30 protein-coding genes and 1 pseudogene are annotated in these 46,186 nt (G+C 73.3%); 14 read left to right on the top strand and 17 right to left on the bottom strand.

Going from position 1 to position 46,186, the window contains the following annotated elements:
* Positions 1–105 precede the first annotated feature (105 nt).
* On the top strand, positions 106–3,000 hold the full coding sequence (locus ACFWA9_RS17880; protein WP_380388140.1) for an FAD-binding and (Fe-S)-binding domain-containing protein: 2,895 nt from the start codon (positions 106–108) through the stop codon (positions 2,998–3,000).
* 26 nt (positions 3,001–3,026) lie between these two features.
* Here the strand turns inward: ACFWA9_RS17880 and ACFWA9_RS17875 are convergent, their stop codons facing one another.
* Entirely contained in the window at positions 3,027–3,491 is a 465-nt protein-coding gene (locus ACFWA9_RS17875; RefSeq protein WP_329486479.1) for a CBS domain-containing protein, read from the bottom strand.
* Positions 3,488–4,486 carry a slipin family protein gene (locus tag ACFWA9_RS17870; protein WP_380388138.1) on the bottom strand — a complete coding sequence of 333 codons (999 nt, stop codon included), beginning with the start codon at positions 4,484–4,486 and terminating at the stop codon, positions 3,488–3,490. Before ACFWA9_RS17870 ends, ACFWA9_RS17875 begins: the two co-directional genes overlap by 4 nt.
* 159 nt (positions 4,487–4,645) lie before the next feature.
* On the opposite strand from ACFWA9_RS17870, the gene ACFWA9_RS17865 reads away from it, so the two are divergent.
* Entirely contained in the window at positions 4,646–5,461 is an 816-nt protein-coding gene (locus ACFWA9_RS17865) for a uracil-DNA glycosylase (RefSeq protein ID WP_359833819.1), read from the top strand.
* A 15-nt stretch (positions 5,462–5,476) separates the two neighbouring features.
* Here ACFWA9_RS17865 and ACFWA9_RS17860 read toward each other — a convergent pair whose 3' ends face one another.
* The 3 genes from ACFWA9_RS17860 to ACFWA9_RS17850 all read right to left on the bottom strand — a co-directional run bounded on the left by ACFWA9_RS17860 (position 5,477) and on the right by ACFWA9_RS17850 (position 9,642).
* Entirely contained in the window at positions 5,477–7,540 is a 2,064-nt protein-coding gene (locus tag ACFWA9_RS17860; protein ID WP_380388136.1) for an anthranilate synthase family protein, read from the bottom strand.
* Entirely contained in the window at positions 7,537–8,211 is a 675-nt protein-coding gene (locus ACFWA9_RS17855; RefSeq protein ID WP_352288788.1) for an isochorismatase family protein, read from the bottom strand. Before ACFWA9_RS17855 ends, ACFWA9_RS17860 begins: the two co-directional genes overlap by 4 nt.
* Before the next feature lie 216 nt (positions 8,212–8,427).
* Complete coding sequence (locus tag ACFWA9_RS17850) at positions 8,428–9,642, bottom strand: 3-deoxy-7-phosphoheptulonate synthase (protein ID WP_352288785.1); 1,215 nt, start codon at positions 9,640–9,642, stop codon at positions 8,428–8,430.
* Between the two features lie 531 nt (positions 9,643–10,173).
* On the opposite strand from ACFWA9_RS17850, the gene ACFWA9_RS17845 reads away from it, so the two are divergent.
* Positions 10,174–10,941 (top strand): SDR family NAD(P)-dependent oxidoreductase, encoded by a 768-nt coding sequence (locus tag ACFWA9_RS17845; protein ID WP_380388134.1) that lies wholly within the window; start codon positions 10,174–10,176, stop codon positions 10,939–10,941.
* Between the two features lie 30 nt (positions 10,942–10,971).
* Here the strand turns inward: ACFWA9_RS17845 and ACFWA9_RS17840 are convergent, their stop codons facing one another.
* Positions 10,972–11,874, bottom strand: coding sequence for a ScbA/BarX family gamma-butyrolactone biosynthesis protein (locus ACFWA9_RS17840; protein WP_380388132.1), 903 nt, complete (start codon positions 11,872–11,874; stop codon positions 10,972–10,974).
* Positions 11,875–12,007: 133 nt separating this feature from the next.
* Between ACFWA9_RS17840 and ACFWA9_RS17835 the strand changes: the two genes are divergently transcribed.
* From ACFWA9_RS17835 to ACFWA9_RS17825, 3 genes are all read left to right on the top strand, one after another.
* Positions 12,008–12,661: a ScbR family autoregulator-binding transcription factor gene (locus ACFWA9_RS17835; RefSeq protein ID WP_380388131.1), complete on the top strand. Its 654-nt coding sequence runs from the start codon at positions 12,008–12,010 to the stop codon at positions 12,659–12,661.
* Positions 12,662–12,903: 242 nt separating this feature from the next.
* On the top strand, positions 12,904–14,061 hold the full coding sequence (locus tag ACFWA9_RS17830; RefSeq protein ID WP_380388129.1) for an IS701 family transposase: 1,158 nt from the start codon (positions 12,904–12,906) through the stop codon (positions 14,059–14,061).
* Between the two features lie 529 nt (positions 14,062–14,590).
* The gene (locus tag ACFWA9_RS17825) at positions 14,591–16,024 is read left to right on the top strand and encodes a transposase (RefSeq protein ID WP_380388127.1); all 1,434 of its coding nucleotides are present in this window, start codon (positions 14,591–14,593) and stop codon (positions 16,022–16,024) included.
* A 65-nt stretch (positions 16,025–16,089) separates the two neighbouring features.
* On the opposite strand, the gene ACFWA9_RS17820 is transcribed toward ACFWA9_RS17825, so the two are convergent.
* The 3 genes and pseudogenes from ACFWA9_RS17820 to car form a co-directional block, all read right to left on the bottom strand.
* Complete coding sequence (locus ACFWA9_RS17820; RefSeq protein ID WP_380388125.1) at positions 16,090–16,803, bottom strand: ScbR family autoregulator-binding transcription factor; 714 nt, start codon at positions 16,801–16,803, stop codon at positions 16,090–16,092.
* Positions 16,804–17,309: 506 nt separating this feature from the next.
* Entirely contained in the window at positions 17,310–18,020 is a 711-nt protein-coding gene (locus ACFWA9_RS17815; protein WP_380388123.1) for an SAM-dependent methyltransferase, read from the bottom strand.
* 98 nt (positions 18,021–18,118) lie between these two features.
* Positions 18,119–21,559: pseudogene (gene car, locus ACFWA9_RS17810) on the bottom strand (carboxylic acid reductase); the annotation flags it as partial.
* Positions 21,560–22,123: 564 nt separating this feature from the next.
* Here car and ACFWA9_RS17805 point away from each other — a divergent pair.
* Complete coding sequence (locus ACFWA9_RS17805; protein ID WP_329486496.1) at positions 22,124–23,527, top strand: MFS transporter; 1,404 nt, start codon at positions 22,124–22,126, stop codon at positions 23,525–23,527.
* 96 nt (positions 23,528–23,623) lie between these two features.
* Here ACFWA9_RS17805 and ACFWA9_RS17800 read toward each other — a convergent pair whose 3' ends face one another.
* The 3 genes from ACFWA9_RS17800 to ACFWA9_RS17790 form a co-directional block, all read right to left on the bottom strand.
* Positions 23,624–23,932: a hypothetical protein gene (locus ACFWA9_RS17800; protein WP_380388121.1), complete on the bottom strand. Its 309-nt coding sequence runs from the start codon at positions 23,930–23,932 to the stop codon at positions 23,624–23,626.
* Positions 23,933–24,079: 147 nt separating this feature from the next.
* Positions 24,080–24,466, bottom strand: a complete 387-nt coding sequence (locus tag ACFWA9_RS17795; protein ID WP_380388120.1) for a hypothetical protein — start codon at positions 24,464–24,466, stop codon at positions 24,080–24,082.
* Positions 24,463–24,858 carry a hypothetical protein gene (locus ACFWA9_RS17790; protein WP_380388118.1) on the bottom strand — a complete coding sequence of 132 codons (396 nt, stop codon included), beginning with the start codon at positions 24,856–24,858 and terminating at the stop codon, positions 24,463–24,465. The genes ACFWA9_RS17795 and ACFWA9_RS17790 overlap by 4 nt, the downstream gene beginning before the upstream one ends.
* Positions 24,859–25,396: 538 nt before the next feature.
* Between ACFWA9_RS17790 and ACFWA9_RS17785 the strand changes: the two genes are divergently transcribed.
* From ACFWA9_RS17785 to ACFWA9_RS17775, 3 genes are all read left to right on the top strand, one after another.
* A complete protein-coding gene (locus tag ACFWA9_RS17785) occupies positions 25,397–26,074 on the top strand; it encodes a hypothetical protein (protein ID WP_380388116.1) in 678 nt (225 codons plus the stop codon).
* 214 nt (positions 26,075–26,288) lie between these two features.
* Complete coding sequence (locus ACFWA9_RS17780; RefSeq protein WP_380388114.1) at positions 26,289–27,116, top strand: DsbA family protein; 828 nt, start codon at positions 26,289–26,291, stop codon at positions 27,114–27,116.
* Positions 27,117–27,180: 64 nt separating this feature from the next.
* Positions 27,181–27,843, top strand: a complete 663-nt coding sequence (locus ACFWA9_RS17775; RefSeq protein ID WP_380388112.1) for a vitamin K epoxide reductase family protein — start codon at positions 27,181–27,183, stop codon at positions 27,841–27,843.
* Positions 27,844–27,952: 109 nt separating this feature from the next.
* On the opposite strand, the gene ACFWA9_RS17770 is transcribed toward ACFWA9_RS17775, so the two are convergent.
* Both ACFWA9_RS17770 and ACFWA9_RS17765 read right to left on the bottom strand, forming a co-directional pair.
* Entirely contained in the window at positions 27,953–28,309 is a 357-nt protein-coding gene (locus tag ACFWA9_RS17770; protein WP_329486504.1) for a hypothetical protein, read from the bottom strand.
* Positions 28,310–28,330: 21 nt separating this feature from the next.
* Positions 28,331–35,560, bottom strand: a complete 7,230-nt coding sequence (locus ACFWA9_RS17765) for an RHS repeat-associated core domain-containing protein (RefSeq protein ID WP_380388110.1) — start codon at positions 35,558–35,560, stop codon at positions 28,331–28,333.
* 506 nt (positions 35,561–36,066) lie between these two features.
* On the opposite strand from ACFWA9_RS17765, the gene ACFWA9_RS17760 reads away from it, so the two are divergent.
* Positions 36,067–40,803, top strand: a complete 4,737-nt coding sequence (locus ACFWA9_RS17760) for a LamG-like jellyroll fold domain-containing protein (RefSeq protein WP_380388108.1) — start codon at positions 36,067–36,069, stop codon at positions 40,801–40,803.
* Positions 40,804–40,934: 131 nt separating this feature from the next.
* On the opposite strand, the gene ACFWA9_RS17755 is transcribed toward ACFWA9_RS17760, so the two are convergent.
* Genes ACFWA9_RS17755 through ACFWA9_RS17745 form a run of 3 tightly spaced genes read right to left on the bottom strand, consistent with a single transcriptional unit; the run spans position 40,935 to position 43,056 of the window.
* The gene (locus tag ACFWA9_RS17755; RefSeq protein ID WP_380388106.1) at positions 40,935–42,017 is read right to left on the bottom strand and encodes a serine hydrolase domain-containing protein; all 1,083 of its coding nucleotides are present in this window, start codon (positions 42,015–42,017) and stop codon (positions 40,935–40,937) included.
* A 58-nt stretch (positions 42,018–42,075) separates the two neighbouring features.
* The gene (locus ACFWA9_RS17750) at positions 42,076–42,615 is read right to left on the bottom strand and encodes a GNAT family N-acetyltransferase (protein WP_380388104.1); all 540 of its coding nucleotides are present in this window, start codon (positions 42,613–42,615) and stop codon (positions 42,076–42,078) included.
* 24 nt (positions 42,616–42,639) lie between these two features.
* Positions 42,640–43,056, bottom strand: coding sequence for an ankyrin repeat domain-containing protein (locus ACFWA9_RS17745; protein ID WP_329486509.1), 417 nt, complete (start codon positions 43,054–43,056; stop codon positions 42,640–42,642).
* Positions 43,057–43,485: 429 nt separating this feature from the next.
* Between ACFWA9_RS17745 and ACFWA9_RS17740 the strand changes: the two genes are divergently transcribed.
* The 3 genes from ACFWA9_RS17740 (at position 43,486) to ACFWA9_RS17730 (ending at position 46,073) form a co-directional block, all read left to right on the top strand.
* Positions 43,486–43,680 (top strand): hypothetical protein, encoded by a 195-nt coding sequence (locus ACFWA9_RS17740; protein WP_327674940.1) that lies wholly within the window; start codon positions 43,486–43,488, stop codon positions 43,678–43,680.
* Positions 43,681–43,795: 115 nt separating this feature from the next.
* Positions 43,796–45,418 (top strand): hypothetical protein, encoded by a 1,623-nt coding sequence (locus ACFWA9_RS17735; protein WP_380388102.1) that lies wholly within the window; start codon positions 43,796–43,798, stop codon positions 45,416–45,418.
* A 280-nt stretch (positions 45,419–45,698) separates the two neighbouring features.
* A complete protein-coding gene (locus ACFWA9_RS17730; RefSeq protein ID WP_030396357.1) occupies positions 45,699–46,073 on the top strand; it encodes an RNA polymerase-binding protein RbpA in 375 nt (124 codons plus the stop codon).
* Positions 46,074–46,186: the final 113 nt, after the last annotated feature.

Here is a 46,186-nt window from a genome sequence, read left to right as displayed (position 1 = left end):
GGCCGACACTCCGTCGGCCGCACGCCGGGGTGGCCCGTACCGGGCGCGCCGTCCGGCTGGGATGATCGGCGGCGGTACGCCGAGCCCACCCCCGGGAGGACCCCCGTGAGCCGACCGTCCGCCGCCCCCGGCGCCGACCTCGCCCGGGAGCTCGCCGCGACCCTGCGCGGCGACGTCCGCTTCGGCGCCGCCGAGCGCACCGTCTACAGCCACGACGCGTCCAACTACCGCCACCTGCCGCTCGGCGTGGTCAAGCCGACCGACCTGGACGACGTCCGGACGGCCGTCGCGCTCTGCCGGCAGTACGGCGTACCGGTGGTACCGCGCGGGGCCGGCACCAGCATCGGCGGGCAGGCGATCGGCCCGGGCGCGGTCGTCCTGGACTTCCGGCGCCACCTGGGCGCGGTGCACGGCGTGGACCCGGAGCGCCGCACCGCCCGGGTCGAGCCGGGCGCCGTGCTGGACCACCTCCAGCGGGCCGCCCGCCCGCACGGTCTGCGCTTCGGGCCGGACCCGTCCACGCACGGCCGGTGCACCCTCGGCGGCATGATCGGCAACGACTCCTGCGGCGCCCACTCCGTCGTCTGGGGGCGCACCTCCGACAACGTGGAGTCCCTCGACCTGCTGCTCGCCGACGGCACCGAACTCACCGTCGGCGGCCCGCTCGGGCCCGCCGAACGCACGGCGCTGCGCGCCCTGCCCGGGCGCGCGGGCCGGCTCCACCGCGACCTCCAGGACTTCACCGACCGCAACCTCGCCGTGATCCGCCAGGGCATGCCGGACCTGCCGCGCCGGACCTCCGGCTACCCGCTGGACGCCCTGCTCCCCGAACGCGGCCACCACCTCGCCCGGGCCCTCACCGGCACCGAGGGCACCTGCGCGCTGCTGCTCGGCGCCACCGTCCGACTGGTCGAGGACCCGCCCGCCCGCGCCTTGGTGGTGGCCGGCTACCCGGACGAGACGGCCGCCGCCGACGCCGTCCCCGCCCTGCTGCCGCTGCGCCCGCTGACCGTCGAGGGCATGGCCGCCGACCTGATCGCCGCGCTGCTCGCCGCCGGACCGCGCCCGCCCGCACTGGACCGGCTGCCCGAGGGCGCCTGCTGGCTCTTCCTGGAGACCGCCGGCGCGACCCCCGCCGAGGCCCTCGAGGCGGCCCGGCGGCTCGCCGACGCCGTCCGCCGGGAGCGCTCCGCCACCACCTCGCTCGTCACCGACCCCGGCGAGCAGCGCCAGCTCTGGGGCGTGCGCGAGGCCGGCGCGGGGATCGTCACCCGGCTGCCCGGCGGCGGCGAGGCCTGGCCCGGCTGGGAGGACTCCGCCGTCCCGCCGGAGCGGCTCGGCGACTACCTGCGCGACCTGCGGGCGCTGCTGCGCCGCCACCGCCTGCGCGGCGTCCCGTACGGGCACTTCGGCGAGGGCTGCGTCCACCTGCGGATCGACTTCCCGCTCACCGCGCCGCACGGGCCGGCGGTGTTCCGGGAGTTCCTGGAACAGGCCGCCGACCTCGCGGTCTCGTACGGCGGTTCGCTCTCCGGTGAGCACGGCGACGGGCAGGCCCGCGCCGAGTTGCTGCCCCGGATGTACCCGCCCGGGATCATCGCGCTCTTCGGCGAGTTCAAGCGGATCTGGGACCCCGACAACCTGCTCAACCCGGGCGCCCTGGTGGACCCGCGCCCGCTCGACGCCGACCTGCGGCTGGCCGGGCCGGTGCGCGCGCTCCCGCTCGCCCTCCCGTACGCGCAGGACGACGGCAGCCTCGCCAAGGCCGTGCACCGCTGCGTCGGGGTGGCCAAGTGCGTGGACCCCGACACCGGGGTGATGTGCCCGAGCTACATGGCCACCGGCGAGGAGCGCCACTCCACCCGGGGCCGCGCCAGGCTGCTCGCCGAGATGCTGCGCGGCGCGGAGGGCGCCATCCCGGACGGCTGGCGCTCACCGGAGGTCAGGGAGGCGCTGGACCTCTGCCTCGGCTGCAAGGGCTGCGCCGGCGACTGCCCGGTCCACGTCGACATGGCCACCTACCGGACCGAGTTCCTGTACCAGCACTACCGGCACCGCCCCAGGCCCCTGTCGCACTACTCGATGGGGTGGCTGCCGCTCTGGCTGCGGGCCGTCGCGCTCGCCCCCGGCGCGGCCAACCTGATCGCCCGGTCGGCCGCCGCCGGCCCGCTGAAGCGGCTCGGCGGGGTGGACCGGCGCCGGCCGGTCCCGGTGTTCCCGCCCGAGACCTTCACCCGCTGGTACCGCCGTCACCGCGCCGCGCACCCCGCCCCGGCCGGCGCCCGCCCCGTCCTGCTCTGGCCGGACACCTTCTCCGACCACCTCCAGCCGAACGTGCTGCGCGCCGCCGTCGAGGTGCTCTCCCACCTGGGCTTCGACGTCCGGCTGCCGGACGGCCCCGTCTGCTGCGGGCTCACCTGGTTTTCCAGCGGCCAGCTGGGCACTGCCCGGCGGGTGATGCGGCGCAGCCTGCGCGCGCTCGCCGCGACCGGGCTGCCCGCCGGCACCCCGGTGGTCGGCATGGACCCGAGCTGCACCGCCACCCTGCGCGAGGACCTGCCCCGGCTGCTCGGCGCCGACGGCCGCCCGCTCGCCGAACGGACGCGCACCTTCGCCGAGTTCATCGACCAGTACGCGCCGGACGCCCCGCTCCCCCGGCTCCCGCTGGACGCCGTCACCCAGACCCACTGCCACCAGCACGCCGTCCTCGGCACCGCCGCGGACCGCCGGGTGGAGGCCCGCACCGGTCTGCGCAACCGCGTCCTCGACTCCGGCTGCTGCGGGCTGGCCGGCAGCTTCGGCTTCGAGCGGGGCCACTTCGAGGTGTCCGTGACGATCGCCGAACGCGTGCTGCTGCCCGAGCTGCGCGCGGCGGACCCGGACACCGTCGTGCTGGCCGACGGCTTCAGCTGCCGCACCCAGATCGCCCACCTGGCCGAGGGCCGCCAGGCCCTCCACCTCGCCGAACTGCTGCAGCGGGGCCTCCGGGAGCAGCACTGACCGCCCGGTGGGAGCGGCGTGCGGCCCTAGACCGCCTGCGGCTCCTGCACCTCCGTCGACCGCGGCGGCTCCTCCGCGCAGACCGCCGAGACGAACTCCGCCAGCCGGGCCTGCGGCAGGCCGCGCGCGATGTCCGCCTCGCTGATCATCCCGACCACCTCGTGCTCCGGGTGGTTGATCACCGGGAGCCGGCGCACCCGGTACTGCTCCATCATCCGCAGCACCTGCTCGGCGTCCTCGTCCGCCTCCACCGTCATCGGCCGGCCCTGGGCGATCTCGCCCGCCGTCACCTGCTCGGGGTCGCGGCCCTCGGCGACGCACTTCAGCACGATGTCGCGGTCGGTCACGATGCCGAGCAGCTTCTGCCGCTCACCGCAGATGGGCAACGCCCCGACGTCGCGTTCCCGCATGATCCGGGCGGCGGAGGCGAGGGTCTCGTGCTCACCCACGCACGCCGCGCCCGGGTGCATGATGTCGCTGGCTCTGGTCATGATCGGCCTCCTGACGTGCCTGCCACTCCCGTCCCTCCATCGTGGTCCGGGCCAGGGGGCCCCGCCACCGGGCCCGGCGCGGGGTGGCCGGCGCCGTTCAGCCGGTCCACCGGCGACTGCTCCAGCACTTCCTCCAGCGGCGGGAGTTCGAGCTGTTCCACCTCCGGCAGCGGCGGCGGTTCGGCCGGTGGCGGCTGCGCGCCCGCCTGCTCGCCGCCGTCGCCCACCGTCTTGCGGTGCACCTCCGCCGCGCTGTCCAGGAACCGCAGCAGCTCGACCGGGAACGGCAGCACCAGCGTCGAGTTCTTCTCCGCCGCCACCTCCACCACGGTCTGCAGCAGCCGCAGTTGGAGCGCCGCAGGAGTCGCGCTCATCACCGCCGCGGCCTCCGACAGCCGCGCCGAGGCCTGGTACTCGCCGTCCGCCGTGATGATCCTCGCCCGGCGCTCCCGCTCGGCCTCCGCCTGCCGGGACATCGAGCGCTTCATCGACTCCGGCAGGGCGACGTCCTTGATCTCGACCCGGTCGATCTCGATGCCCCAGCCCAGCGCCGGGCTGTCGATCATCAGCTCCAGCCCCTGGTTGATCGGCTCCCGGTTGGCCAGCAGGTCGTCCAGCTCGCTCTTGCCGATGATCGAGCGCAGCGAGGTCTGGGCGACCTGCGAGATGGCGAAGTTGTAGTCCTGCACGTTGACGGTCGCCTTCACCGGGTCCTCCACCCGGAAGTAGACGACCGCGTCCACCCGGACGGTCACGTTGTCGCGGGTGATGCCCTCCTGGGCGGGGATCGGCATCGTCACGATCTGGACGTTCACCTTGCGCAGCCGGTCCGCCACCGGCATCAGCCGCACCAGCCCGGGGCCCTGGACCTGCTCGCGCACCCGGCCGAAGCGGAACACCACGCCCCGCTGGAACTGCTGCACGACCCGGACGCTCAGCCCGGCCCACACGGCCACCAGTACGACGGCCGCCAGCACCGCATCGAATATCAGCATCGCGGTCTCCTCGCGCGCACCGCCGCCCCGGCGGTCGCCGCCCCGGCCCGGCCGGGGGCCGCCGGAGCAGCCGGTTCCACGCTACGCCTGCGGAGGCGCCGCCGGAACGGGCCGCCCGTCGGCCGCCGGCCGCCGACAGCCGCGCCTAAGATCGTCCCCATGTCCCAGCCCGCAGCCGACGGCCCGGCCACCGACCCCGAGGACCCGGGCCACCCCGTCGCGGCCGCCGCCCGCACGGCCACGGTCCCCGCGCTGGACGCCGTCGTCACCGGCTGCCGCGCCTGTCCCCGGCTGGTCGAGTGGCGCGAGGCGACCGCGCGCACCAAGCGCCGCGCCTACCTGGACTGGGACTACTGGGGCCGCCCGATCCCCGGCTTCGGCCCGCCCGACGCGCCGCTGGTCCTGGTCGGCCTCGCCCCCGCCGCGCACGGCGGCAACCGCACCGGCCGGATCTTCACCGGCGACCCGTCCGGCGACCTGCTCTACGCCACGCTCCACGCGCTCGGGCTGGCGAACCGCGCCGAGTCGGTCCGGCACGGGGACGGCCTGCGCCTGCACGGGGTCCGGATCACCGACCCGGTGCGCTGCGCGCCGCCCGACAACAAGCCGACCACCGCCGAACGGGACACCTGCCGCCCGTGGATCACCCGCGAGCTGGAGCTGCTGCGGCCGACCGTGCGGACCGTCGTGGCGCTCGGCGGCTTCGCCTGGCAGGCGCTGCTCCCGGCGGTCGCCGCCGCCGGCTGGCAGGTGCCCCGGCCCCGGCCGGTCTTCGGCCACGGCGCCCGGGTCACCCTGCCGGCCGCCGACGGCGGACCGCCGCTGGAGCTGTACGGGTGCTACCACGTCAGCCCGCGCAACACGAACACCGGCCGGCTGAGCACCGTCATGCTGCGCGAGCTGCTCCGCGAGGCCGCCCGTTCGGCCGGTCTGGACCCCCTGCCGGAGCGCCCGGGCGCCGGTGGGGAGCCGTAGCCGTCCGGCGGCCCCTCAGCCCGCCAGTACCTCGGTCAGCAGCCCGCCGACCAGCCGGACGCCGTCCTCGGTGAGGATCGACTCGGCGTGGAACTGCAGCGAGGCGAAGTGCGGGCCGCGCAGCGCGTGCACCTCGCCGGTGTCCGCGTCGCGGCTCACCTCGACCAGGCCGACGCCCTCGCACTCGACCTTGGCCTCGACGCTGCGGGCCGCGAAGGTGTTGTAGAAGCCCACCCGTTCCCGGACGCCGAAGAGGTCGATCTCCCGCTGCACGCCCTGGTTCGGCGCCTCCCGGCGAACCAGCGGGAGGCCGAGCCGCAGGCCGAGCACCTGGTGGCTGAGGCAGACCGCGAAGAACGGCCGCCGCTCCCGGAGCAGCGTGTCGATCGTCGACCGCAGCCGCGCGATCTTGGGGTGGCCCGCGCCTCGCGGATCTCCCGGGCCGGGGCCCATCACGACGAGGTCGTACCCGTCCGGCGCGTACGGCTCGTCGAACCGGCGGACCGTCACCGCGAGGCCGAGCGAGCGGAGCTGGTGGTCGATCATCGCGGTGAAGGTGTCCTCCGCGTCCACCACGAGCACCCGGCGACCGGTCAGGGCGGACCTCGGCCGGGAGCGCGCGGACACCGGTGCCAGCCAGAAGTCGGCGATGCCGGCGTTGCGCCGCTCCAGCGCGGCCCGGACGTCCGGGTGCGCGCCGTAGACGGCCGGGGCCTTGGCCGGGGCCTTGGCCGGGGCCTTGGCCGGGGCCGGGGTCGGGGCCTTGGCCGGGGCCGGGGTCGGGGCCTTGGCCGGGGCCGGGGTCGGGGTCAGGGCCGGGGCCGGGGTCGGGGTCAGGGCCGGAGTCGGGGCCGGCGCCGGGGCCGGTGCCGCCGGGCCGTCCGCCTGAAGGGCCGCGAGCAGGCCCGCCGCCTTCGCCCGGGTCTCGGCCACCTCCTGCTCGGGGTCGGAGTGGCGCACCAGGGTGGCACCCACCCCGATCCGGACCCGGCCCGCGTCGTCGATGTCGGCCGTGCGGATCAGGATCGACGAGTCCAGCGCGGATCCGCCGTGCTCGTCGCGCCCGATCAGCGCGACCACCCCGCTGTAGTAGCCGCGGCCCTGCGGCTCGTACCGGCGGATGACCCGGCAGGCGCTCTCCAGCGGGCTGCCGGTGACGGTCGGGGCGAACAGTGTCTCGCGCAGGATCTCCCGCGGATCGCGGTCGGTGCGCCCCTCGATGAAGTACTCGGTGTGCGCCAGCCGAGCCATCTCCTTGAGGTACGGGCCCACTACCCGGCCGCCCTCCGCGCAGATCCGGGCCATCATCTTGAGTTCCTCGTCCACCACCATGTACAGCTCGTCGGCCTCCTTGCGGTCGGCCAGGAAGTCCATCACCCCGGGCAGGGTCGGGCCGGACGGCGGGTACCGGTAGGTGCCGCTGATCGGGTTCATCACGGCCTTGCCGCCGGCGAGGCTGAGGTGCCGCTCCGGGGTGGCGCCGACGAACGTACGGGCGCCGGTGTGCACGATGAAGGTCCAGTAGGCGCCCGACTCGCCCCGCACCAGCCGCCGGAAGAACGACAGCGCGCTGTGCGTGGTGTAGCCGGTGATGTCGGCGAGGAACGAGCGCTTGATCACGAAGTTCGCGCCCTCGCCCCGGCCGATCTCGTCGGCGACGACCCTGCGCACCGTCCCGGCGTAGGTCTCGTCGTCCACGTCGAAGTGGCCGCCGCCCAGCGTGATCGACACGTCCGGGAGCCGTCGCAGCACCTCGGCCAGCGGCAGCACTCCCTGGTCGGTGACGGTCATCGCGATCAGCGGCTCGCCGTCGTCGGCGTAGGCGTAGCCGCGCTCGGCGATCTGCCGGTAGGGGACGATCGCCAGCACCTCGTGACGGGCGTCCCCGGCGGGGACGGCCCCGGCGGGAACGGGAAGCTCGGCGAGCGTCCCCGGCGTCGACACCGTGCCGACCAGCACGTCCAGCGCGTCCGGCCCGGTCGACTCCGGGCGGTGGATGAGGGCGAAGGGCGGCGGCCGCAGTCCCAGGACGCGGTCCAGCAGGTCCACGGGGTACGGCGCCGTGCCGGCCCCGGTCATGCGCCGGCCTCCCCCGGGCCACCGGCCGCGACGGCGGCCGGCCGGAGCCCCGCGAGGACGTCGTCGGTGGTGACGACCACGGCGCAGCGCTGCGCCGCGTAGTCCAGGGCCAGCCGGTGGTACTCCTCGGAGAAGTCCGCGACGGCGTCCGCCACCAGGAACGGCTGGATGTCGTTGGTGAACGCCTCGACCGCGGACATCAGCACCCCGACGTGCGCGTAGACGCCGCAGAGGACGAGCTGGTCGCGGCCCTGCTCGCGCATCCGGTCCAGCAGGCCGGAGCGGAAGAAGGCGCTGTACCGCCACTTGGTGAACACCCAGTCGGCCGGGGCCGGTTCGAGCGGCTCGACGACCTGCCGGTCGACCGGGTCGACCCGCATGCCCGGCCCCCAGAAGTCCTTCAGCAGGCCGCGCTCCTCCTCGGTCATGCCGCCGGGCTGGGCGGTGTAGGCGACCGGGACCCCCAGGGCGGCGCTGCGCTCGCGCAACCGGGCGGCGTTGCCGACCAGGTGGTCGCGGACGGCCGCGGGGAACGGCCGCAGGAAGTAGCGCTGCATGTCGTGCACGAGCAGCACCGCCCGGTCCGGGTCCACGGTCCACCGGGCGGTGTTGCCGGGCAGGTCGGCCGCGGTCGGCATCGGGTACGGCGCGATGGGGGGTATGCCCGCCATGGCCTTCCTCTCCTGGGTTCCTGGGTCGAATCGCTGGTGGGGCTGGTGGGACCGAGCGCTGTCGAGCGGGAGCGGACGGGCCGCCGGGTGGGTGGTGCGGGCGGCCGCGCCGGTGGGCCGGTCCGGCGCCGCGGCCGCCGGGGGCGGTGGCGTCGGCGGTGCCGGACCGGGGCACGGTGGCGCCGCGGGTACGCGGCGCCTGGGCGGCGGGTGGGCTCAGCCCTGGGCCGCGGCGGCGCCCACCGGGGTCGACCGGCCGGTCAGCCACCAGGCCGAGACCACGGAGAGGGCCTGGCCCGGGTTGAGCCGGGGGTCGCAGAAGCTCGTGTACTTGGCCCCGACCTCGTCGATCCGGGCTTCGCTCTGGACGCATTCGGTCACGTCGTCGGGAGTGGTCTCCAGGTGGAGCCCGCCCGCCGTGCCGCCGGCGTTGCGGACGGCGTGCTGGAACTCCCGCACCTCGCGGGAGATCTCCCGCACGAACCGGGTCTTGAGGCCGTCCGGCGTGCTGACGGTGTTGCCGTGCATCGGGTCGGTGAGCCAGATCACCGGGTGGCCCGCGGCCTTCACCGCCTCGACGAGGACGGGCAGCCGCCCGGCCACCGCCTCGGCCCCCATCCGGGCGATCAGGGTGAGCCGGCCCGGCTCGCGCCGGGGGTCGAGCCGCTCGCACAGGGCCAGCAGGTCGTCAACCGTCATGGTGGGACCGACCTTGCAGGCCACCGGGTTCATCACCTCGGCGAGCAGGGTGACATGGGCGCCGTCGACCTGCCTGGTCCGCTCGCCGATCCACGGCCAGTGGGTGGAGGCGAGCAGCAGCCGCCCCTCGTCGTCCCGGCGCAGCAGGGGGACTTCGTAGTCGAGCAGCAGTGCCTCGTGGCTCGTCCAGACGGGCGTCCCGATGGAGAGGGGCCCGCCGCGGCTGCGCCAGCCCAGGTGTCCCATGACGTCGTAGGCGGTCTGGTAGCCCGTCAGCAGCCTCAACGGGTCGGGGCGCCGCAGCTCCGGGTCGGGCTCCGGACTGTTGACCATGTGCCCCCGGTAGACCGGCAGTTCGACGTTCCCGACCCGCTCGGTGGGGTGGGAGCGGGGCTTGGCGAACTGTCCGGCGATCCGGCCGGCGCGGATCACCGGCTTGCAGGTGTCCAGTTGGAGCGCGCCCGCGAGCAGGTCGAGCACGCCGACCTTGCGGGCCACGTAGCCGGGGGTGCACTCGGCCGGGTCCTCCGCGCAGTCGCCCGCCTGCACCACGTGGGCTTCGCCCGCGGCGACCCGGGCCAGCAGCGCGCGCAGGGTACGGACGTCCTCCGCCTCGACCAGTGCGGGGCGGGTCGCCAGTTCCTTCCGCACCTGGCGGACCAGCGCGGTGTCCTCCCACGGTGGTTGCTGCAACGCGCTTTCCAGTCGGATATCGAGCAGAGTACTTTCCACCGATTTCTCCAAATCGCGAACGGGCGATGGGCGCGGTCGCCCCACGGCCGAGCAGGCGAGCGTCGTGCGCGGCTGTCAACGGAGCCGGAATTCGAATCCACACAGGCCCGGGGGCGCGGTCGCCGCACCGTCGGCGGGACCGGGGAACTTCTCGTTCGTCCTGGGTGAACGTCGATGGAACACGGGGGCGGTGGGCGCAGAGGTCGGGCCGGACCGCCGCATCGCGACGGTGGGCGCCGAACCGTCGGCGGCCTCCGCCACCGTCCAAATCATGGAACAGAACGGAGTGCCGGCCAACGTTCGTCATCGCACTTCGTCAGGTGACCGGCACTTCGTCAGGTGACCGCTACTCCGTCAGGTGCCGAATAGTCCATCAGGTCGCTGCGGGCACGTAGCACCACCGGCGGGCGCACCGGTTCGACGGGGCTCCGAAGCCAGCTCGACGAACTGAATCGCCGTCAAATCATCGTGACAGCAGGACGACAGGCCGACCTGGTGACGTCCGGACGGGGGCCTGCGAGACTTCGGGCCATGAACAGCGACCTCCTCTCCGGCAGAATCGTCCTCATCACCGGCGCGAGCAGCGGCATCGGCGCCGCGGCGGCCCACGTGTTCGCCCGGGAGGGCGCCACCGTGGTGCTCACCGCCCGCCGGGAAGAACGCCTGGCCGCACTGACCGCCGAACTACGCGAAAAGGGAGCCCGCGCCGCGTACGTGGTCGGCGACGTATCCGTCGCCCGAGATGCCGCGAGGGCGGTCGAGTTCGCCGTGGCCGAATACGGGCGGCTCGACTCGGCCTTCAACAATGCGGGGATCGGCGGTGACCGCACCCCGCTGCACCTGATGTCGGACGACGTCTACGACACCGTCATGGACACCAATGTGCGCGGCGTCTTCAACTGCCTGCGGTACGAGATAACGGCGATGCTGGAACAATCCGGCGGCGGCACCATCGTCAACAACAGCAGTGTGGGCGGCCTGGTGTCGATCCCCGCCGCCGCCCCCTACATCGCCTCGAAGCACGCGGTCATCGGCTTCACCAGGGCCGCCGCCGACGAGTACGCCAAGCAGGGCATCCGGGTGAACGCGGTCGCCCCCGGAACCACCCGCACCGAGATCACGGCCGACTGGTTCGGCCGCAATCCCGGCCTGGAGGATCTGGCCAACTCGCTGACGCCGCAGGGGCGTACGGCGGCTCCGGAGGAGATCGCGGAGGCGGCGGCCTGGCTGCTGAGCGACCGCTGCCCGTTCCTGACCGGTACCGTCCTGCCGGTGGACGGCGGCTTCGTCAACCGGTGAGCCACCCCCGGCCACCCGGCGGTGGCACCGTCACCGCCGCAGACCGTTGAACTCGACCCGGAAGGCCGGCTCCCCGCCCTGCGTGCCCGTGACCCGGACGGCGCACCGGGCGGGGTGGCCGGCCGGTGTCTCCTCCGCCTCGATCCAGCACGGCCGGTCGAACTCCACGTACCGCCGGAAGCTGGTGGCGACTCGCAGGGGCAGGAAGGACGACCGGCCCCGGAGGGCCTGCGCGGCCTGGGCCGCGGCCTCCAGCAGGGCCAGCCCCGGGACGTGGTCGACGGGATGGTCGAAGAGCAGGTGGTTGTCGATGTCGTTGCGCAGCAGCCACCGGTGCGGCCGGTCGCCCGGCGCGAGGGCGACGTCGGTGGCGCGCGGCCGGGCCACGAGGTCGGCGGCTATCGGCTCCGGTAACGGCCAGGCGCCCCAGCCGACCCCGAGGCCGTCTCCCCGCACCCGCCGGTAGGCCGCGGGCGAGATCCAGCCGAACTCGGAGTCCGCCCGGGCCGCCACGACGCCGTCGCAGCGGATCAGGATGCCCATCCGCAGAGAGCTGACGGACCGTCGGTTCCGCACGGCGCCCGCCACCGTGACCCGCACGTCCAGTCTGGCGCTCCGGCCGCGTGGCACGCGGAAGTCCGGGTCGATCGTGTAGTCCAGGGTGCTCAACACGGTCTGATGGGTCAGCGGGACGCCGTACTCGGCGTGCGCGACGACCAGGCCGCTCTGCCGGATGGTCTGGGCGAGTATCCGCGGGTCGTACGGCAGACCCACCTGCACGGTCGGCCACCGGACGCCGACCCCGAACTCGTCGGCCCCCAGCCGCTCCCAGCCGGTGACCAGGACGGACGTGCCCCGCCGCAGATGCGCGTAGGCGCCTACGAGAGCAGGCGAAGGAGTGGATGAACGTGGTGCGAGCGTGACGTCTTGCAAGGCCCCCCCTTGGTCTGACGGGTCGGCACAGCTCAGTGGACTGTGCTATTCAAGTACCGGCTCTCCGGTCGGTTTCGAACCATGAGCAAGTCTAGTTCAAGCAATGGTAAAGAGAATGCAGTGGAGGCATAAAGTGTCAAGGCAGGAGCGCGCGATCCATACCCGCCGGCTGATCCTGGAGGCCGCGGCCGAGATGTTCAACGAGCTCGGGTACGACGCCACCACCATCGGCGGCCTCATCGAGCGCATCCAACTCACCCGCGGTGGCCTCTACTTCCACTTCACCACCAAGGAACAGCTCGCCCGCGGCGTGCTGGCCGAGGCGGTGACCATGGAGGGGCTGGCCCCGCAGGCCTTCAAGCTGCAGGAGTGGGTGGACCTCGCCCTGCTGCTCGCCCACCGGCTGCCCCGGGAGCCGATGCTGAGCGCCGCGATCCGGCTGTCCGTGGACGTCAAGTCCCGCGGCCTGTTCGGCACCCGCTGGCCCGACTGGATCGAGGTGGGGCAGGGACTGCTGACCGAGGCGAAGGAGCGCGGCGAACTGCTCGCGCACGTCGACCCGGCCGAGACCGCCCGGCTGTTCGTGGGGGCGTGGACCGGGGTCCAGCTGATCACCGAGACCCTGCCGGAGCGGACCCTCTCCCAGGAGATCTCGAACCTGTTCGCACTCGTCCTCCCCAATGTCGCCAGCGCCGGCGTGCTGGCCAGGCTGGACTCCTCCCCCTACCGCGCGAAGCGCCTCCTGGAGGAGGCCGACCGGGCCGGGGCGCCGTCCCCCGTCGACTGACCGGCCGTCCGGACCACCGCCCGACCACCCTCGCCCCGCCGACCGTGCCGGCCGGCCGGCACGGAATTCGCACCTGCGATTCCCGCGCCCACGCGGCACGACGGGGCAGCCACCGTCCGCGCCGGCCTGTATAAATGAGAACAGGACAGCAGTCCTCTTTTGGGAGTCCGACCCGGACGACGCCGATGCGGGGCGGCGGTCCGTCCGGTCGGCTGGGGTGGCGGACCACGGGGGGATCAACCATGCGGCACCTGCACGGATCCGTCGGCGCGACGGACGGCGAACCGGCCGCCGACACGGCCCTCGACCCCGAGCTCAGCGCCCAGTTGTTCGGCTCGCTGCGGCGCAGCGGCCAGCGGCTCAAGGCCGAGCAGTACGTCCGCGGCCTGCTCGCTCTGGAGGGGCGCAAGACCCTGCGCGGCATCGCGGCGCAGTTCGACGGCGCCGCGGCGCAGCAGAGCGTCCACCACTTCATCAGCGCGTCGCCCTGGGACTGGACGCCGGTGCGGCACGCCCTGGCCCGCGAGGTGCAGCGGGCCCTGGCACCGCAGGCCTGGGTGATCAGACCGATCCTGATACCCAAGGCCGGCTCCCATTCGGTCGGCATCGACCAGCAACTGCTGCCGCTCGGACGGATCGTCAACGGCCAGCACGCGGTGGGGGCCTGGCTGGCCTCCGGACACTGCGCCGTCCCCGTCGACTGGCAGCTGCGGCTCTCCGACCGCTGGCTGACCGATCCGCTGCGGCAACGGGCGAGCGTTCCCGCCGACGCCGCGGTCGCCACCATCGAGGACTGCGTCCGGGCCGCGGTGGCCGACATCCGGGAGATCGGCGGGGTGCTGCGCGGGCCGGTCGTGGTGGACGTCGGGGAGGTGGACGCCGTGGCGGTCGCCCGCCACCTGGCGGCCCTGGGCGTCGCGTTCGTGGTGCGGGTCGGCCCGCAGGCCCAGCTCTGGCTCGACCGGACCGAACTGCCCAGCTACAGCGGCCGGGAGCACACCGTGGGCGAGCTCGCCGAGTCGCTCCCCCGGCTGCGCCGGCAGGTGAATCCGGGCGACGGCCCGACGACCGCGGTGGCGATCCCGGTGGTGACCTCGCCGGCCCGCGGGGAGCGGATGCTGCTGCTCGGCGAGTGGCGGCCGGCCGGGCGCCCGCGCCGGCGGCTCTGGCTCACCAACGCCGACGCGCCCTCCGTCCTCACCGCGCTGCGGCTCACCCGGCTGCCGGGCGTCGTCCTGCGGGACTTCACCGCGATCTCCGAGCGGGTGGGGGTACGGGACTTCGGCGGGCGGTCGTTCCCGGGCTGGCACCGGCACATCACGCTGGCGTCGGTCGCCCACCTGATCGCCACCCTGGAGAACCGGCGGCCGCTGCTGCCCGGCGGCCGGGCCGGACGCTGACCCACCGGCTCCGGCTTCACAGGACTACTGTCCGGTAATGTGACACTCTCACTCCTCATGCCATGGCATCGCCTCCGATCGCTCCTTACTGTCTGGAGCAGCGCACGAGCACGTTCATGACCGCCCCGGGAGACCGAATAGGAGTGTGCACACGTGGAGTTCACCTTTGCCGGACTTCCCTGGCTGCGCTCCGGACGGGGCCCAGCACGGGCCGTGCCCGCAGGACAGGATGGGCGTCCGCTCAGCGGCTTTGCCTCCCGCCCCTGATCGAGCGCGGACCGGTCGGCTCCCGCACTGAGGACAGGGGCGCCGCACCGCCAGGAAGCCGCTCCCCCACCCGCGGCAGGGCCCGGCGACGGCCGGTCCCGCTTCCGACCCTCACCCCGACCCGCGCCGCCCTGACCCGACCCGACCCACCTTGACCCGCCCCGACCCGACCCGATGCTCCCGATCCGCCCGGCCACCGCGAGGCCGGGCCCCGCCGCCGCCGTCCGGCGCCTCCCCCGAACACCACGACCACGGAGACGACTTGACCTCTCAGACGTTGGCACAGCGACGGCGCACCCAGGCTCCGGTCGGCGACAACGACCGGTCGAAGCCCTCCGCCCGCCCCCTGCGCCCCACCGGATTCCCCTCTTCCGTTCCGGCCCCCGTCCCGGCCCCCATCCCGCCTGCGGCCGCCTCTCCGTGCCCGGCGCCGGCCGGTCCGCACGGCACCGCCTCCCCGGCCCGGCTCGCGCCCGAAGGGCCGTCCGCGGCGGCCGAGCCGTCCGGGCCGGGCCCGGCCCGGCACCCCCGCACACCGTTCCCGCCCGGCGCCCACGACGTCCTGCTCACCGAGCTGTGCTCGATCCTGTTCACCTCGCTGTCCCGCAGCGACCAGTGCCGCAAGGGCATGCAGTACCTGCGCGGACTGCTGGAGACCGAGGGGCGCAAGTCGATCCGCAACATCGCGGCGCTGCTCGGCAAGCCGGCCTCGGAGCAGAACCTGCACCACTTCATCTGCAGTTCGACCTGGGACTGGATCCCCATCCGCCGGGCGCTGGCCCACTACCTGGCCGGTGCGGCGGCCCCCCAGGCGTGGGTGGTGCAGCCGATGATCATCCCCAAGACGGGGCAGCACTCGGTCGGCGTCGAACGGCACTTCTTCCCGACCCTCGGGCAGGTGCTGAACGCCCAGCACGCCATCGGCGTCTGGGCGGCCTCAGAGGAGCTGAGCACCCCGGTCAACTGGCGCCTGCATCTGCCCGAGGCCTGGCTCAAGGACGATCTGCGGCGCAGTCAGGTGTCGATCCCGGACGAGGCCGGGGTGGAGACCCTCGGCGAGTGCGTGACCGAGGCCTGCCTGGAGACCACCACGGGCTGGGGGCTGCCGGTCCGGCCCGTGGTGCTCGACATCGGTGAGTCACAGGCCATGACGATCTTCGGGAAGCTGCACGCCCACGGGGTGCCGCTGCTCGCCCGGGTCGGCGGCGACCTCCGGCTCTCCGTACTGGACCAGGCCCTGCCCGCCTCGGGGAGCAGGCCGCAGCCGGCGCTGCGCATCATGAGCCTGGCCAAGGACCTGCGCCGGCTCGTCCCCGGCCGGGAGCACGGCCGGGAGCACGGTCCGCAGGCGGCCCCCCGGGCGGTACCGGCCGCCACCGTCCGGGTCGGCCTGCCCGCGCCGTCGATACCGGGTGCTCCGGGTGGTGAACTCCTGCTGCTGGGCATCGGTGAGGAGGGCGGGCACTGGCCCGCGGAACTCTGGCTGACCAACCTGACCGCCGTGCCACCGGCCACCCTGGTCCGGCTCAGCCGGCTCACCGGAAAGGTCGACCGGGACTTCACGGAGATCGCGGACCGGGTGGGCATCCGCGACTTCACCGGGCGCTCCTTCAGCGGCTGGCACCGGCACGTCACGCTGGCCTCGGCCGCCCACGCGGTCGTCGCGCTCGCCGACCGGCGCGAGCGGCCCGCCTGAGCGAACCACCACCGGCCGGGGGCGGCCGGGCTGGCGAGCGGCGGGGGCGGCGCCGGCCCCGGCCGTCAGCAGCAGGACAGCGCGTCGCAGGGCTGCGCCGCCCGCCGCCCGCCGGCCTCGCCCCACTCCGCGCCGACCGCCCGCTCGCCGCCCTCCGGCGGCTCCGCGCAGCTGCCCTCCGGGGCGATCCCGGCCCGCGCCTCCGCAGTCGCGAGCTGCGGCAGCATCAACCGCCAGAACGGCGTGACCGCCTGACGCGAGTGCCACCGGGGGTCGCGCCGCCCGAGTACTTCCAGCCCGGCGACGACGGCCGTGATCGCGGCCACGGCGTCGTCGAGCACGATGTCGGCGGCCAGGCTGCCCCGGGCCCTGGCGACCGTCAGCATCAGCTGGACCCAGTCCTGCCACTGCTGCCACAGGTCGGCGCCGCCCGGCCAGGTGGCGTCGCTGCCGAGGCAGAACCCGGCCCGCAGCACCGCGTCGGTGGAGAGCCGCCGGGCCAGCAGGTGCGAGGTGTCGACGAGCAGCTGGAGCGGTACGGGGTGCCGCAGTGGAACGTTCCCGGTGATGTGCAGCAGGGTTTCCGCGGCGGCCGATTCGACCGCCTCGCCGAGCGCTCGCTTGTTCCCGAAGTGGAAATGCAGCGCACCGTGGCTGAGACCGGCCCGGACACAGATCTGGGTAATGGAGGATTCCGCGAATCCGGATCGGGCGAAGATCTCCGCGGCAGAACGGATCAGTTCCTGCCGGGTGCGGACGGCACGATTCTGCTTGGCCATGGGAGCGCTCCGGAAATGGGGTGAGCGACGGGTGAAACGCACGGAAGCATGCCGCGGGGCGACAAGGGAGGCGTCGATTCCGGTAGCCGTTACGCGGCCCGGCCGGATCGTGCCCGACAGCACTCGCGCCGGGGGGATCGCGCCCGGTCCGGATCGGCCTGGGTCGGCACCCGGAGATTACCGCCGGGGCCGCCGCCCCCGGCCTGATCGGCATGCGCGCATTCACACGCACCGGGTCGGATTCTATCACCCCCGCAACCCTCCATGTACAGAACGTAATGGCCCGGAGCGCTGTCGCGGCTCGAATTGCTCGCCCTTTCGTTCGACCGCTCCGGCATCCACCCGGCATTCGCATGCCGCTGGAACATTCCGGCCCCCGGGCCACCCCCGACTGCCCCGGGCCGCATGCGGAACCGCCCGGAGGGCCGGCCCGACGAATGCGGGCCGGCCCTCCGGGCGACCGGGTGTACGGGTTGCGCCGCGGGCGGTGTGCGCGCTCCCTGCGGTCAGCGCTCCAGCGGGCGGATCTCGAAGAGCTTGTAGGTGACGTCCACGCCCGCCAGCTGCCGGTCGGCGCTGCCCATCATCGTCAGCGAGCTCCCCGCCTCGGCGGCGAGCTGGGCGATCCGGGCGGCGTCACCGAAGCTGTTGAAGGTGACCAGGGCCCGGCCGCCGGGCAGCACCCGGTCGTGCACCTGGGCGAGGTAGCGGCCGAGGGCGCTGTAGCCGCGGTCGAAGATCGCCCACTCGACGTCCTGCTTGAACTCGAAGTCCTTCGGCGCCTCGAAGACGCTGCAGTTCCAGAAGACGGTGTCGAAGCGCTCCTCGGGTCCGAGCGCGTCGAACACGTCGCTGCGCAGCACCCGGACCCGGTCGGCGACGGCGTGCCGTGCGGCGTTGCGGGCGGCACTGGCGACGGCGGTGTCGGTGATGTCGGTGGCGGTCACCCGCGCACAGCCGTGCAGGGCCGCCCAGACCGCGGTGACGCCGGCCCCGCAGCCGATCTCCAGGAAGCTGCCACCGGCCGGGTAGGGGATCGCGCCGGTGTACCACTCGGTGCCGGTGCCCGGTCGCGGCTCGTAGGTGCCGGGGATCAAGTCCCATTCCAGGCCGAGGAGTTCGAAGGTGGTCGGCTCGGTCTCGACCGGGCCCAGCTGCTCGACGAGACGGCGCCCGAGATCGTAGCGCTCCTCGAACTTCGCGGATGTCTGTTCCATGGTTCTCTGCTCCAGGGGTCGATGTCCGATGGGCGGTGGGTCGTTCGCGCGGCGGGCCGTCCGGCACCGCCGGGGGGGTGCGGCGACGGCCGCGGGTCTCACCAGCCGAGGCGCTCGCCGAGCAGCTTCAGGTCGGCGGCGTACTTGGCGATGAAGGCGGGCGAGAGCTGCGGGATGTCCCGCGCCGGTCCGATTCCGGCGGCCCGGACGGCGGCCCGGAACCGGTCGGAGGGGATGACCGACCCGGGCACCGCCTCCTCCGGCCGCTTGAACGCGTGGACCAGCGGCAGCGCCGAGTGCTGCCGCTGCCCCTCGGGCAGGGCCCGCATCGCGGCCTCGAACCGGACGAACCAGTCGTCGTAGTCGGCCACCCGCTCGATCCGGTGCCCGGCCTCGGCCAGCCAGTCCACGAAGCTGTCGAGCGACACCCCGTCGTCGTTCGGGTTGACCAGGCTGAAGGTCCGGTAGCCCTCGGTGCCCTGCCCGCCCAGGGCCACCACCGCGGCGGCGGTGAAGTCCACCGGCAGGCCGTCGTAGTGCGCCCGCCGGCGGTTCCCCCGGTCGTCGGTGCGGTAGAAGGAGTGCGGCGCGATGCCGGTGGCGATCACGCTGAGCAGCAGCCGGGTGAACTGGTCCGGGACGTTCAGCTGCCCGGCGTAACGGCTGTGCGCGAGGATCATGTTGGACCGGAACGTGGTGACCGGCAGTCCGCACCGGTCGTGCGCCTCGCGCAGCAGGACCTCGCCGGCCCACTTGCTGGTCGCGTAGCCGCCCGCGTAGCCCTCGTCGGTCTGCTGCACCGGGAGGGCGGTCCTGACGTCCGAGTCCTCGTCCAGAGCCCCGCCGGTCCGGGAGGTGGCGACGGCCACGCTGGAGATGTAGGTGAAGGGCTTGATCCGGCCGGTGAGCCCCAGCCGGATCAGCTCGGCCGTGCCGACGACGTTGGCCTCGAACAGGTGGTGATACGGGAGGACGTGGTTCACCAGGGCGCCGGCGTGGACGATCACGTCCACCTCCTCGGAGAGCCGCTTCCAGGTCGTGTCGTCCAGGCCCAGCCGCGGCTCCGCGATGTCGCCCGCCAGGACTTCCAGGTGCCCGTCGGCCAGCTCCCGGTAGCGGCGCACCAGTTCCTCGTCGCCGCTGACGAAGGCCTCGTCGAGGCGCCCGCGGGCCGCGTCCGCGTCCCGTCCGCGCACCACGCAGATCACCGTCCCGCCGACCGGGGCCAGCCGCTCCAGCCACTCCAGGCAGAGGAAGTGGCCGAGGTAGCCGCTCGCGCCGGTCAGCAGCACCGTCCGGGGCTCGCCCGAGGGCCGCGGCAGGGTCCGGGCGTCGGCAACGGTCCGGTCGTCGAGGAACTTGTCCAGCGTGAGGTCCCCGGCGCGGACCCGCGTGCCGTCCTCGCCGTGCACCGAGGCGAAGGTGGTCCCCCGCAGGCCCGTCGCGCGCTTGGTCTCGATGTAGCCGGCCAGTTGACGCAGGTCGTGGGCGGGGCTGATGACGGTGTCGACGGGGACCCGTACGCCGAAGATGTCGTGGAGCAGGTTGGAGAAGGAGACGGCGGTCAGCGAGTCCCCGCCGACGTCCCGGAAGCGCGCGGCGGGGCCGACCTCGACGGTGGAGCCCGCGAGCAGCGCCCGGGTGGCCCGCTGGACCGTCTCCAGCACCGGCCGGTCGGCGCCCGTACGGCGCAGCTCCAGCAGCTCCCGGCTCTCCCGGGCGGCTATGTCGGCGTACAGCTCCTCCAGTTCGCGGCCGTAGCGCTCCTGGAGCCGGGGCCGCAGCAGCTTGCGGTGGTCCGAGAGCAGGCCGTTCGCCTGGTCGAAGGGTTCGGCCTCGATCAGGACGTCGCGCGGGATCTCGTAGGAGTTCAGTCCGGCCTCGCGGGCGATCTGCTGAAACGATTCGCTCAGCAGCTGGCGGAGGTGTTCCCGGTCGTCGCCGAACTGGTCGAGGGCGGCCGGCGTGGGCACGACCACGGCCAGCAGATAGGACCGCTCGCTGTTGCCGTACACGAAGATCTGCCGGACCAGCGGGCTCGCCGCGAACTCGGACTCCAGCCGCGCGGTCGCCACGAACTCGCCCTGGGAGAGCTTCAGCACGCTCTTGCGGCGGTCCAGGATGGTGAACCGGTCCGGCCCGAGCTCCGCGACGATGTCGCCGGTCCGGTAGTAGCCCTCCTCGTCGATGATCTCCGCCGACAGCTCGGGCTGCTTGTAGTAGCCGGGCACGACGGCCTCGGACTTCAGCAGCAACTCCCCCCGCGGGTGCGGGGAGTCGGTCCGGTAGTAGCCGAGTTCGGGCACGTCGGCCAGCTTGTAGTCGATCACCGGCGGGCGGAGCAGCTTGTCGTCGACGGAGACGGCGGCGGCCTCGGTGGAGCCGTAGATGATGGTCAGCTCGAAGCCCAGCAACGCCTCGACGAAGACCCGTAGTTCGGCCGAGAGCGGAGCGGAGCCGCAGCTGGCCCAGGCGAGCCGGCCGCCCAGGAGGTTCTCCCGCAGCTCGGCCAGGACCTCGGCCTCGACCGCCCGCCGGTCGGCGCCGGCGAGCTCCCGCCGGTCGAGCTCGCTCTGGTACTTCTGGTAGAGCATCTCGCAGACCCGTGGCACCAGCGACAGTTCGGTGGGCCGGACCAGTGCGATGTCCTCGAAGAAGGTCGACATGTCGCTGCTGGCCGTGAAGTAGCTGATCCCGCTGCGGGCGAGGGTGTTCTTCAGCGACGAGTGGCCGGCGACATGGCTCATCGGCATGTAGTTGATGTTGATCGCGAGGAGGTCGGAGAACAGCTTCGACCAGGCCCCGCCCCACATCGCGCTCAGCAGCGTGTCGGTGTACATCGCGCCCTTGGGCGTTCCGGTGCTGCCCGAGGTGTAGATCAGCATGGCCAGCGGGTCGTCGCCGTCCTCGGGGACGAACAACGGCGCGTCGGGCAGCGCGGATCCGCGGCCGACGACGTCCGCCAGGGTGTCGATCGCCACCTCGCGGCCGGCCCCTGCGAGGCGCTCGCGCGCGGCGGTGAACTTCTCGAACTGGTCGGTGACGTCCGGGTGGTAGTCGAAGACCACCAGCCGGCGAGCCGACGGGTTCGCCAGCAGGAGTTCGACCGCGACGTGCAGCCGCTCGATGCTCGCCGCGACGATGAAGGGCTCGGTCTCCTCGACGATCGAGGCGAGTTGCGCCAGCGGGGCGCTGGTCTGCAGCGGGACGCTGACCACGCCGAGGTAGTTGCAGGCGAGGTCGACCACCGCGTAGTCGCCGCTGGCGAAGCCGAGCAGGGCGATCCGCTCGCCCGGCTCCAGCGGATGCTCCGGGTGCCGGTGCCATTCCGCGGCCACCGCGCGGACCCGCCCCCAGAGTTCGCTGTAACTGGTCGTTTCGTAGTGCGCCAGGAGGCGGAGCGAAACGCGGCCGGTGTCGGCGTCCCGCACGAACTCCTTCGCGCGTTCACCGATTGCGGGCCGGTCCGTGTGGCGCTGCATGACTTTTGCTAACGTTTGCGCAAGCCGCATTCTGGGTCTCCGCATCGCATCGCCGGCAGACTGCCGTGGCTGTTATTCGAAGGACCGGTGCTGGTCGGCCTGCACGCCGACGACGGCACACTCGTCTCCCGGACGCTCCGTCCATTGCTCCGAGTTCGTGCCCCGATGCTAACCAGAGCCGAACCGGGTTCCTGAACAAACGAACGACGATCTGTCAGGTCGGCCGTTTGCCGGGACCCGTACGCCGAGTTCTCCCGGGCCCGCACAAAGTCCTTCGCCTGCGGTCTTGTTGCCGTCGAACCGGGTCGGCCGGCGGGAACCGCCGGTGCGCCGCACCGCGGAGCGGGCGCATGCGACGCGGTCGAACGAGCCGGCCGCGCGCCGCCGTCGATGACCGCCGTCCATGGCCGCCGACCGGGCCCGGAGAGCCGTAGTTGACACGCTTGCCGTGTTCGCCTTGCGCAGGTCTGGTTACTTAGGGCAGCATCAAGCTTATGCAATATAGCGCGTAGACAATTATCGCGGACGCGGATTGCGCGCGCTCAAGATCATTCTAGTGGGAGGGATGTGCCCATGTCAGGCAGCTCGGCTCCGAGTGAACACCGGACGGGAGGCGACGCCTTGGCAGCACCCGAGGCGCCGTCCGAGACGGCAGCACCGGAGGTCCAGCAGGACTCCCTGCGCTGGTCGGCACGGTTATGGGTGTCGCTGCTGATCTTCAGCGGCGTGATCCTGCTCGACGGGCTCGACATCTCGATGATCGTGGTGACCATCCCCGAGATCCAGAACGAGCTCGGGATGACCGCGGCCACCGCCCAGTGGCTGGTCGGCGCCTACATCCTGGCCTTCGGCAGCTTCCTGCTGCTGGGCGGGCGGGTCGCCGACCTGTTCGGCCGACGCCGGGTGCTGGTGATCGCGATGGCCGCGTTCGCGGTCGTCTCGCTGTTCGGCGCGCTCGCCGACAGCTCGGTCCTGCTGATCGTCTCGCGCTTCGTCAAGGGCATGGCGGCGGGCTTCGCCGCCCCGGCCGCGATGTCGCTGCTGACCACGACGTTCCCCGAAGGGCCCCAGCGCAACAAGGCGTTCGGCATCTTCAACGTCTTCGAGGCGTCCGGCTACTCCTCCGGCCTGCTGGTCGGGGGCCTGCTCGCGGGCCTGAGCTGGCGGTCCATCTTCATCCTGCCGATCCCGCTCTCCGTGCTGCTGCTGATCGGCGCCCTGCGCTTCCTGCCGCCGGACCCGCCGCGCACCGAACGGCCGCGACTCGACATCGGCGGCGCCGCGACCCTGCTCGCCGGGACCCTCCTGCTGGTCTTCACCGTGGTCTCCGCCGCCGAGGCCGGCTGGGGCTCGGTGCGGACGATCGGCGGATTCGCCCTGTCCGCCGCCCTGTTGGCCGCCTTCCTGGTGATCGAGCGCAGCGTGAAGGAGCCGTTGATCCGGCTCGCCATCTTCCGCAACCGCAGCCTGGTGAGCGCCAACGTCAGCATCGCCCTGCTGTACGGCGGCGCGATGGGCTTCCAGTTCCTGCTCGCCCTCTACCTCCAGGACCTCCAGGGCTGGCGGCCGTGGCAGATGGCCCTGGTCCTGCTGCCGGCCGGCCTGATGGTGGTCATCATCGGCCCCAAGCTCGGCGCGCTGATGGAGCGGTTCGGCGTGACCAAGATCCTGATGGTGGGGCTGGTCGCCTTCCTCCCCTGCTACCTGCTGATGCTCTTCATCGGCCCCGAACCCGACCTCTGGCGCGTGCTGTTGCCCGCCTCCGTGCTGTGGGGCGTGGGCTTCGCGCTCAGCATCGCGACGCTCATGGTCGCGGGCACCAACGGCGTCGCGGACGAGGAGCAGGGGCTCGCCGCCGGCCTGCTCAACAGTTCGCTGCAGGTCGGCGGCGCCTTCGGCCTCGCCGTCGTGACCGCGGTCATCATGCCCGGCACCGAGCTGTCGATGTTCTACCCCGGCCTCGCGGTCATCCTCGGCTTCGCCGTCCTCACCCTGATGGCGCAGTTGACGAACCGTCAGAAGTGACCGACCGGCGCGGCGGGCCGGAGCTCCGGTGACCGCCGCGCCGGACGCTCCGGCCTGCCCCTACCGGACGGTCGACCGGTCGGTGAGGGAACCCGGTCAAAGGCGGTTGCCCGGTCGGCGACGGAAACCCGGCCGAGCAGCCGCTCCATGACGATCCGTCAGCCGAACCGCGTCGGCTCCCGGCCGGACGCCCGCGCCCACCGCCGGGAGCGCCGCGCGCGCCGCCGCGGCGGCCGTGGCCGCCAACTCCAGCCCGTACAGCACTCCGTACCCGAACACGTCGCCGGACCCGGCCGCCCGCTCCCGGAGCGCCGCCGCGGCCACCACCGCGTCCGGCCCGGCCGCCCGGACGGCGCCGTCCAGCCCGGCGAGCACCGCGGCCCGCACCCCGATCCGGTCGAGCACCACCGCACCCGCCGGTCGTGTCGTGTGCGGCCATGCGCGTACACACCTTCACCTCGGGGTCGGCGGGACGCCTTCCAGGCTGGCCCGCGGACCCCGGACGGGCCCGGAGCCCGGGCCCGCCGGCGGCGGGAACCGGCCGAACCGGACTCAGGGCCTCAGTTGGACCGCCAGCGACATCGTGTAGCCGACGAGCGCGGCGAAGAAGCAGACCGCGGTGGCGTGCCGCGCAGTGAAGGGCAGCCCGGACAGCGAGGGGAAGAGCAGGACGGCGGTGCCCGCGGCCAGGTCGGCGATGTAGAGGCCGCCGGGCGGGACTACCCCGGTGGAGCGGGCGGCCCAGCCGGTGGCCACCAGGAAGCCGGTGAGCAGGATGAACCCCGAGAGCAGCCCGGAGCCGATGCTGGCCAGGGCGGGGTGCGGCTCGGGCGGCTCCTCGCCCTCGGGGAGGGCGGGGCGCAGCCGGTGGGCGACGGCGAGGGCGGTCATCGCGACCGTCACGGCCGCGACGGCGCTGAGCAGGGGGCCAGGGTTCACCTGCGGCTCCTGGAGGTCGGGGGGTGGTGGCCGAGGACCGCGGCCAGCGCGGCCGGGACCAGCACGGCGAGGATCATGACGGTGGCCCAGACGGTCGGTTCGAGGGCGGGCGGCGCGGGCCCGCCGGCCGGGGGCGGGGGCGCGGCGACGACCGCGACCGTCGCGGACGGGCTCGGGGGCGGGGCGAGGACCGGGGCGGGAGGCGGGGCGGGAGCCGGGGTGGGAACCGGCCACGGGGTCGGGGTGACGGTGGCCACGGTCGCCGGGGCGACCGCCGGGTGCTGCGCGGCGGCGGTCTCCGCGGCCGCCGGCCCGGGCACGGCGGACCGGGTCGGGGCGGGCGGCGTCGGGGTGGCCGACATCGGGGCGGCCGGCATCGGCGTGGCTGCCATCGGGGCCGGCGGCACGGGCTGGGCGGATCCCGGAGCCGACGGCGCGGGCGAAGGCGTGGGCGAAGGCGGGTGCCCCGGTACCGGACAGTGGATCGGCGGCAGGTGGCTGAACGGCGGCACGGGCGGCACGGGCGGCACCGGCGGCACGGGGAGCGCCGGAGGCCAGAACGGTGGCGGCGAGGGGGGCGAAGGGAGCCAGGGCAGCGGAGCGGGCACGAGGGCGGGAGGGGCCGGCACCGGCGCCGACGGCCGGGGCGGCCCCTGCACCGGAGGGTGCGCCTCGGCGGCGGCGGGCGGACGCGGGTGCGCCGCGCCGGTGGCGTGGTCCATCGCCCGATTGTCGGAGCGCCGCCCCCTCCGGCGGCAGCCCCTGACGCCCGCTCACCCCGGCTCCGGCACCCAAACCCATCCCACCGGTGAACCCACCACCCCCGTACCGCAAACGAACGACCGATGACGGGCCATCTGTTCGCCGGTCACCGCTCACCCGCCGACGCACCCTCGTGCGGCGTGTAAGCGTCGTGGCATACTCCGGGGCATGACGACTTCCACCCCTGCGACCAGGGCCCTGCGGGCCGCGGTGTTCACCGCGCTCGCCGTGCCGCTGTCCGCGCTGGGCCAGGTCGTCATCACCGGTCGTCCGCTGCCGCTCGCCCTGGTCGCCGCCGCGACCGTCGTCGTCTTCCTGGTCGCGACCGCGCTGGCCGGCCGGGAGCGGCGGCTGCTGCACATCTCGGCCGTGCTGGTCCCGGTCGAGCTGCTGCTCAACACCACCTTCAACCTGGGCCAGGCCGGCTGCGGCCCGGTCCTGGGCGCCGGACACGCCCCCGCCCGCGGGATGAACCTGCTGGTCTGCGGCGGCGGTTCGGTGGACGGCTCGCTGTTCTCGGGGCCTCTGGGGCACACCGGGCCGGTCGCGCCCGCCGCCACCCAGCTGCTGGTCCTGCTGGCCCATCTGCTGGTCGCGCTGGCCGCCGCCGTCTGGCTGCGGCTGGGCGACGCCGCCCTCTCCGGTCTGGCCCGGGCGCTGCGCGCCCTGCGCCACGCGGTCGCGGCCCCGCTGCGGGCGCTGCTCCTGCTGCTGGCGCCGGTACCGCTGCGGCCGGTGCGGCGGGTGCCGCTGCCGGTCTCGGACCGCCCCCGGCCGCTCCGCGAGGCCGTGGTGCTCAGCCCGGCGCCGCGACGCGGTCCGCCGGCCTTCGCGCCTGCCTGCTGACACCCCCGTCCGGCTTCGCGCCGGTCCGTAGGGCTCCCGGCCCGCGGACCCCGCCGGCCGGACCGGCCCCGGGCCACCGCCCGGCGCCCGCAGGCAGCGCGCCGACTCCCGAGCCCACCGACCCGGCCCCCTCGTGCCCGCGGCCTTCCGTGCCGCGCCGAGGCGGCCACCCAGGAAGCGCATGTCGCGCGCCGTGTCCAGGAGTTGACCCACCATGGCCCAGCCCACCGAAAAGCCCGCCCGTCAGCAGTCCCAGCGCGTCAGCGCCCGCGAGCGGATCCAGGAGGCGCAGCTGCGCGAGCGCGCCGCCGCCAAGCGCCGGCAGCGGATCGTCGTCGGTGTCTCGATCGTCGCCGTCCTCGCCCTGGCCGGCGGTACCGCGCTGGCGATCAACGCGGCGGGCGGTGACGACTCGTCCAGCGCGTCCGCCGCCGCCGACCCGACCGCGCTGGTCGTCCCGGCCAACACCTCCGGCCCCGACGGCACCGTGATCGTGTACGGCAAGCCGGACGCCGCCCACACCCTCCAGGTGTTCGAGGACTTCCGCTGCCCGGTCTGCAAGAGCTTCGAGGCGACCAACGGCGACACCGTCAGGAAGCTGGCGGACGACGGCACCGTCAGGGTGGAGTACCACCTGGCGGCGTTCCTCGACAAGAACCTCGGCGGCAAGGGCTCGCGCACCGCGCTCGCCGCCGTCGGCGCGGCGCTCAACGAGGGCGTCGACAAGTTCAAGCAGTTCCACGACGTGCTGTACGCCAACCAGCCCGACGAGCGCGAGGACGGCTTCGGCGACGTCAACCACCTGCTGGACCTGGCCGGCCAGGTGCCCGGTCTGAAGACGGACGCCTTCGTCAAGGCGGTGACCGACCGCACCTACGCCCCGTGGGCGAAGAAGGTCGCGGAGGCCTTCAACGACAGCGGGGTGACGGGCACGCCGACGGTCAAGCTGGACGGCAAGCCGATCACCCTGTTCAGCGGGAACCGCGCCACCACGCCGGAGCAGTTCACCGCCCAGGTGAAGCAGGCCGCGGGCTTGCAGTGAGCACCACCGGCCCGGCCGACCACCCGGCCGGGCCGGCCCTTCACACCCACCGGAGTGCTCCGCGATGACCGCCCCGACTGCCGTGAACCCGCCCCGCTCCCGCTCCGCCGCCGCCTCCTCCCCGCCGCACGGCACGCCGATCGGCGCCGGCCGGGCGTTCGCCCTGTTCGTGTTCCTCGGCGGACTCCTCGGCCTCGCCGCCTCGGCCGTCCTGACCTTCGACAAGCTCCGCATCCTGGAGAACCCGTCCTACGTCCCCAGTTGCAACATCAACCCGGTGATCAGCTGCGGGTCGGTGATGCGCACCGAGCAGGCGGAGGTCTTCGGCTTCCCGAACCCGCTGCTCGGCCTGGCCGCCTTCGGTGCCGTCGCCGCGGTCGGCGCCGGGCTACTGGCCGGCGCCGCCTACCGGCGCTGGTTCTGGCTGGCCCTGCAGGCCGGCACCCTGGCCGGCGTGGTCTTCGTGCACTGGCTGATCGACCAGGCGCTGTACGACATCGGCGCGCTCTGCCCGTACTGCGTGGTGGTCTGGGCCACGGTGGTGCCGCTCTGCTGGTACACCACGCTGCACAACCTGCGCTCCGGGGTGATACCCGTCGGCCCCCGGCTGCGACCGGTGGTCCGCGAGGCCGCCCGCTACCACTGGGCCCTGCCGGTGCTGTGGGCCGCGGTGATCGCCCTGCTGGTCCTCAACCGGTTCTGGTCCTACTGGAGCACCCTGCTCTGACGCCCGCCCCGGAGAACGCCCCCGCCCCGGGAACGACGTCGGCCTCCAGGACCCGTGGGGGGTCCTGGAGGCCGACGTCGGGTGCCGGCCCCCGGGCGGGGGCCCGCGCTCAGGAGGCGCGGTGGAACCGCTGGGGAAGCGTCCCCTTGCGCCACAGCTGGTCGAGGCGCTCGAAGAAGCCGTCGGAATCGGCGGAGACCACGCGCCGCTCGTCCGCGGTCATCCGGGCGAACGGGTCGTCGAACGCGAGCTTCTTCGGCTTGACGCCGACGGAGCTGCACATCCGGCGGCACGCGTGGCACCACGTCCGCCAGAACAGCACCGGGCGGCCCGCCCTGCTGCCCTCGTAGACGTAGCTGCGCACCGCGACCTTCCGGCAGACCGGGCACTCCTTCTCCGACTGGTCGTCGACGAAGTTCGGCTGGGTCGCCAGCTGACGGATCTCACTGTCGATGTAGGACTTCATTCCGGTGCTCCCACTGCTCTCCTACTTCCTCCCCTTCGTCCGGCGGAGGTACTCGGCGTAGCGCTTGTCCGCGTAGGCCTCGGCCTGGGCCTCCATGTCGGGCATGTGGCCGTTCTTGTGATGGTAGAGCTCGTGGAGGATCGTCTTGAGGGCCGTCTCCATGTCCCGCAGCCCGTCCGTACTGATCTCGATCAGCGGGAGCTTGTTCGGCCCGACGACGGCGACCCGCAGCGCGTTCCCGTTGCCCTTCCCGGTGTAGGGGCTGTTGCCGAGGGCGATCGAGTTGGGGTGCTCGATCTTCGGCATGTGGACGATGTCGTACCCCTTGACGCTCATCCCGGCCCGGCCCAGTGCGATGCGCACCGACTTGATGCTGACGCCGGTCCGGGCCGCCGCCTCGGACCCCCCGCCGGTCGCGGCGGCGGAGGTGCCGCCACCGCCCGGCGTGCCGCCGGTGCCGGTGGGCGTGTCTCCGGTCGCGGCGGGCTCGCCGCCACCGCCGTCGCCGGAGCCCTTCCCGCCCTCGGGCGCCTTGTCGGCCTTGCCCCCGCCGCCGGGTTCGCCGGGCTCCTTGCCGGTGCCCGACTTCGGGTTGCTGGGGCCCTCCGTCTTCGGTGTGGTGGGCGCGGGTTCCGCCTGCGGGGCGGTCGTGGTCGGCAGGTCGCCGTCCACGAACTTCCGGACCGCGCTGATGAAGCCGTCGCCCTCCGACATCGCGAGCTTGATGGCCTTGGCGCTCTTGAAGCCCCAGATGGTGCCCTTGACGAGGCCGACGCCGTCGATGGCCAGCGAGCCGATGGTGCCGGTCCACTGACCGGCGACGTAGGCGGTGGAGCTGGAGTCGGTGTCGAACAGCTCGGCCAGCGGGTCGTCGTCGACGTAACCGGTGTGGCCCAGCTTGTACGGGGTGTCGTTCTCGTAGTCGAAGATCTCGTTGAAGACTTCGTTGTCCCCGTTGTAGCAGTCCGCGGCGGCGTTCCACCCGTCCGAGAGGGTGTTGACGCTCCACTGCCACGGGTCGCCGACGACGGAGTCGCCGACGCCGGTGAAGAAGCCCCCGATGTCGTCGAGGCTCCACCACAGCCCGGTCGGGTCGCTGCCCGAGACCGGGTTGTTCGCGGCGTAGGTGTAGCCGCCCATCTGGTTGGGATCGCCGGCCTCGAAGACCGGGTCCACCGACAGGAAGCGGCCGAGCACCGGGTCGTACTGGCGGGCGCCGAGGAGGTCCAGGCCGGTCGTCGGATCGGCCGGCTTGCCCAGGAAGCCGTGGTTGTCCGCCCAGGAGGCCGGGGCGGGACCGCGCTGGTTGCCGTACGGGTCGTAGGCCCGGCGGGTGATCGCCAGCGTCTTGGCGTCGACCTGGAGCTGGGCGGTGCCCTGCGGATTGGTCGGCTGGTAGCTGATGGTGCCGTTGCTCGCCCGGACGATGGTCGTGCCGTCGGGGCAGCTGTAGTACCGCAGGGCGCTGACGGCCTTGGTGGCCTTGTCGAGGGTGAGCTGCTCCGTGCCGCCGAACAGGTAGAGCGTGGTGCTGGTGGGCCCGCGCTGCAGGAGCAGCGCGCCGTCGGCGTCGTAGAGGTAGGTGGTCTCCTTCCCGTCGGTGGTGATGCCGGAGGTCGCGCCCTCGGCGTCGTAGCTGATGACCTGGTCGAGCGGCGCCGCTCCGGTGCCGACCCGCCTGGTGGTGTTGCCCGCGTTGTCGTACGTCGGGGTGAGCGTGCTGGTGCCGGTCGTCGGGTTCGAGGTGACGATCCCGGTCGCCGCGTTCGGCCGGGTGGTCGGCGTCGCGCCGGCCACCGGGTAGCTGCTGGACTGCGTGGTGTCCTTGGCCGCGTTGCCGGTCACGTCGTGCTTGACCTGGAGCGTGCGGTCACCGAGCAGGTCGTACTGCCAGTCGGTCCAGTACGGGGCCGGGCCGCCGATGGTCGAGGGACCGGGCGTACTGGTCTTGCAGGCGGCGAGCTGCCCGGCCGTCGGGCTGGTGATCCCCTTCGTGTCGGTCCAGGCGGTGGTCAGCCGGCGCAGTGCGTCGTAGCTGAAGCACTGGGTGTCGGTGACCCGGTCGGCACCGCCCGAGGACTGGGTCTCGGAGACGGTGGTGAGGTTGCCCACCTGGTCGTAGCCGTAGGTGGTGTCGGAGATCGGGTTGGCGGTGTTGGTCTGCAGGGTGACCCGGTTGGTGGCCAGCCGGCCGGTGACCTGGTCGTAGGTCTGCGCGGTGCGCAGCTGCTTGGTCGGGGTGCCGATGGTGGTCTGCAGGACCTGGCCGAGCGGGCTGTAGCTGGTGGTGTTGACGTAGGGGGTGGTCGGCGAGCCCATGGAGACCAGGCCGCCCTGGAGGTTGTAGCCGAAGCCGACGGTCTCCTCGGCCAGACCGCCCGCGGCCCCGAAGGTCGTCGAGCCGAGCAGGCCGACGGTGTCGGTGTAGCTCGCGGCCGTGGTGTACGTGCCGGCGAGCTTGCCCTCGCCCGCCGGGACGGTCACCGTGCTGCCGGTCGGCTGGTACGCGGTCGTGTACCCGTCGATCCGGGTGACGTAGGCGTCGCCGGCGCGGCCGTTGACGTACCGCGTCGTGGCGTCGGGGTAGCCCTTGGCCTTGGCGTCGAAGCTCCACTCGGCGAGCAGCTTCGTCTGGTCGGTGGTGCTGGTCCCCGCGTACTTCGCGGTGGTGCGGCCCATGCCGTCGTAGACGTACGACAGCCACTGGCCCCGGCCGTCCCGCGCCCTGGCGAGCCGGCCGAGGTCGTCGTACTCCTTGACCGAGGTGCCGCTGTCGGGGTCGGTCTGCGACACCAGCTGACCGCGCAGGTCGTAGGTGTAGCTCCAGACGTTGCCGGCGGTGTCCTTGACCGACGCGACGTCGCCCCTGGCGTCGAAGGTGTAGCTGGTGGTGACGTCGGCGCTGCCGACGGCGCCGGCGGGCCCGGTGGACCAGACGACCGCGTTAGACGCGTTGGACACCGCGACCACGCCGTCGCCCCGGACCATGAGGTAGGCGCCGGTGGCACCGGTCGTGCCGCTCCTCCAGAGCCGGGCCGTCCTGGTCGCGTTCTGGATCACGAAGTCGCCGTCGGCCTGCATCACCGCCACGGCGCCCGGGTTGCCGGACGTGCCCGAGGACCAGAGCGTCCGGCCGTCGGCGAGCCCGGTCAGCACCAGGTTCCCGTCCGCCCGCATCGCCAGCCGGACGCTCTTGGACACCACCGACGTGCCCGAGGCGATCACCGTGCCGGCGGTCAGCTTCCGGTCGGGGGTGTCGTCGTGCACGACGGTCGAGGTGGTGCGGCCGAGGCCGTCGGTGTAGGTCGTCGTGCGCGCCGCACCGACCGTGGTGTCGACGCGGTCGGCACCCGGGTAGGACGTGCCGGACTGCCACAGGGTGCTGGCGAACGAGACCTGCTGGACCGAGACCGGCCTGCCCTGTCCGTCGTAGGCGGTCCTGGTCACCGACGGGCCGGTGTTGTTGGTCTCCGCCCACATGCCGGTGCCCGCCTCGTGCGCGGCGTCGGTGTAGGGGGCGATGTTGGAGACGGCCCAGCCGTGCGAGTCGTAGAAGCTCGACGACACGAGGCGCCCGGCGGAGTTGTCCGCGGTCGTGGTCTGGCTCTGCCGCGGCCTCAGCAGCCCGTCGTAGTAGGTGACGGACTTGTTGTACGAGCCGTTCTCGCGCAGGGTCTCGGTGGTGACGGCGGAGGGGTCCGGCTTGTCGCCGGCACCGTGCACGTCGTAGCCGAACTTGCGGTCGGGGCTCTGGGTCGCCTTGCTGCGGCCCGGCGTCCACACCTTGGTGCGGCGGCCGAGCGCGTCGAACTCGACGTCGGTGATCCGGCCGTTGACGTCGACGGCGTGCGTGACGGCGCCGCGCGCCACCGAGATCGTGCTGGTGGCCACCCAGCCCAACGGGTTCCTGGTCGACAGCGAGTCCGGGAGGACGCCGTCGGCCGGGAGGTAGGCGGTCGTGGTCGCGGCACCCACCGCGTCCACCGTCTTGGTGACGCGGCCGTACTTGTCGTACTCCAGCCCGCCGAGCGACTGGTAGGACGGCTGCCCGGGGGCGGTGTACGACTTGATGGACTGGGTGCCGGTCACCAGCCCGAGCGAGCTGCCGTTGCGGCCGAGCACGCCGTAGGCGGCCGGGTCCGGCACTCCGGCGGCGCCGTCGTAGAAGAAGCGCTTGCCGTAGAGCGTGGTGGTCCCGCCGGGTGTGGTGCCGCACGGCCCGGCGACGGTGAGGACCTCGCTCGGGTAGATCAGCATCATCGGATTGGCGGCGGGCGCCGGGGCGTAGCCGGTGGTGGTGCAGGTCTGCTGCCCCGAGGCCGCCAGGTCGCCCTTCTCGTCGACCTGGTGGACACGGCCGAGGTCGTCCATGGTGGTCACGGTCTGCACGGTCCGCCACGAGCCGTCCGACAGCAGGCCCAGCGAACGGGCCGAGGTCGAACGGACCTGGTGGGCCTTCAGGTCGGGGAGCGTGGACAGCTTCGCGGGTGCCGGGTCCTCCGAGGTCCAGGCCGTCCGGGCGGCACTGGCGGTCTCGGCGACCGTCGGCGGGTCGGCCAGCGTCTTGGCGACGACGCTGCCGCCGGCCTTGGTGAAGGTCTGCGTCTCGTAGGGGGCGCCGGCCGACCAGGGGTTGTCGGTGATCTCCTCGTTGAGCGAGTTCCGCACCTTGGCGGTGCGCCTGGTCCCGTCCGCCTTGTAGTCGCCGTCCATGCCCTGGAGGTAGGAGACGACGCTCTGGGTGATCGGGTCCGGCGCGGCGCCGGTGGTGGTGGTGACGGTGCGGTAGCCCCGGAACTGGTTCCAGGTGCGGTGCTGGTCGTCGGTCAGGTCGGAGTCGTCACGGTGCCAGGCGGCGCCGTCGCTGTAGGCGTAGTTGGTCACCTTGGCCGGCGAGCCGGCCTTCGTCCGGTCGCTGTCGGTGACCTGGGCGACCAGGGTCTTGTGGAACCAGTCCTCGATCGGGTCCTTCCCGCCGGGCGTCGTCCACCAGACCGGGTAGCAGGCCATGGTGTTGGCGTCGGCCGAGGCCGGCATGGTGTTCTTCTCGCGCGAGCACTCCGGCGCCCGGTAGGTGACCGCGACGGATTCGCCGGTCTCGGTCTGGATGCTGGAGACGCGCGGGTGGAACAGCGGCGGGGCGGCCGGAGAGAGGCCGTCGACCCGGTTGTCCATCTCGATGCCGGTGAAGGTGACCGGGTCGAGGGTGAGCGGGCCGCCGCCGCCGGCGGAGGTGTCCCGGCCGGTGTGGACGATCTCGGAGAGCCACATCACGGACTGCAGGGCGCCGGCGTTCGTCGGGTCCTGGGTCTTGCCGGTGACCGGGTCGTAGGTGCCGCCGGCGTCGGAGAAGACCTGCTTCAGCTCGAAGCTGTCGACGTCCTGCCAGCCGGAGCCGGTACGGACCTTGGTGTCCACCGACTTCAGCCGGAAGGTCGACCAGAAGGTCGGTCCGCCGGTGAGGCAGACCCCGTCGGTGTCGTCGTCCTCGACCTTGTTCTTGTCGGTGGCGAGGCAGGTCAGGTCGTACGGCGTGTCCGGCCAGTTGGTCGCGGTGTCCCGCGAGAGGTTGTCGAGGGTGCAGACGCTGTCGGAGGTCGTGCAGCGCTGCGCCGCGTTGAACACGACCTTGGCGGCGGGCTCGCGGCCGGCCTGCGCGTCCGTCAGCTGGTAGCCGTAGGAGATCTGGGTGAGGCGGCCGCCCCGGGTGTACTGGGTGAGGGTGCCGCCCTTGTCGTCCTTGGCGACCTGGCCGTAGCCCATGTTGTAGTAGTTGGACTCGGTCGACCAGTCGTAGCGCTGGACGTTGCCGTGCGGGTCCACGGCGAAGTCGAGGTTGAACCGGTAGCCGACCGGCTGGTCGCACCGCGAGTCATTGCCGTCGGCGGAGTCGTGGCACGGGTCCTCCGCCTTCGGGTGGTAGACCGGCACGCCCCAGGCGCTGTTGGTCGCCGTGTCCGACGTGGTGCCCGGCGCGTGGTTCAGGCCCAGGTAGTACGCGGTGCCGTCGGTGGTGGTGACCTTGAAGTACTCGCCCTGCCAGAGGCCGTTGGTGGCCCCGGTCAGCCGCTCGATCCTCGTGCCGTCGTCGTTCTGCAGCCGGTAGCCGCCCGAGGAGTCCCGGAGCAGCTCGCCGGTGTGCGAGCCGAGCGAGATCGTGGCGTTCCAGCCGCCCCAGCACTCGTCCCCGGAGTCCTCGATGCCCTGGTCCTTGCACGCCTTGTAGGAGCGCTCGATGAAGCCCGGGCTGTAGCCCCAGCCGTCACCGATCCACGAGGACTGCGAGTTGCGGGCCGAGGTCTCGCCGTCCACCGACTGCGAGTCGTAGGCGAGGGTGACCGCGGGCGCGGCGCCGCCGAGCGACGGCGGCACGGTGATCGGGTAGGCGTAGGTGAACGCGCCGGAGGCGGAGGCCGTCCAGGCGCCCGAGGCGGACAGCGAGGTCGCCCCGTAGTCGCCCTGCGAGCCGCCGGAGCCGGCGACCGCCGCGACCGCCATGGTGGCGCCGGCCGAGCGCGCGGCCGACGACGCGGCGGCGAAGCCGCTCGTACCGGTCCGCGCGGCGGAGGCGACCGCGACCGTACCCGACAGCGTCCGGGCCCGCGGGTCGTTGGTGAACTCGATCGGCGTCTGCCGGCGGCACTCCGCGCGCTGCGGCGTCGTCAGTGCACAGCCCGGCAGCGCGACCAGCCGCAGCCGGGAGGCCCAACCGCCGCCGTACGCCTGCTCGATGGAGCTGTAGTCGAGCGACACCGAGACGCCGCCCACCCCCGGCCTGCCGTCACCGCGGGCCAGTCCGACCAGGAGCCCGTCGACGCCGGCGGCCTTGGCGCCGCTCCGGTCGGCCAGCCGGACCTCGACCGAGGAGAGCGGCGCGACCGGGGCGACCGGGGCGATCAGGCGCCCGGACCGCGGGCCGAGCGCCGAGGTCGGGACGGCGGACACCGAGACCGGGGTACCGCCCGCCTTCGGGCGCCCGGTGGCCGGCGAACCGGTGAGGTCGACGGTGGCGGTGGAGCCGCCGGGCCAGCGGGCCGCCTCCGGGGTGTGCGTCCGGAGCTCCCGGGCGCCCTTCGGAACGGCCGGCTTCGGGGCGGGGCGCGCCGCGCCCACCGGCCCCCCGGGCACCTTCGGTTGCTGGGGGAGCGGGTCGGCCGACCATATCTCGCCGGTGTAGCGGTAGGGGCCTACGAGGACGTCGGTGGCCACCGCCAGCGGCGTCGCCAGCGAGAACGCGGCAACCGTCGCCATCGCGACCGTCCCCCGTCTCGCCCATCCCCTCCCCCGGGCAGCACGAGACCATCGCACTTTCGCGCGCATCGTGAATCATCCCCCTATTAACAGTTTTGGACGGCCCCGGGGCTGATGCGCCATCACGCGATCCCGCCCCTGGCCAGGGCGAACCGTATTGCCACACGCGCATCACCGGCAATACCCTTCCCCGGCAGTCACATCGCTCACAACAATCACACCCGACCCAGGGGTTTCGACGGGTCAGGCGTCCGATGCCTGCGATGTGGCCAAATCCACTGCCCGCCAGGGGGGTTGTGAATCCCCCCGCGAAACGGTCGCGGGCACCAGACACATTCGAAGGATCTTTCGTGGGGGAAAACACCCGCGTCCCACGCGGTGGGACGCGATCGCCAGGACGTCGGCTCGCGCTGACGGCGGCGCTCGCCGGCCTGATACTCGGCACCGCCGGCCCGGCCCTGGCCGACGACCGGCCCGCGGACCGGCCCGCCGCCTCCGACTCACCGATGAGGGCGGCCTCCGAACGCGCGAAGAAGGAGCGGAAGCCGGTCGCGGTCGAGGAGTTGACCTCCGAGACGACCCAGACGGTGGCCAACGCGGACGGCACCTTCACGCTGACCGACCACGTCCAGCCGGTCCGGGTGAAGCGCGACGGCTCCTGGTCGGCCGTGGACGCGACCCTGGGGAGGAACGGCGACGGCACCTTCTCGCCGAGGGCCACCCCGGCCGGGCTGGCCCTCTCCGGCGGCGGCTCCGGCCCGCTGGCCACGCTCACCGACGCCAAGGGCCGCCGGCTCTCCGTCACCTTCCCGGTCGCCCTGCCCGCTCCGGCCGTCACGGGTGACAGCGCGACCTACGGCAACGTCCTGCCCGGCGTCGACCTGCGGGTCATCGCCAACGACCAGGGCGGCCTGCGCGAGGTCCTGGTCGTCCACGACGCCACGGCCGCCGCCGACCCGGCGCTGAAGTCCCTGAAGCTCGCGGTCGCCACCAGCGACGGGCTGACCGTGGCCGCCGACGAGAACGGCTCCGTCACCGCGCGGACCGCCGACGGGACGACGGCGTTCACCGCGCCGACCCCGGTCATGTGGGACTCCTCGACCACCGCCGGCACGGTCGCGGCGCGGCCCGCCGAAGCACCCGCCCCGGCGGCGCGCAAGGGCGAGCTCAGGTCGGCCCGCGTCGACGAGGCGCCGCCCGCCGCGGCCGCCCCCACCCGCTCCACCGAACGCGAGCCCGGCACCGGCGCGCAGCTCAAGCGGATCGCCGTGACGGCCGAGGCCGGCGCACTGACCCTGGTACCCGACGCGGGGCTGCTGACCGGCCCGGACACCGTGTGGCCGCTGTACATCGACCCCTCGGTCAGCCCGGTGACCAACGGCACCAGCCACTACGCCACGGTCCGGGAGGGCTGCCCCGGCATCGTCGCCTACGACGAGCCGCAGGACAACGGCCAGGGCGCCGGCTACCAGCACTGGAACGACTGCCAGGGCCTGTACCGGTCCTTCTACCAGATCGACACCAGCAACCTGACCGGTGACATGGTGGTCTCCCGGTCGGAGTTCCACATCACCGAGACCTACGGTGCGTCCTTCGACTGCAACCACACCGCGCCGGTGTCCCTGGCCACCGTCAGCGAGCTCGCGACCGACACCAAGTGGTCCAAGCAGCCCTGGGTGACCGGCGACGGGTGGCTCGGCGGCGCGCAGTACCCGAAGAGCTCCAACATCTCGAACCACTGCGGCAACCACGAGGCCGTGTTCAACGTCACCGGCCAGATGCAGAAGCTCGTCGGCCACAACTCCAACTGGACCGTCGGCATCTTCGGCAACGAGACCAAGTCGTCGGGCAACAACGACTTCATGCGGTTCAACACCAATCCGTACGTGGTCACGGTGTTCGACATCGCGCCCAACGCCCCCGACATGATCAGCGTCAGTCCGCAGCCGCACAGCCCGGACAGCAACGGCTGCGACGGCGTGAACATCGGCTGGATCGGCAACTCCGGCACCACCGGCAGCGCCTCCAACATCACCCTGAACGCCCGGCTCTCCACCAAGATGAGCGGTGTCAACCTCCAGGCCATGGCGCACGTCTGGGACAACATGTCCAACGACGGCGGTGGCAACCCGGCCAGCAAGTCCTGGCCGTGGAGCGCGTCGGTGAGCAACTGGGGCACCGTCTACGACAACGTCGGCTTCACCGTCGAGGACGGCCACCAGTACGGCTGGAACATGATCGCCAGCGACGGCACCCTGACCGGCCCCAGCTCCCCCTACTGCTACTTCAACGTCGACCTGACCCCGCCGAGCATCCCGACGGTCGCCGACAACGCGGCCTTCCCGCCGCTCGGCAGCGACAGGACGCCCACCGGCCACGCCGGCGCCACCGGGGCCAAGGTGCGGGTCACCGCCAACGACCCGGTGCCGGGCGGCTGCACCCGCGGCAGCTGCGTCAGCAGCGGGATCGACCGGTTCGAGTACTCGCTGGACGCCAACATCCCCGGCGGCGGCCCGTCCGTCCCCGCCGTCCAAGCGGCCGGCGGCACCGCGACCGCGGACGTCCCGATCAGCGTGAGCAGCGCCCAGTGGGGCACCCACACGCTGTTCGTGCGCGCCGTCGACAAGGCCGGCAACACCCAGGGCACCGTCGCCCAGTACAGCTTCTTCGCCCCGTTCGACCCCAGCGCCAAGGTGGCCCCGGGCGACCTGAACGGCGACGGGGTCCCGGACCTCGCCGCCACCACGACCGCCGGCGACCTGGTGCGCGTCCCGGGCGGCGGCTCCACCGAGGACCTCGAGACCATCTCCACCCCGGCGACCAGCCCCGACGGCACCGGCTGGAACAACTACCTGGTCGCCCACCGCGGCACCCTCACCGCGGCCATGGCCGACGACCTGTTCGCCTATCAGAAGACGACCCACAAGCTGTACCTGTACCAGAACGACGCCAACACGGCGGGCGGCACCACGGGCCACTTCACGCTGACCCAGAACGTCGTCCCCCTCAACAACTCCGCGGGCTGCCCCGCCAAGGGTTCGGACGGCACCTGGAACAAGGTCACCCAGATCCTGGCACCCGGCAAGCTCGCCCAGATGGCCGACGTACCGGACCTGGTGACGGTCGACAACGCGGAGCTCTGGTACTTCCCGGGCACCTACCAGGCGGGCTGCAACCTCGCCGCCGGCGTGAAGATCGGCACCGGTGACTGGTCCCGCACCACCCTGCTCGCACCGGGCACGGTGAACGGCGTCCCCACCCTGTGGGCCCGCGAGAACGCCACCGGCGCCGTCAGCAGCTTCCCGCTGACCTTCGACGGCAACGGCGTCCCGACCACCCGGATCACCGCTCCGACCAGGGCCCCGCTGACCTCCGGCGTGCTCGACACCGCCGGTAAGAACATGTGCCTGGACATCAACGGCTCGAACACCGCCAACGGCACGCCGGCGCAGATGTACAGCTGCAACACCACCGACGCGCAGAGCGCCGCCCTCGGCACCGACGGCAGCGTCCACCTGCTGGGCAAGTGCCTCGACGTGAGCCGCGGCGGCCTCGACAACGGCAGCCCGGTCCAGCTCTGGGACTGCAACGGCACCGGCGCCCAGAAGTGGGTTCCCGGTCCGTTCGCCGGCTCGCTGCTCAACCCGCAGTCCGGCCGGTGCCTGGCCGACCCCGCGGCGTCCAACACGCCCAAGACCCAGCTGATCCTCTGGGACTGCCTGACCGACCACGCCGAGCAGGTCTGGGCCGCGACCACCACGGGCAAGGCCCTGCCGCCGGCCCAGCCGGTCCTCCCGACCGGCCTCGGCGACCGGCTGGCCCCGACCGTGGCCTCCCCCGGTGACGTCGACGGCGACGGCAACCCCGACCTGTACGGGACGTCCGCCACCGGCACCGTCACCCGGCTCCCGGGCGCCCGGACGCCGGCCGCCCAGGCGGCCGACCGCTGGAGGCTGACCGACACCACCGACAGCCGGCGGGCCAACGACCTGACCGTGGCCGGCGGAGCGGCCGTCGGCCCCGACGCCACCCGGGGCACGGTCCTGAACCTGCCCGGCGGCACCGGCTACGCGGTCAGTGCCACCGGCTCCGTCGACACGCGCAAGAGCTACACCGTCTCCGCCTGGGTCAAGCCCGGCGACCTGGCCAACACCTCCGTGTTCGTCAGCCAGGGCGGCACCAACAACGTCGGCCTCCAGCTGTACTACTCCGCCTGGGCGCACGCCTTCGCGTTCGGCCGCAACGTCGACGACTCGGCCGTCGACACCTTCAACGCCGTCTACGGCCCGACCACCGGCGGCCTCAGCCCCAGGCTCAACACCTGGACCCACCTGACCGGGGTCTACGACGCCGGTACCAAGCAGCTCCAGCTCTTCGTCAACGGCGCCGCGGCCGGTGCCGCGGCCTACGCCGGCACCGAGTGGAACGCCACCGGGCCGGTCCAGATCGGTCGGCGGGTCCTGGCCGGCGGGTACGCCCAGTACGCGACCGGCGCGGTCGGCGACGTCGTGATCGTCCCGTCCGCGCTGCCCGCCACCGCCGCCGCGGCGCTGGCCACCGACACCGCCCAGTTCGACGCCCCGGTGCTGCTCGGCGACGTCCACCGGCCCACCGACCGGTGGAGGCTCACCAACTCCGCCGACGAGATCCGGCCGGCCAACAGCCTCACCGTCTCCGGCTCGGCCTCGTTCGTCAACGACACCACCCGCGGCACCGTCCTCGGCCTGTCCGGCGCCACCGACGCGCTGGCCACCACCGGCGGCCCGGTCGTCGACACCGCCAGGAGCTACTCCGTCTCGGCCTGGGCCTACCTGACCGGGACGAACGACTACGCGACCGTGGCGGCCCAGTCGGGTACCAGCGTGAGCGCCTTCTACCTGCAGTACTCGAAGGCCTTCAACGCCTGGACGTTCGTCTCGCCGTCCGGCGACTCGACCGGACCGGCCTCCTACCCGGCCGCGTTCGCGAGCAAGCCGCCGGCCCTCAACACCTGGACCCACCTGGTCGCCACCTACGACGCGCCCGGCCAGACCATGAGCCTGTACGTCAACGGCAAGCTCGCGGCCACCGCCGTCAACTCCACGCCGTGGGCCTCCACCGGCCCCCTGACCATCGGCTCGGCCAAGAACGGGAACAGCTTCCCCGGCCGGATCAGCGACGTCCAGACCTGGACCAGCGCGCTCTCCCCGGCCGCCGTCGCCTCACTCGACTCGGAGCAGCCCGTGCTGACCCAGCTCGTCTGATCCAGCTCGTCCGATCCAGCTCGTCGGACCCAGCTCGTCCGACCCGCTGGGCCGGTCCATGACGTCGGCCTCCGGGACCCGCCAACGGTCCCGGAGGCCGACGTTCCGCTGTGCGGCGCCGCTGCGGACGGCTAGCCGAAGACCGCCCGGCGGAAGGCGTTGCGAAGGTCGGTGAGGGGCTGGGTCTCGCGGCTGTAGTGCACCTTGTTGGTGAGCAGCAGCGCCCAGCGGCCGAGCCGGCGGGAGACCCAGATCCCGGTGCCGGTGAAGCCGTAGTGGACGAAGGTGCCGTCGGCGGGGTCGGTGCCGGGGGCGCAGAGCCAGGACAGGCCGCGCGCGGGGGCGAGTCCGCCGGTCTGTTCGCGCAGCGACTCGGCGATCCAGGGCCCGGCCCAGGGCAGCGCGGCCGGCGGGTCGACCAGGGCGGTGAGGAAGCGTTCGAGGTCGCGGGCGGTGGAGAAGGCGCCCGCGTTGCCGCAGACGCCGCCGAGCAGCCGGGCCGACGGGTCGTGCACCACCCCGCGCAGCGGGGCGCCGACGGCCCGGTCGTACTCGGTGGGTGCGGTGCGGGCGGCCGACGCCGGACCGAGCGGGCCGAAGCGGGTGTCGGTCATGCCGAGCGGGCGCCAGACCTGCCGTTCGGCGAGCGCGTCGAGCGGGGCGCCGGCCAGGTCCTCGACCAGGTGGCCCAGCAGCACGGCGGCACGGTCGGTGTACTCGACGGCGGTGCCGGGCGGGCGGTGCAGCGGGGCGGCGACGACGCCGGCCCGGATCGCCGCCCGGTCCCGGCCGTAGCGCTGCTCGAACTCGGTGCGCAGCGGCAACCCGGCCGTGTGGGCGAGGAGTTGACGGACCGTCACGCGCCCCGTCGGCTGCCCGGCGGCCGGCGGCCAGTAGTCGCCGAGCGGGCGGTCGAGCGGGAGCCGGCCGGCCTGCCGGAGCGCGCCCGCACACGGCCAGAGGGCGACGATCTTCGTGAGGCTGGCGAGGTCGAAGAGCGTGTCGGGCCCCATCTCCAGCCCCTCGTACGGGCCTTGGCCGAGCACCCCGACGGAGCCCCGGCCCCGCCCGCCGCCGGCGTCACCGACGGCCCAGACGCCGCCCGTGCCGACCCGGCGCAGCCCCGCCTCCACCAATCGCTCCAACTCCCCGCCGGGGGCGCCGACCACGGCCGGCGGGTCGGGGGCCGCGGCCCGTACCGGCTGCTCGTCCACGCCTGCCCCCGCCCGCTCGGCCACCGGTCCGCCCGGAGCCTACCCAGCGGGCGGGCGGTCAGACGGCGGGCACGCCGCCGAACTCCTTGCCGAGGCAGATGCTCTGCGGGTGGTCGCGGTAGATGCCGAACTTCTGGATCGGGTCGTAGCCCTCGGATCCGTAGAGCGCGACCGCCTCGGGCTGCTCGGTGCCGGTCTCCAGCACGAACCTGGTCCGGCCGGCCTCGGCGGCGGTCTGCTCCAGGCGGCGCAGCACCGTCCGCGCGAGGCCCCGCCCGCGGGCCCGGGGGACGACGAACATCCGCTTCAGCTCGGCGTCGCCGTCGCGCAGGCCGTGCGGGCCGGCCTGCTTGGCGCGCCAGCCGCCGCAGGCCACCGGCTCGCCGTCGAGGTAGGCGATCAGGAACAGACCGGCCGGCGCCTCGAAGTCGTCGGGGTGCAGCTCGGTGAGGTCGCCCTCGCCGTAGCGGCGGACGTACTCCTCCTGCACCTCCGCCGAGAGGCGCTGGGCGTCCGGGTGGCCGTAGCCGGTGACGCGGATCTCGATGAGGTCGCCCTTGCCGTCCCGCAGCTCGGCGGTCCCCGTGATGCTCTCCATGGTTGAAGAGACTACGACCTCGGGTCAGCGGCCCTCGAACCGGGCGACCAGCTCCTCCTTGCCGAACATCCGGGCGGTGTCGACGGCGGACGGCGTACCGGCCGTCGGGTCGGCGCCGCCCGCCAGCAGGGCGGTCAGCACGTCCTCGGCGCCCTTGAAGACGGCGCCGGCCAGCGGGGTCTGGCCGCGGTCGTTGGCCCGGTTCGGGTCGGCGCCGCGCGCCACCAGGGCGGTGACGGTGGCGGCGTGCCCGTGGTACGCGGCGAGCATCAGCAGGGTGTCGCCGCGGTCGTTGGTCAGGTTGGCGGGCGCGCCGGCGTCGACGTAGGCGGCGAGGGTGTCGGTGTCACCGGCCCGGGCCGCGTCGAAGAGCTTCCCGGCCAGCTCGATCACCTCGGAGTCCGGGGCGTCGGCGGGCTGCTGGCTGGCGGCGTCGGTCATGGCGGGCCTCTCCTGGGCGTTCTCGAGCACCCCGGGCCTCGCCCGGGAGCTTCTCGGTCTGTCGGTCGCGCGTACCGCACCGTAGCGGCCCGGTGCGCGGACGATCCAGCGCGCGTCCGGACTGCGGACGCCGACCGGACCGCGGCATTCCCCCACACGACACACGGGCGGGAAGGTTTCGCCGCCGTTCGAGCGAACTTCCCGGTCCCCCCGGTGCCTTCCCGGCCACCCGCCGGGAATGCCTCGCCGCGCCGGTACACGGGGCCGCCGGGCCCCGTTCCGGGCGGTTCGCATACCTCCCCCCGGCGCCCATCCGGGTATTGGCCGAGAAGACCACCCATTTGCACCGTTCCATCATCTATTACTTTTTGTCACGATTAAGGCACATTCCGTGACACTGTCCCTGTCCCCCTCCCCGAGGAGCAGAGCGTGATCCTCTCGATTTCCGGCATCGTCCTGTTCGGCACCATCGCCTTTCTCTTCTTCCGCAGGGACGGACTAAAGGTCTCCCACGCGATCGTCTGCGCCCTGCTCGGCTTCTACATCGCCGGTTCCTCGATCGCTCCGAGCATCACCGCGGGCGGCGCCAGCCTGGCCAGCCTGCTCGGCGGCCTCAAGTTCTAGCGCGGCCACTCCCCCGTACGGGCCCGGGCGCGGATCCCACCGCCCCCGGGCCCCGTCGTACACCCGACGCCGACCCCCTGAACCCGACCGTCCCACTCGCCCGGGGAGCCAAGGAATGCCGCTCAACCGCCACCTCAGCAAGGGCCGCGACCTCGCCCGCACGGCCGGCGACCACGCCTCCGACATGTTCGCGCCGCTGACCGTCATCGGGCGCGGGATGCGCCACCACGTCGCCTGGGCCAAGAGCCGCTGGCAGGCCACCCCGAAGGACCGGCGCGGACCGACCGTCTTCCTGGTCGCCGCCATGCTGCTCGGCATCTACCTGCTGCCGCACGGGCTGCTGTTCGCCCTGGTGGCCCTGATGGCCAGCGCCGCCTGGAACGGCCGCTCCCCCAAGGCCCCGGCGGGCCCGCCCGAGCCGGACATCGTCGACGTCAAGCTCACCGCCCTGTACGCCGCGCTGACCCCGTACCTCGCCTCGCCGGACGACCTCAGCCCGCTCTACCACCACGAGGGCGGCTACAAGGACGTCTTCGGCTCCTGGGAGTTCGACGCCGAGGGGCGGCTCTCCCGGCTGGAGCTGGTCTACCCGGCCTACTTCACCGACACCGAGCCCGCCGCCCGGGCCCGGATCGAGCAGGTCGTCCAGGGCAAGGCCGGCCGCGCCCGGGAGTACCGCTTCGACTGGGACGAGGAGTCCAACCGGCTGCGGATCGCCGCCCTGGCCCCGCTGCCCACCGACATCGCGGCCCAGCGCTTCGTGACCACCCCCGGCGAGATCGTGCTGGGCTTCACCGACGAGGCCGGCAGCGCCCGGACCATCCCGGTGGGCCAGGGCGGCGCCGTCACCCAGCAGCCGCCGGTGGTCTGGCGCACCGGCCCCCGCTCGGGCGAGCCGCACCTGCTGGCGCTCGGCGTGACCGGCTACGGCACCTCCAGCCTGATCCGGTCGATCGCGCTCCAGGCGCTGCCCCACGGCGACCTGGTGGTGATCGACGGCGCCGGCACCGGCGAGCACGCCTGCCTGGTCAACCGGCCCGGCGTGCACACCGTGGAGACCAGCCTGCACGGCGCGCTGGCCGCGCTGGAGTGGGTCGCCCAGGAGACCGAGCGCCGGCTGACCGCGCTGAACGCCGCCCGGCACGCGGGGGCGGCCGCGCCCGAGGACGTCACCCGGCCGCTCTGGCTGCTGCTCGACCACCCGACCGAGCTGAGCGAGCTGGCCCACGCCGAGGGCCGGCCGGACCCGCAGGACCTGCTGGAGCTCCCGCTGCGGCACGGCCGGGCCGCCCGGGTCACCGTCGTGTTCGCCGACGACATCGAGGCCCGGGACCGGATCACCCCGACCGTGCGGGCCACCACCCGGGCCCGCGTCCTACTCGGCCCGACCGGCCCCGAGGAGTCCTACGGCACGCTCGGCGCGCCGCTGGACATCGTGCCCGCCGCGCACGCCCCGGCCGGCCGCGGCTACGCCCGGATCGGCACCGGCACACCGGTCCGCCTCCAGGTGCCGGCCACCGTCGACCCGCTGGACGAGGAGGCCCCGGCCCAGCTGCGCGAGGCGGTGATCGCCCTGCTCCCGCACCGCGACACCCGGACCGAGGCGGCCGCGCCGGTCGACGTCCCGCCGCGCCCGGCCGGCCCGCCGCCGGTACCGGTGGCCGAGCCGGTCCAGCAGCCGCAGGCGGTCGACCTGGGCAAGGAGCACGCGCCCCTGCGGTTCCGGCCGCTGGCCTGAAAGGGGCCCGCCGGGGCGGGGCGACGTAGGGCGGTGGATCCCGTCCCGGTAGGCTCGTGGTGGAAAGGCCGACCGATCACCAGATGTGAAATAGGTGACACCTGGGGTGATATCCACGGCCAGATGTGACAAATCGGGCGCCGGTGGGTACAAACAGGGGCGGCACGACAGACGACGCATGTCCCGGGACGGGAATCTTCGTCGGAAGCCGAGCGTTGACCGAACGACGAAGAACAGCGACCACTAGTCCTGTGGGCCATAAGCCCGGGAGGCACGATTCATGAGCGAGCGAGCTCTCCGCGGCACGCGACTCGGGGCCACTAGCTACGAGACCGACCGTGGTATCGATCTGGCTCCCCGCCAGACCGTCGAGTACGCATGTCAGAACGGACACCGATTCGAGGTTCCTTTCTCGGTCGAGGCGGAGATCCCCTCGGCCTGGGAATGCCGCTTCTGCGGCCAGGAGGCGGTACTCCTCGACGGTGACGAGCCTGAGGAGAAGAAGACCAAGCCCACGCGTACCCATTGGGACATGCTGATGGAGCGCCGCACGCGCGAGGAGCTGGAGGAGGTGCTGGCCGAGCGGCTGGCCGTACTCCGCTCCGGAGGGATGAACCTCGCGGTACACCCGCGGGACACCCGCAAGAGCGCCTGACCCGTTTCCCGCCCCGGCGGGAGCACGCGAAAAGGGACCCTGGCCCCCAGGGTCCCTTTCGCATGTCCGGGCCCTTCGACGGCGGCCGCCCCGGCGCGCTGATGCCCCGGGGC

It is taken from the genome of Kitasatospora sp. NPDC059973 (assembly GCF_042737525.1).
In the GTDB taxonomy this organism is placed as follows: domain Bacteria; phylum Actinomycetota; class Actinomycetes; order Streptomycetales; family Streptomycetaceae; genus Kitasatospora.
The sequence above is the reverse complement of the archived record's forward strand: the minus strand, read 5'-3'. Positions and strand labels throughout refer to the sequence as shown.

Coding starts and splice junctions, on each gene's coding strand:
- ACFWA9_RS17780 (WP_380388114.1), top strand. CDS start 26,289: ATGGCCCAGCCCACCGAAAAGCCCGCCCGTCAGCAGTCCCAGCGCGTC.
- ACFWA9_RS17860 (WP_380388136.1), bottom strand. CDS start 7,540: ATGACCGGGGCCGGCACGGCGCCGTACCCCGTGGACCTGCTGGACCGC.
- ACFWA9_RS17735 (WP_380388102.1), top strand. CDS start 43,796: ATGCCGCTCAACCGCCACCTCAGCAAGGGCCGCGACCTCGCCCGCACG.
- ACFWA9_RS17770 (WP_329486504.1), bottom strand. CDS start 28,309: ATGAAGTCCTACATCGACAGTGAGATCCGTCAGCTGGCGACCCAGCCG.
- ACFWA9_RS17785 (WP_380388116.1), top strand. CDS start 25,397: ATGACGACTTCCACCCCTGCGACCAGGGCCCTGCGGGCCGCGGTGTTC.
- ACFWA9_RS17790 (WP_380388118.1), bottom strand. CDS start 24,858: ATGGCAGCCACGCCGATGCCGGCCGCCCCGATGTCGGCCACCCCGACG.
- ACFWA9_RS17820 (WP_380388125.1), bottom strand. CDS start 16,803: ATGGCCAAGCAGAATCGTGCCGTCCGCACCCGGCAGGAACTGATCCGT.
- ACFWA9_RS17765 (WP_380388110.1), bottom strand. CDS start 35,560: ATGGCGACGGTTGCCGCGTTCTCGCTGGCGACGCCGCTGGCGGTGGCC.
- ACFWA9_RS17845 (WP_380388134.1), top strand. CDS start 10,174: ATGAACAGCGACCTCCTCTCCGGCAGAATCGTCCTCATCACCGGCGCG.
- ACFWA9_RS17865 (WP_359833819.1), top strand. CDS start 4,646: ATGTCCCAGCCCGCAGCCGACGGCCCGGCCACCGACCCCGAGGACCCG.
- ACFWA9_RS17815 (WP_380388123.1), bottom strand. CDS start 18,020: ATGGAACAGACATCCGCGAAGTTCGAGGAGCGCTACGATCTCGGGCGC.
- ACFWA9_RS17830 (WP_380388129.1), top strand. CDS start 12,904: ATGCGGCACCTGCACGGATCCGTCGGCGCGACGGACGGCGAACCGGCC.
- ACFWA9_RS17775 (WP_380388112.1), top strand. CDS start 27,181: ATGACCGCCCCGACTGCCGTGAACCCGCCCCGCTCCCGCTCCGCCGCC.
- ACFWA9_RS17745 (WP_329486509.1), bottom strand. CDS start 43,056: ATGACCGACGCCGCCAGCCAGCAGCCCGCCGACGCCCCGGACTCCGAG.
- ACFWA9_RS17760 (WP_380388108.1), top strand. CDS start 36,067: ATGAGGGCGGCCTCCGAACGCGCGAAGAAGGAGCGGAAGCCGGTCGCG.
- ACFWA9_RS17870 (WP_380388138.1), bottom strand. CDS start 4,486: ATGCTGATATTCGATGCGGTGCTGGCGGCCGTCGTACTGGTGGCCGTG.
- ACFWA9_RS17875 (WP_329486479.1), bottom strand. CDS start 3,491: ATGACCAGAGCCAGCGACATCATGCACCCGGGCGCGGCGTGCGTGGGT.
- ACFWA9_RS17855 (WP_352288788.1), bottom strand. CDS start 8,211: ATGGCGGGCATACCCCCCATCGCGCCGTACCCGATGCCGACCGCGGCC.
- ACFWA9_RS17750 (WP_380388104.1), bottom strand. CDS start 42,615: ATGGAGAGCATCACGGGGACCGCCGAGCTGCGGGACGGCAAGGGCGAC.
- ACFWA9_RS17730 (WP_030396357.1), top strand. CDS start 45,699: ATGAGCGAGCGAGCTCTCCGCGGCACGCGACTCGGGGCCACTAGCTAC.